We start from the raw sequence: 55,466 nt of genomic DNA, 5'->3' as shown, positions 1-55,466 counted from the left end.
CATCGCGCGTCACGTCCGGATGAGCGCCAGCAAGTGCCGTCGCGTTATCGACTTGGTTCGCGGCATGGACGCCGTCGAGGCGGTGACCATGCTGAAGTTCCAGCCGCAGGCCGCAGCTGAGCCAATCCGCAAAGTTATCGCCTCAGCTATGGCCAACGCCGAGCAGACCGAGGGCCTGCGCGCCGACGACCTGTACATTTCGCAGGCCTTCGTCGACGAGGGCGTCACCATGCGCCGCATCCGTCCCCGCGCTAAGGGATCCGCTAGCCGGATTCTGAAGCGCTCCGCCCACATCACCGTGGTTGTCGAGCCCAAGGAAGCCCGTCGGGCCGCTAAGAAGGCCAAGTCGGGTCGTTCGGCAGCTGCAGCCAAGTCCGAGACCGAGAAGGGAGCCTGACATGGGCCAGAAAATCAACCCCCATGGTTTCCGTCTTGGTGTGACGACCGATCACAAGACCCGCTGGTACGCCGAGAAGCAGTACGCCGAGCTCGTGGGTGAGGACGTCAAGATCCGTGAGTGGCTCCACAAGAACCTGGAGCGCGCCGGCCTGTCGTCCATCGAGATCGAGCGTCGCTCCGAGCGCGTAACCATCTTCCTTTACGCCGCACGCCCAGGCATTGTCATCGGGCGCAATGGCGCAGAGGCTGAGCGCGTGCGAGGTGAGCTGGAGAAGCTCACCGGCAAGCAGATTCAGTTGAATATCCTCGAGGTCAAGAACCCCGAGACCGATGCCCAGCTGGTTGCCCAAGGAATTGCCGAGCAGCTTGCTGCCCGTGTGGCTTTCCGTCGCGCTATGCGCAAGGCCCAGCAGTCCGCCATGAACGCCGGCGCGCTTGGTATCCGTATCAAGTGCTCTGGTCGTCTGGGTGGCGCCGAAATGAGCCGTTCTGAGGGTTACCGCGAAGGCCGTGTGCCGCTGCACACTCTGCGCGCTGACATTGACTACGGCTTCTTTGAGGCCCGCACCACCTTCGGCCGTATTGGCGTCAAGGTGTGGATTTATAAGGGTGACGTCACCGGCACTCGTGCCGAGCGTGCTGCCCAGAAGGCTGCTCGCCAGGCTGCCCAGGGCGGCCGTGGTGGACGCGGTGGTAATCGTCGTGGCCGGGGCGACCGTCCCGATCGTCGCGGTGGACGCCGTCGCGCTGAGGCCGCCAAGCAGTCGGCTGAGACCCCGGCCCCGCAGACCGAGAACGCAGGAGCCTGACATGTTGATTCCTCGTCGAGTGAAGTACCGTAAGCAGCACCATCCCAAGCGGACTGGCGCTGCGAAGGGTGGCACCCAGTTGGCCTTTGGTGACTACGGCATCCAGGCCATCGAGGGAGGGTATCTGACCAACCGTCAGATCGAGGCCGCCCGTATTGCTATGACCCGCTACATCAAGCGTGGCGGAAAGGTGTGGATTAACGTCTACCCGGACCGCCCCATGACCAAGCACCCCGCCGAATCCCGTATGGGTTCCGGTAAGGGTACGCCTGAGTGGTGGATCGCCAACATCAAGCCCGGACGGGTCCTCTTTGAGCTGTCGGGTGTGTCAGACGATGTGGCTCGCGAAGCCATGCGTCTGGCCATTCACAAGCTGCCGATGAAGGCCCGTTTCATCTCCCGTGAAGGCGGTGACAACTGATGCCGAAGCTTTCTGCTGCTGAGCTGCGCCAGCTTTCCGGTGAGGAGCTGCGCACGAAGGTTCGCGAACTTAAAGAAGAGCTGTTCGGTCTGCGTTTCCAGTCGGCCACCGGCCAGCTTGAAAACACCGCACGCCTGCGTGAAGTTCGCAAGGACATCGCCCGGGTGTACACCGTGCTCCAGGAGCGCAACCTCAATATCGTCGATGATCCCGATTCCACTAAGGAGGCCTGAGCATGAGCGAGAACACCGCTGAGCGGACGACCCGCCGCAAGGTCCGTGAGGGACTCGTCGTGTCGGACAAGATGAATAAGACGATCACCGTTTTGATCGAGGATCGTGTCAAGCACCCGCTATATGGCAAGGTCATGACGAAGTCGGTGCGTCTCAAGGCCCACGATGAGAACAACGAGGCTGGCATGGGTGACCGTGTGCGGATCATGGAGACCCGTCCGCTGTCGGCCACCAAGCGCTGGCGGCTCGTCGAGATCGTCGAGAAGGCCAAGTGACGTCGTGGTGAGTTGACCCTGACGTACTGCAAGGCGACCTATCCGAATGGGTGGGTCGCCTTGTTTGCGTTTAAGGCCATGGCGTATGCGTTTGGGAGTCGTAGTTGTGGTGAGGAATCGGAGTGGTGACGTGGCAGCACCAGAAGGGTGCCGACGCACACTGCGACTGGCAATCTAGCCTGACGAGAGCTAGAATGCTCAAGTTGTTTTGCGACTGTGCCCACCTTTAAGCACAGTGCGGGGCCCGACTCTGCGGAGTCGGAGATACCGTACGCCGCCCGAGGGTGGCGGGACCTCTCGCGGACGACAGCCGCGTACCCACTGAGGTGCGGGTTGCCCTCTGGCAAAATCCAGGGGGTTCGTGTTCAACAGTCCTACTAGGCCCGACAGGGAACCAGTGGGACAAAGGAGAAGACATGATCCAGCAGGAGACGCGACTCAAGGTCGCCGACAACACTGGTGCGAAGGAGCTTCTTTGCATCCGTGTTCTCGGTGGATCTAAGCGTCGCTACGCCTACCTCGGTGACACCATTGTGTGCACCGTCAAGGATGCCATCCCCGGCGGAAACGTGAAGAAGGGCGAGGTCGTAAAGGCCGTCGTCGTTCGGACCGTCAAGTCACATCGCCGTCCAGATGGGTCCTACATCAAGTTCGACGAGAACGCTGCCGTCCTCCTCAAGGGAGACGGGGAGCCTCGTGGTACCCGTATCTTCGGGCCCATTGCCCGCGAGCTGCGCGAGAAGAAGTTCATGCGCATCGTCTCGCTCGCCCCGGAGGTGATCTGAATGAAGTCGCTCAGGATTAAGAAGGGTGACCGCGTCAAGGTCATCGCTGGCAACGACAAGGGTGCCATTGGCGAGGTTCTCTCGGTGGACCCGAAGCGTGAGCGCGTCATTGTCGAGGGTGTGAACATTCGTAAGCACCATCGTCGCGACATGCCGAACGCCCAGGGCGGCACCACTAAGGGTGGAATCATCGCCACTGAGGCTCCAATTCACGTTTCGAACGTTCAGCTCGTGACCAAGATCGACGGCAAGGACGTCGTGACCCGTGTCGGCTACCGTCGCGTGGACGTCACCAAGCGTCGTCCCGACGGCTCCGAGTACGCTGCCCAGCGCAGCGTCCGCTACCTCAAGAAGGAGGAGGCCAAGTGAGCACCGACGCTATCGCGCACGAGATGCCTCGTCTGAAAAAGCAATACCGCGAGCACATCCGCGCCGCCATGCAAGAGGAGTTTGGCTACAAGAACCCGATGCTCATTCCCGGTCTTGAGAAGATCGTGGTGAATATGGGTGTTGGTGACGCCGCTCATGATTCGAAGGTTATGGACGGTGCCGTTCGCGACATCACCGCCATTACTGGACAGAAGCCGCAGGTGACCAAGGCCCGCAAGTCCATCGCTCAGTTCAAGCTGCGCGAGGGACAGCCGATCGGCTGCCACGTCACCCTTCGCGGTGATCGTATGTGGGAGTTTGCCGACCGTCTGCTGACCCTGGCTCTGCCTCGCATCCGTGACTTCCGCGGTCTCAACTCGAACCAGTTTGACGGCAAGGGTAACTACACCTTCGGCCTGTCCGAACAGGTCATGTTCCTCGAGATCGACCAGGACAAAATCGACCGCGTCCGTGGCATGGACATCACTTTCGTGACGACTGCGCAGACGAACGAGGAGGGCAAGGCCCTGCTCAAGCACCTGGGATTCCCGTTCAAGGCGAAGGATGATCCGAAGAAGGCGAAGACCAAGCGCGGTCCTGCCTACTACGCCAAGAAGAAGAAGAAGTGAGGATCTGATGGCCAAGACAGCTCTGAAGGTCAAGGCGGCCCGCAAGCCCAAGTTCGGTGTCCGTGCTTACACCCGTTGCCAGCGCTGCGGTCGTCCGCACTCGGTGTACCGCAAGTTCGGCCTGTGCCGAATCTGCTTGCGCGAGATGGCCCACGCCGGTCAGCTCCCGGGCGTCACCAAGTCTTCCTGGTGACAGTGCGCGTCCGCTCAAGGATGCTGATCCACGGGCCCGACAAGGCCCCGGCGGGTTGGTAACCCGCCTTATACACACCTGAACAACACAGAAGGTCCCGATCCGATCCCCAAAGCCGTGCTCGGGAAACCGTTGTGAGAAAGAGGCCAAACCAGCCATGACGATGACTGACCCAATCGCAGACATGCTGACCCGTCTGCGCAACGCTAACCAGGCGTACCATGACCAGACGTCGATGCCTCACTCGAAGATTAAGGCGGGAATCGCCGACATCCTCAAGTCCGAGGGCTACATCGCCGACTACAAAGTCAACGAACCCAAGGAGGGTGAGGTCGGCAAGACCCTGACCCTTACTCTCAAGTACGGCGAGAACCGTGAGCGCTCGATCGCTGGCGTTCGCCGTATCAGCAAGCCCGGACTTCGCGTCTACGCCAAGTCCACCGCCCTGCCGAAGGTACTCGGCGGTTTGGGCATCGCTATCATCTCCACCTCTCAGGGGCTGCTCACTGACAAGCAGGCTCATGAGAAGTCTGTGGGCGGGGAAGTCCTCGCCTACGTGTGGTGACCGTCGACGAGACAGATAGGAGTAATCAATGTCGCGCATTGGCAGGCTTCCCATCGCCGTCCCGTCCGGTGTCGAGGTGAAGCTTGATGGGCAGTACGTGGAGGTGAAGGGTCCTAAGGGAACCCTGAACTTCACCGTTCGTGAGCCCATCACTGTGAGCAAGAATGATGAGGGCGAGATCCTGGTCGAGCGTCCCGACGACGAGCGTGAGAATCGCTCGCTGCATGGGCTGACTCGGACCCTTATCAACAACATGGTCATTGGTGTGACCGAGGGCTACGAGAAGAAGCTGGAGATTCAGGGCGTGGGCTACCGCGTGATGTCCAAGGGCCCCAAGCAGCTCGAATTCAACCTCGGTTTTTCGCACCCGGTGATCGTCGATGCCCCGGAGGGAATCACCTTCGCTGTCGAGAACCCGACGAAGTTCTCGGTTCAAGGCATCGACAAGCAGGTCGTCGGTGAGACCGCGGCCAATATCCGTAAGATCCGCAAGCCGGAGCCCTACAAGGGCAAGGGTGTGCGCTACGAGGGCGAGAACGTCCGTCGCAAGGTTGGAAAGGCAGGTAAGTGACATGGCAAGCACCCTGACTGTTCGCAAGAGCCTGTCCGACCGCGCCAAGGCACGTGCTCGTCGCCAGGCCCGTGGTCGCAAGAAGATTTTCGGCACCGTCGAGCGTCCCCGCATGGTCGTGACCCGTTCGTCAAAGCATGTCTTCGTTCAGGTCATCGACGATGCTGCCGGCAATACGCTGGTGTCGGCCTCCAGCATGGAGCCCGAGCTGCGCGAGATGGCGGGAGACAAGACCGCGAAGGCAGCCCGCGTTGGCACCATCATTGGTGAGCGCGCCAAGGCTGCTGGCATCGAGAAGGTCGTCTTCGATAAGGCCGGGAACAAGTACCACGGGCGGATCGCCGCGCTGGCCGATGCGGCCCGCGAGGCCGGTCTCGACTTCTGACCCACGAAAGGCAAGTGAGCAACGATGAGTGAAACCCAGCGCCGCGGTGGCGGTGCAGGTGGTGAGCGTCGTGGCCGTGACAACCGTCGTGGCCAGAACGATCGCAACCGCAATCAGAATGAATATCTCGAGCGCGTGGTGGCTATTAACCGCGTCGCTAAGGTCGTCCAGGGCGGTCGTCGCTTCAGCTTCACGGCGCTCGTCGTCGTGGGAGACGGCGAAGGAAACGTGGGCGTCGGCTATGGCAAGGCCAAGGAGGTGCCCGCAGCTATTGCCAAGGCCGTTGAAGAGGCCAAGAAGCATTTCTTCAAGGTGCCGCTGGTCGGTCGTACCATTACGCACCCGGTGATTGGTGAGAAGGCTGCTGGCATCGTGATGCTGCGTCCGGCTTCGCCCGGTACCGGTGTTATTGCCGGTGGCTCGGCTCGCGCGGTCCTTGAGTGCGCTGGCGTGCATGACGTGCTCGCCAAATCCCTCGGCTCGTCTAACGCGATCAACGTGGTGCACGCTACCGTCGATGCGTTGCAGCAGCTCGAGGAGCCCGAAGAGGTCGCTCGTCGCCGTGGCAAGTCCATTGAGGACGTCGCCCCGGCAGCCATGTTGCGTGCGCGCAAGGAGGCCGACGAGGCCGCCGCTGCCGCCCGCATGGAGGAGAAGGCGGGAGCCAACTGATGAGCAAGCTAAAGATTACGCAGGTTAAGTCCGGCATCGCTACGAAGCCGAATCATCGTGAGACCCTGCGCAGCCTCGGACTGAAGCGCATCGGTGACACGGTTGTGAAGGAGGACCGGCCGGAGTTCCGCGGCATGGTCCAGACCGTTCGTCACCTCGTCACCATGGAAGAGGTGGACTGACATGGCAATTGAGCTCCATGATCTCAAGCCCGCTCCTGGCGCCCACAAGGCCAAGACCCGCGTTGGTCGTGGTGAGGGTTCCAAGGGTAAGACTGCTGGCCGCGGTACCAAGGGAACTGGCGCACGTAAGAATGTGCCCGAGTTCTTCGCCGGCGGTCAAATGCCGATTCATATGCAGGCCCCGAAACTGGGCGGGTTCCACAACCCGTTCCGTACCGAGTATCAGGTCGTGAACCTGGACAAGGTCGAGTCTCTGTTCCCCCAGGGAGGAAAGATTACGGTCGATGACCTGGTTGCCGTGGGCGCTGTCCGCGACAATGAGCTCGTCAAGGTGCTTGGCACTGGCGAACTTACCGTCAAGGTGGACCTCGTGGTCGATGCCTGGTCGAAGTCGGCTCAGGAGAAGATTGAGAAGGCTGGTGGCAGCGTAACTAAGCGCTGAGCGCCGTCATCATTACGATTGACTGACGACGGGAGGGATGGGAAACCCTAGTGTTTTCCATCCCTCCCGTCGTTTTATTTAATGAGCGAAGTACACACAGAGGATGACATGCTTCGCTTATTTGGTCTCAATAGACTGCCGTAAGGTCGCGGTATGTGTAAGATCACGCTCACCGTGCGGTACATGTGCCGTGGTGGCTTCATGCCTATGTGTGTGCGGCGGCTGTTCTGCCGCACGAGTCGTCAAGCCACATGAGCCGGCGGCCCACCTGCTATCCGAGCAGGCACAATGCACACTGTGAGAAAGGACGATCGTGCTCAAGTACGTGGTGCGTCGCCTCATCAATTACGTCGTGCTGTTGTTCATTGCAGTCTCTTTCGCATACTTGCTCGCTTCGTATGCCTTAGATCCGCGCAACGCCTTCGATCAGACGAATCCGAAGCTTAACTGGACTGCGATCAATCAGTCACTGACGAACTACAACATCAACCCCGATACCAGCATCTGGGTGCGGTACGAACGATGGCTTAAGATGGTCTTCCTTCACTGGAACTGGGGCTGGACTCCACACGGTGACGCGATCAACTCCCTCATCGGTACCCGCATCGGTGTGTCGGTGCGTCTGGTGATTTGCGGAACGATCATCGGCATGGTTGGCGGTGTCGCCATTGGTGCCTGGTCTGCAGTGCGGCAGTATTCGGCGGCCGACCGGATAGTGTCCTTTTTGTGCCTGCTGCTCATCTCAACCCCAACGATGGTGTTGGCGGTCTTGCTGCAGCTAGGTGCAATTCGCGTTAACCAGGCGACTGGTACCCAGTTTTCCAGTTCATCGGTGAGGTGGGCGCCCACGGCAACTATTTCGGAGCGGAATTCCTCAGCCGTATGCAGCACCTGCTCCTGCCAACGATCTCGCTGTCAGCTTTGAGCCTGGCCAGCTACTCGCGGTATCAGCGAAACTTGATGCTTGACACCCTCGGCGCCGATTACGTGCGCACCGCTCGGGCGAAGGGTCTGCGTAAGGGTCGCGCAATTCGTCATCATGCGCTGCGTAACGCCATCATCCCGATGGCGACCTACTTCGCCTTCGGCGTCGCCAACATCTTCGTCGGTGCCACTATTTCTGAGCAGGTCTACGCATGGAACGGTGTTGGCTCTTATTCGGTGATGTCGATTCAGCAGAACGACATCAATGGATCAGTCGCTGTGGTCGCCTTCTCTGGCTTGTGCACGCTGACCGGCGCTTTGTTGTCCGACATCCTCATCGCGGTCATTGATCCGCGTGTCCGGGCTCGATGAGGAGGAGCCGTCATGTCTGAACCTACAAACAATTCCAGTGTTGAGCTCAACACCCCGATGGTGGGACCCAGCGCCCCGATAGAGGGCCCTGACGCCCTCGTGGCATCTCAGCGCAATGAGAAACATCAGCCGGGTCGCAACGAGCGCGACGGTAAGCACATGTCGCGGGGGCGTTTGATCCTGCGTCGGTTCTGGCGCCCTGTTGGCTCAAAAGTTGGTGTCATTGGCTTGACGCTTATCGTCCTACTTGCCCTCGTCGGCCCATATATCGCCAACTGGGATTACTGGGTAGTTGACGACAACGCCTTCCTTTCGCCGCCAGACCAGTACCACTGGTTCGGCACTAGCCAGGGTGGATTCGACTTGTTCGCCATGACCATCGAAGGGTTGCGCAAGTCCCTCATCATCGGTTTCTGCGTCGCCCTCATCGTCGAAACCTTGGCGGCCCTTATCGGTTCCGCAGCGGCGTATTTCGGCAAGCTGGCAGAGAAAGTCATCCTGTGGTTCATTGATCTGCTATTGGTGATCCCGTCGTTCCTCATTATCGCCATCCTCAGCCAACACACCTCTGGCAAGAGCACCTCGACGCTGTTGCTCATTGTGTTGCTGTCAATCTTTAGCTGGATGCTCTCGGCGCGCGTGGTGCGAGCCATGACCCTGTCGGTGGTCAACCTCGACTACGTCACTGCCGCCCGGTTCATGTCGGTTCCGCCGTTCACGATCATCGTCAGGCACGTCATTCCGAACATCGCGAGCTACCTCATCATTGATCTCACCCTCGGGGTGGTTGCAGCAATCATGAGCGAGACGGTGCTGTCGTTCTTCGGATTCGGCGTTCAAAAGCCGGAGACTTCTCTAGGCACCCTGCTCGGCGACGGTATGACAGCAGTGACGACGTCTCCGTGGCTGTTCATGTTCCCGGCTGGTGTGCTGGTTATCCTGCTACTGAGCGTCAACTTCATAGGTGACGGCCTGCGCGACGCCGTCGATCCCTCCTCCAAGTCTGGTGGTAAGGCATGAGTAAGAAAACTGCCACTGCGGCTCACTTGTCTGACGCCCTCCCCGAGCGTCAGGAAGGAGTGCCGGTCCTGCAAATCAAGGATCTCAACGTCCGTTTCCCGTCTGAGGATGGCGTGGTTCATGCTGTGCGTGGCGTGAATCTCACCGTTAACGCTGGCGAGGTCGTCGGTCTGGTGGGCGAATCGGGATCCGGTAAATCAGTCACCTCGATGTCGGTGATGGGGCTGTTGGATGAGGGAGCGCACGTCGAAGGGTCGATCAAGCTTCACGGCACTGAGCTCCTGGGCCGCGACGACAACTGGATGTCCGATGTGCGCGGCAAAAAGGTCGCCATGATATTCCAGGACCCGCTGAGTGCATTGACGCCTGTGTACACCATCGGTGACCAGATCGTCGAGGCCTTACAGGTGCACTCGAAGATGTCTGACAAGGACGCGTGGGCGCGCGCTCTTGAACTGCTTGACATGGTCGGGATCCCCAATCCAGAGGTGCGTGCTAAAGCCTTCCCGCACGAGTTTTCTGGTGGCATGAGGCAGCGAGTCGTCATTGCCATGGCTATCGCGAATGACCCTGACCTCATCATCGCAGACGAGCCGACGACGGCCCTCGATGTGACTATTCAGGCCCAGATTCTGGACCTTTTGAGGGTGGCTCAGCGTGAGACCCACGCCGGCGTCGTCATGATTACACACGACCTTGGTGTGGTGGCTGGCTTGGCTGATCGGGTGGCAGTGATGTACGCCGGACGTGTCGTTGAGCGTGCCAGCGTCGACGACCTCTTTTACCATTCCCGTCACCCATACACGATCGGTCTATTAGGCTCCTTGCCGCGGCCTGACCTTGACAAGGACGAGCCGCTCACACCGGTGGAAGGTAATCCGCCATCCCTGCTGAATTTGCCTGCAGGATGTCCTTTTGCGCCGCGCTGCCCAATGGTTGTTGATGCGTGTCGCCAAAGCGAGCCGGAGCTCACGAGCACCGATTTGCCTGATCACGAGGCGGCATGTGTGCGTCACGGTGAATTGATCGACCGTAGCTATGCCGAGGTTTATCCCCAGCTAGGGGAACGCAAGAGCCGCTTCAAGACCGCCTTAGGAACATCTGACCGCGAAGCTCTAGAAGACGTTCTGCACGTCGAGAATCTCGTGAAAACATATCCGCTCATGAAGGGTGCGGTGTTCAAGAGGCGTGTTGGCACCGTTCATGCCGTTGACGGTATCTCTTTCCGGATCAAGAAGGGTGAGACTCTCGGGTTGGTCGGTGAGTCTGGATGCGGAAAGACGACGACCATCATGTCAATCCTGGAATTGACTAAGCCCGAGGCTGGCAACGTGGTCGTTTTGGGCCATGACGCCGCCACGATGAATGCGAGGCAGCGCAAGAAGACTCGTCAGGACCTTCAGGTCGTTTTCCAAGATCCGATGGCATCCTTGGACCCCCGACTGCCGATTGCCGACATTATCGCTGAGCCGTTGAAGTACAACGGTTACCCCAAGGACAAGATCCCGGAACGAGTCGACGAGCTCATGGCCCTGGTGGGTCTGGAACCGGCCCACGCGAACCGTTACCCGAGGAACTTCTCCGGCGGTCAAAAGCAGCGCGTCGGCATTGCCCGCGCATTGGCCCTCAACCCGAAGCTGCTGGTGCTTGATGAGCCCGTTTCGGCTCTTGACGTGTCGATTCAAGCCGGTGTGTTGAATCTGTTGGAGGACTTGCGCGAGCAGTTGGAGCTGTCGTATCTGTTCGTTGCGCACGACCTGTCAGTGGTGCGTCACATCGCTAACCGTGTGGCCGTCATGTATTTGGGACGCATCGTCGAACTTGGCGAAGTTTCACAGGTCTTTGACCACCCGATGCACCCCTACACGCAGGGCTTGCTGTCGGCGATCCCGGTGCCGGATCCAGCCAAAGAGCATGACCGTCATCGCATCCTGCTGGAGGGTGATCTGCCGTCTCCTGCCGCCCCGCCGTCCGGATGCCCCTTCCATACTCGGTGTCCGAAATTCAAGGGTCTCGACGAGGCTTCCCAAGCCCGGTGCACGGGGGAGCGCCCTGAGCTGGAGTACCCGCAGCCGGACATCGACCGCCGTACGGCCTGCCATTTCCCCGAGGAGGTTCGGGTGTTCTGAGGGCTTGAGGCCTAGCGCAGTGGGGTGGTGTCGTGACGACGCCACCCCACGTGCCTCTCTGGCCGGAAAACCGGGCTGGGACCATGACGGTGTCTCTGAACATCACGATTGGATCAAGAAAAAGTCAAGATTTCATAACGATACTGCACTGCGACGTCGATTGTGGTGGCCGCGGTGGCGCTGAGGTGCCAAGCTCATTGCAACCCCGATCCACATCACTACCTTTCCGGAGGTTTACCGTGCGCAAGACCTTGACGACCGCAGTTGCAGCGCTGGCGGTGGGCTCACTTGCCCTCACCGGGTGCGGACAGAAGAACCAGTCCGGCGGCGACCAGAACAAGGGCGACAAAGCGACGTCAGCAAGTGCGCCGCTGGCTGCCCTGAACATCAAGTCCCGGGACCAGATCAAGGATGGCGGCACTCTCCGTCTCGCCATCGGCACGTTGCCAACCGGCTGGAACCCATCGCAGGTTGACAACAACACTGTCGACCTGAGCTCGACTATTTGGCAGTTCATTGGCGTCAACAACTTTGACATGGCTGAAGATGCCACTCCGAAGCCAAACCCGAACTACATTGAGTCGACCAACGTGGAAACCAAGGACGGCAAGCAGGTTGTTACCCTGCACCTCAATCCCAAGGCCAAGTGGAACTCGGGCCGCACCATTGACTACACGGATTACCAGGCGACCTGGAAGGCCTCTAGTGGTGAGAATGATAAGTTCCTTCCTGCCACGACTGACGGGTTCAACCAGATAGCGTCGGTGGAGAAGGGCGACAAAGACACTGATGTCGTCATCACGTACAAGTCGACCTACCCAGACTGGACGGCTACCTGGAGCTATGTGCTGCCCAAGGAGGGTATCTCCGACCCCGAGACGTTTAATTCTGGTTGGAAGACGCCGAACCCTGACTGGTTCACTGGGCCCTTCGTCCCCACCAAGGTGGATCAGGCGTCCAAGACCCTCACCGTCAAACGCAACGACAAGTGGTGGGGAGATAAGGCCAAGCTTGACACCGTTACCTTCAAGGAGATGGAGGACGCCGCCAAGACCAAGGCTTTTGCCAATAAGGAGATTGACGTCGCTGACACCATTATCACTAAAGACGGTTACGAGACGGCCAAGAAGCGTGACGATGCCGATATGCGGGCTGCTGGTTCGTTGCAGTGGCGCCACTTTACGTTCAACGCCAAGTCGGCCAATCTCTCTGATAAGAACGTTCGCCAGGCGATCGTCAAGGGCATTAACCGTCAGGCCATCGCTAAGTCGGACCTTGCCGGTCTTCCGGTGCAAGCTGACTCGGTGATGCTCGGTAACCATTTCTTCATGCCGGGCCAGCCCGGTTACAAGGACAACTCTGAAGATTACAAGTACGACACGGCAGCCGCCGAGAAGCAGCTCGACGAGGCCGGTTGGAAGAAGCAGGGTGATTTCCGCGTCAAGGATGGAAAGACCCTCACCATCAATTACGCTCAGCTGACTGGCGTTCCGACCTCCGAGAATGAAGGCGCCTTGTTTAAGCAAGATATGGCGAAGATTGGTGTCAAGGTTAACCTCGTCAACACCCCGTCCAACGACATGCAGAAGGTGCTGACGAACCACTCCTTTGACGTCATTTCGTTTACCTGGCAGGGAACCGCGTACCCGATGGCCAACGTTCGTCAGATCTATGGTGCCGCCGCTGAGGGCTCCAAGCAGCCGTCGCAGTCGAACTTCGCTCAGATCATTGATCCTGAGATCGAGAAGCTCATCCCGCAGATCGACACCGAGATGGACGTTAACAAGCGGCGTGAGCAGACCAATGAGGCAGACAAGCACATCTGGGACAATGTGATGGTGTTGCCGCTGTACCGCCGCATCATGTTCACCGGTACCCCGAAGAACCTTGCGAATTACGGTTCCGCGACGTTCCAGAGCACCCGTGCTGAGGACATCGGCTACGTTAAGTGATCTGTGAAGGATTGAGGGAGGGCTCGGCACGGGTTGCCGGGCCCTTCTCATGCCGTTGGTAGGCAATCTTGGGGAATCGTATCGCTGGAGGTGGTTTGGCGACCCTAAAGATGGTTTCGTAAGGTGTGATATCCGGCTTCCGATGAAGAATCCGGATCGTGGCAGGAGCGTCCTGCCATTCACTGTACTGGAGGACATCTTGCGCAAGGCGATCATGACCTCGGTGACGGTGCTGGCCGTGTCGGCTTTAGCTCTCACCGGGTGTGGACAGAAAAACCAGTCTGGCGGCAGTAAGCAGTCGGGGTTGACGTCGGAGTCGGCCCCCTTGGCTCAGCTCAATGTGGTTGATCGCGGTCAGCTCAAGGACGGTGGCACCCTGCGATTGGCCATTGAGCAGCTGCCGACGGGGTGGAATCCCATGAACGTCAACGGCAACACCACCGACTTATCCACGACGATTTGGCAGTTCGTCGGTGCTAACAACTTCGACATCACGGAGGACGGCACCCCGAAACCAAACCCGAATTACATCTCCTCGACGGATGTAGAGACCAAAGGTGGCAAGCAGGTTGTCACCTTGCACCTTAATCCCAAGGCCAAGTGGAATTCGGGTCGCACCATTGACTACACCGACTATCAGGCCACCTGGAAGGCAAATAACGGGTCTGATCCCGGTTTCCTGCCGGCCAGCACCGATGGCTTCAACCAGATTTCCTCGGTGGAAAAAGGCGATAAGGACACTGACGTCGTGTTGACCTTTAAGACCACCTACCCGGACTGGCCGGCCACCCTGAGTACCGTGCTGCCAAAGGAGGGCGTCAAGAATGCTCAAACATTCAATGAGGGGTGGAATAAGCTGAACCCTGACTGGTTTACTGGTCCGTTCATTCCGACGAAGGCTGATGAGGCGTCTAAAACTCTCACTGTCAAACGCAATGACAAGTGGTGGGGTGAAAAGTCAAAGCTCGATATTGTTACCTTCAAAGCGATGAACAACGCCACCCAGACTAAGGCGTTTGCGAATAAGGAGATCGACGCCGCCTCGAACATCATTACCAAGGACGGATATCAGACTGCTGCGAAACGTCCAGACGCGCAGATGCGTCAGGCTGGTTCGTTGCAGTGGCGTCATTTCACTTTTAACACCAAGTCGACGATGCTCTCCGACAAGAAGGTGCGCCAGGCTATAGCCAAGGGCATTAACAGGCCAGCAATTGCGAAATCGGATCTTGCTGGCATGCCGGTTAATCCGGATACTCTCATGCTTGGCAACCATTTCTTTATGCCGGGCCAGGCTGGATACAAAGACAATTCCACAGATTATAAATATGATCCTGAGGCTGCGAAGAAAGGACTGGACGAGGCTGGTTGGAAGATGCAGGGCGACTATCGCGTCAAAGGCGGTAAAACCCTCACCATTAACTATGCTCAGCTGACTGGCGTTCCGACCTCCGAGAATGAGGGGGCGCTATTCAAGCAGGACATGGCCAAGATCGGCGTCAAGGTTGACCTAGTTAACACGCCAAGTGATTCTTTCACCCAGACCCTGAGTAGCCATTCGTTTGACGTTATCGCTTTCGCCTGGAATGGCACCCCATACCCGATGGCCAACGTCCGCCAGATCTATGGCGCTGCTGCGGTAGGATCCACCCAGCCGTCGCAATCCAACTTCTCGCAACTGATTGATCCGGAAATCGAGAAGCTGATTCCGAAGATCGACACTGAGTCTGATATTTCGAAGCGCCGTGAACTGGCTAACCAGGCTGACGCAATGATCTGGGACGACGTCATGACGTTGCCGTTGTACCGCCGCATTTCCTTTACCGCGGTTCCAAAGAATCTGGCGAATTTTGGTGCGGCCACGTTCCAAACTATGCATGCTGAGGACATCGGATTCCAGAAGTAACGGCTACTTCTTATATGTCAGATATACGCCAGATGTGGGGTCGGGGATGTGATCCCCGGCCCCGCTATTCGTGACAGTGAGCGAGGGCAGTCGCGTCAGGATTGATGACGGCGACGCACCAGGAGCGCGGCGACTAGCACAATGACGATGACGGCAATGACAGCGATGGTGGCGACGGGCCCGGACATAACACCATTGTTCGACGATGATGCGCCGGTGCTGTGAGCGGTGGTCAGGTTGAATGACGATCCCTCAGCACTGCCGGCAGCCAATTTTGGCGGCGTACAGGACTTGGTTTTCGGTTTGTTGTAGCACCAGCCCTCGATGGATCCGGCAGCTGGCTTGTACTGGTCAGCGCCCTTTTGGGAGTATTCCCACGGCGCCCCGGCGCCCGAGGCGTGGTAATACGCCCAATACTGGCCGGTGAAAGTCTTGGGACAGGTGGCAGGGTGGTCGTTCATGGTGCAGATGAGGCCAGTCTTGTTATTCTGAACGGTGACGCCAGCCTTGTCCAATGCCTCGGCACCGCTAGCGGGGGAGTCTACGCACTGGTTGGATAGCACCGTTTCGTCCTCAGTGATGACGAAGACCCAGACGTTGTCGGCTTTGAGGCAGTCGTCGATGGCCTTGGCCTGAGCAGTGCCGGTTGCCGGGGATGGGGACGCCTGAGCGAAGACCGGGACGAGGATAGTGGTGGCTGCAAACAAGACAGCGGCGAGCACTGCGACCATGGTCGGGAGTGCTCGCCGGTTGTCGATTTGGGGAATACTCACGTGACGATCATGCCGCAGAGGAGAGTATTCGTCCTGTTGACTGCCTCAGACCCCGGTATGGGGAAGGGCTGCCGGCCGGCCTGAAGGACGGTTGTACGGGCCGACCGCAACTGGTGCAACCGGGTTGAGAGCGGTGGCAGGAGCCGTCGCAATTGCCGATACAGGTGCGGTGGCCGACGGGGCCGGGGTGGCCGATCCGGTCGGGGTCACCGTGGGTTTCGGTGTCTGGGTCGGAGTTGCGCTCGGGCTTGGGGTAGTGATTGCCGAGGGATCATAAGTCCAGCTAGGGGCGGCCTGCCAGTCGTCGGTCAGAGCCTTGAAGTACCAGCCCTCGATGGAGCCAGCCTTGGGGTGGGCCTGCTCTGCGCCGGTCTGGGACGACTCCCACTTGGCGGGCTTGTCACCGTTCGGCGTGGCGTGCCAGTAGGACCAGTAGGCCTGGGTCGTGTCGACCTTCGTCGGGTAGCCGTCGATCATGGTGACCATGCCGCCGTCGGTCTTGGCGACGAATCCGGCGGACTCAAGGGCCTCAAGGCCGGTGCCGAACCTCGAGGCGCAGGCGCCCTTGGAGGTGCCGTCACGCTGTTCGACGTAAACCCACACGTTCTGGTCAGCGACGCACTTCGTGGTGCCGCTCATGTCACCAGGCTTGCCAGTGACTGTGGGTGTGGTAGTTGGTTGGCTTGGGGTGACTGTGGGTGTGGCAGTTGGGGTGGTGGTCGGCGTCGACGTCGGGGTAGCGGTAGGAGTCGCGGTCGGAGTGGCCGTGCAGGAGGGAACACCGTCCGGGATCTTGCCAGACCATGCCGAGGCGTAACCGTGACCCGACACCGCCATGATGGCCTGGTCAGTGGCCATGAGGTTGGGCTCGGTGGCGTCGCGCTGGGCCTGCCAGGCGCCGACTCCTGTCAGCGCCTGCTGGCCGATGAGCCACGTCCTGACAGCCGTCATGTCCTCGTTGCGCTCCTCGAGGGCGCTCGCGAGCATGCCGGTGGAGTTGGCGGCTGAATAGGTCTCCCAGTACTCACCATCGTCGTGATGTTTGGTGTCCATTGCCCACTTGGTGGCGGCCTTGGCTGAGGCGGAAATCTTATCAGCGTAGCCGGCGGGCACGGATGCAGGGTGACGCTCGAGCAGGGTCAGGTCGGACAGGGCGATGCCGGTGTAGTCGGGGTCTCCGACGAAGGATTTGGTGCCGTCCTGGTTCCACTTGGAGTAGCCGAATGCGCCAGCGTCCTCGCCCTCAGTGCCTTGGGTGGAGAGCAGCTGGTCAAGGATCTTCGCCGGTACCGGTCGGTTGGCACGAGTCAGCGCGATAGTGATGAGGTGCGGGCCCCAATACATGTTGACGCGATTCTTCATGCTTGGGCTGTCGTCATTGATGTATCCGGCGAGCTTGACCCACAAGTTGCCGGTCTTTTCGCCGAGGAAGTAGGTGGGGTCTTCGCCCAAAATCTCGGCAGTCATGATGACTTTGGCGAGTCCGGCCGGGTTCTTTTCGACGTACGCCGGTCCGGCTTCCTTGAGGGCTGCGGTCATCTCCTTGACGACGTCTGGGTGGGCGTCTGCGCCCACCAGAGCGATAATGCCGTCGGCGATACCGCCAGCCTGTCCGTAGCTCGTCGGACCGGTCCACTTCTGGGCGAGCCAGTCGGCGGCATCACGAACGCTCTCGCTGGTGGCAGCGGTGTCGTTGACCGACCCGGCCCACATCGCACCGTCGACCGCGTTGGCCGGCGGGTCGAAGCAGTACGGAGCGGAGCCGTCGTCAACGGTGGCGGTGGCGGCTGCTGGTGATGGTGCGGGCTGCGGGTCGGCGAACGCCGGCACTGCGAACGGCGATGCAATGAGCGCACCGGCGGCGAGGCCGGCGACCCATCGGTTGAGCCTGGTCATGTGGCGGGCCTTCTTCCTGAGGCTGCGTTGCGCTCCGAACGAGAAGGGCCCGAGTCGAACTCACCGCAGTCCTCGACGGTGTGTGATGTTCTTTCGACAACCCAGGTACTCCGACTCGGGGACGAGCCCCTCACGGTTGCGGGTCAGTTCCGGATTCGCACCGGATTCCCCTGCGGTTGCGGGTTCAGTCTAAGCTCGCGACCATCACATGTCCACATTTGGGTTAGGCGCAGCGAAGACGTTTGTTAGGATGCCAACGGTTTCATCGATGGAGAATCTGGTGCGAATCCAGGACTGTCCCGCAACCGTGTAGCCCGGCAGAGATGCCGGTGAAGTCGGATCGCCGTCGTTGAAATGCCTCGAATTCAATTCCGTCGTGGACAGCGGAATGGTCGATCCTGTCTTTGGATGACGACGAAGCGTCCACATAGTGAAAGGCAGGACCTGTGAGACGGTTCAGAGGATTGGCCGCAGTGTTGTCTGCGGCCCTGGCAGTACCGATGGCGATTGTGTCTATCGTCCCAGCGTCGGCTGCCTCCTATGACGATGAGGCGCAGAAGTGTATCAATGAGAAGCACGTTTTCGTCTACGCCGAGCGTGATGACGGCCATGTTGACACCGGATGTGCGTCCGAGTTTTCCAATGGTGTGGAGGCATTGAAGTCGGCCGGATTTGACATCGGTAGCACCGATTTTGGTGGCGACCTGGGGCTATTCATTGATTCAATCAATGGATATCCGGAAAACCCTGATAAATTTTACGCTTACTGGGGTTATTTCCATGGCCAGCCGGCTGGTAAGAATGCTGAGACTACGTGGGAGTACTCGCAGTTAGGTGCCAGTAATTACCACCCGAAGCCTGGGTCGATAGAGGCATGGCATTACATGCTTATTGACGGCCCGTGGGAGGTTCCTCCGAACTGGAAGCCGAAGGTGGATCCCGCCCCCAGTACTCCGGCGGCCTCCTTCGAGATTCCTGACAAGGCCCTGCAAAAGTGCATCACCGATACGATCGGGACCACCACTCCTACCAAAGATCAGCTTGCCGGCGTGACGAGCCTGAGCTGCCGCAATAAAGGGATCAAGGACCTTACCGGGATCGACCAGTTGACCGGTCTGGGCAAGGCGTTCCTGGCGGGCAACAAGATCAGTGATCTCACGCCGCTGTCCTCCTCGACTAAGATTTTTAGCCTCGACGTCAACAGCAACGAGATATCCGACATCTCGGCACTCACGTCGTTGACGAAGTTGTCCAACCTGGATGTCGGCAAAAACCACATTCGTGACCTGTCCCCACTCAAGGACATCAAGGGTCTGACTAGCATCACCTCGAACTTCCAAACCGTTGACGGCGGATCGGCTATCGCTGGTGTCGAGACTGCGGTCCCGACGGCCGTCGATCGTACTGGCACCACCTTCGTGGCTGATCGTGAGATTCCCGAGGGCGTCAAGATCAAGGGCAAGATCGTCACGTACCCCGCTGCCGGAGACTACGTTTGGCAGTTCCGCGACGCCTCGATGTACTTCAATGGGTCCATTACGGTCCATGTGAAGGCCGCGCCTGAGCCTCCGAAGGTTATCGATATTCCCGACGCCAACTTCAAGACCTGCCTGCAGGATGCTGTGGGTGAGGGAAATGCCCTTAGTGCCGAGAACCTTGCAGCTCTCACCGAGGTTGAGTGCATCGGCAGGGGCATCAAGGACATTACTGGTGCCGAGGCCCTCACCAACGTCAAGACCCTGTACCTGACGACTAACGAGATCGAGAACGTCAAGCCGCTGGCCGGTCTGACGAAGCTGGAGACCCTGTATCTGCCTAACAACCACGTCGAGGATCTGACTCCGCTGGCGGGTCTGGGAAATCTGAAGACGATGAGTCTCGATCAGAACCCGATCACCACGGTGAAGCCGCTCTCCTCGCTGACGAATCTGACTGACTTGACGATCAACCAGAACACGCGTGGCAAGTACAAGTACCCCGGCGTCACCAGCCTGGAGGGGCTGAGTTCGCTGCCCAAACTCGAGCGACTGGTGGCCAACAACAACGTCAACCTGTCCGATCTGTCCGGAATCTCTGGGGTGACCTCGTTGAAGAAGCTCTTCCTGAACAATGACAACGTTTCCGACCTGGTCCCGATCAAGGGTCTGACGAACCTTGTCGAGGTTGGTTTCGACAACAATGAAATCTCCGACATCTCCGCTCTGGCTGGGATGAAGCACCTCACGAAGATCGGTCTGAGTTCGAACCACGTCTCTGACCTGTCCCCGCTGTCAGACCTGGACGAGATCGCATTCATGGGTTTGCGGGCTCGATGGCAGACTGTGACGGCTCCGGCCGTTCCTGCTCAGCAGGAGGTTGCGGTTCCGGTGGCTAAGGCTGCCGACGGGTCCACGGTCGAATTCACCGTTCCTGACGGAGTGACGGTTTCTGGTGAGAAGGTGACCTATCCGGCTGCCAGTGATGGGTACAAGTGGACATGGTCGCACAGGGATGCGAACAGCCAGTCCGAGGACTTCGCTGGGACGTGGATCCAGCCAGTGACGGCCGCAGCTCCTACCCCGACTCCGACGCCGACTCCGACTGCCACGCCGACGCCGACCGTCACTCCGACGCCGACCGTCACTCCGACGCCGACCGTCACTCCGACGCCGACCGTCACTCCGACTTCGACGCCAACAGTGGTTCCAACCGGGATTCCGTCGGCCACCCTGATTCCGACCCCGACGCCGAATACGTCGTGGTCCGCCGGCCCAGGCAAGTCCGGACCTCACCAGGGGAACATCCCGGTGAATCCGTACTTCCATGCCACCCGCCATCCCGGACTTCCCGCCACGGGAGTCTGATTTCCGAGTGACGAAGAGGGGCCCCACCGGCATGGTGGGGCCCCTCGTCATCTCGCGCGGGTCGTGCCAGGTAATCAGATCAGATCGCGGCCACGACGTCGAGTTCGTGTACTACCGGAGAGCTACCACGTCCGTCCGGTGCCAGAACCCGAGTCCTTTTGGGAGGTGTTGGCCTGGTCGAGTGCCTTCTGACGCTGTTCTTGGGCCTCCTTGAGCTTCTCGTCGAGCTCATCCTTCTTGTCCTGCTCACCGGAGGAGTCCGCCTCCTCGCCCGCATCTCCTCCGCCACCATTTTGGCGCTTGCGATCGAGTCGAGATCTGGTGGAGCTCGCCGCAGCTTTCTGCGACGACGATGTGCACTGTGCCTCAGCGAGCACAGCCTTTCCCTGACGCCATCTCACCAGGGCCTCGTCTCGGTTGTCGGCCTTGGCATAACGATCAGCTGACGCTTCCAGTGACCACGCCCAATTCAGGCGAACCCGACACTGTTCCTCGTCAGGAGCCAGACCTGCGGCCTTCTCGAACTTGCTGGCAGCGCCGTCATAGTTGCCACGAGTGTACCGAGCGACCCCGGCGTCGTAGGGGGCGATCCACTTGTCAACGGTTGCCCACGTCTCGGCGGACGTGAACTTCCCCTCGGCACTGGCGGCATCGCCCCGGTCAAGATCAGCTTGCCCGCGATCAACGAGGATCATCGTTCGTGCGGGAAGGGCTGCCGCTGCGAGAGCGGCGAGGGTGACGACTCCAGCTCCAACGCGCACCGTCCACGGGGCCCTGACGCCGTGCATGCCACGACGTGCCGGTTTTTCCAGATCTGCCATCACGCGACCTCCGTGCGCATCCGACGCCATGCCCGCACGCTGAGCCAGGCATCCGCCATCTCGCAGGCCAGGGCCGCTGCGGCGAACCACCACGCCCAGTGGCGATTGCGTCCAGGCTGTGGATCTGCCGCCTGCTGCAGCGGGTTTTCCCACCATGTCACCTTGCTGGCGGCATCGCGCTGGGTGAATCGTCCGCCCATCTGCCCAGCCATGGTTCGTAAGGCTTGCGGATTGGCACGGGACACCGCAGCAATGCCATTTCTGGTCACTTTTTCAGTTGCGCCAGGGCGGATCGGCATGGTGCCTCCTGAGCTCGTCCCGTAGCCGAGGACCAGACCGCCGTCGATGAGCCCAGACAAGTCGGAGAAACTGTGCGGGGGCGAGGAGGTCGTCTGCTCGCCGTCGCCCATGTACACCAAATACCTCTTGGCGCCGGGACGACTCTCACGTGCCTTGACGAGCATCTCGCGTGCAAGCGGTTCGGCCAGACCGATATCGGTTCCGGTGGCGTTTACCGTCTCGCGCCAGCCCAAGGTCTCGGCAAGGGTGCGCAGCGCGGCCGGGTCGGTGCTAGGAGGCAGGGCGATTCGTGCCTGGTTGTCCGAGGTGATGACGGTCACGCGTGCCGACGGCATTGCAGCGGCCAGAGAGATGAGGTCAGTGGTCACCCCAGACATTCGCGACGTGCCGTTAAAGTCGGTCGCGCCCATCGAGGTGGTGCGGTCGACGATGACGACGATCTCAGCGCCGGCGGCCTCGTTGCTGCGCGAGGTGTCGGCGCTCCCGGGGCGCAGGGCCACTGCGACAAGCAGTAGGGCGGCGAGCACACGGCACCACATCGCCGCGGTGGATCGGGGAGAGGAATGGCGTTGTGCCGTTATCGCGATGGCAGCCAGGGCAAGTGTCGCCAGGATGGCCACCACCAGGAGGATCCAGTCGGGATTGACGGTCATGAGTCCTCCTTTCGACGCCGCGGGTCGGCCTCCATCGCTGTCGCCGCGACGAGGCACACGAGGGCCAGCACGCCGAAGGGCCAGACGACGTCGACCTGGGTCCATCGGGCGGTTGCCGCAGTCGCACGCGCTTCCTGGTCCCTCACCGCGGTGATGATGCGATCTGGGTCCTCCAGGTTCGTTCTGGTGACGAGGGTGACGTCACCTCCCGTGTGTGCCACAGCGTCATGAAGGACCGACACAGCGGTGTTGTCCGCTTCTGAGGGAGCAACTGCCTGGATGAGGACCTTCCTCTTGACAGCCTGGCGGATTGCCTCGTTGAGGCTGAAGACCGGCGTGCCGGAGAGCTGGTTGTCGGTGGCCAGCACAACGGTGCGCCCGCGTCGATCGTCAGAACCGTCGAAACGTTGGAGGCAGGAGGCCAGACCGTCGCCGATGAGGCTCGAACCGCTCGTGCCCGCCCTGGATCCCGGAATGGGGCCACGGTCTAGGTCACGGGAGAACTGGGTGAGCTGGGAGTCGATGTAGTTGGCATCGTCGGTCAGCGGGAAGATCGTCACGGCAGCCGAGTTGAATGCCACCAGCCCGATTCGGTTGCCGTCAAGGCTGTCCGCGAGTTTCCGGTAAGCCTCGATGACGTCATGGTCGACGTCAGACATCGAGCCGGAGACGTCGAGGCACAGCACGACGTCGTGGTTGCGTCGTTGCTGCCAGTCTTCGTCAGGCTTTGCGGGACGACCCACCAGGATCACCAGGCACGCGGTTGCGACGAGGACGCACACCACTTGGATGAGGCGGCGTCGAAGCCGAGAGCGGACGAGCTGCTGGTACCGGGGAAGCTTCCGCAGCCGGTCCAGGTGGTCCAGCGGGACCGCCGAGTGCTGGATGCGCCGGCGTCGATCGAGTGGCCACAGGAATGCTGCGACGACCACCATCAGCGCGACGATGGCTGCGACGAGGGCGAATGGCCATTGCTGCATCAGTGCCATGAGGACACCACCTCCCGTCCGGACTCGATGAGGTCGCGGGCGCGGGACTTGCTGGGCTTCGGGCCGAAGCAGGCGTCACGGGCCTGCCTTGAGAATGCCGCAGCTGGCTGCAGTCGGGGTTCCCGTCGGGCGGCCCGCGTCAGGTCGGAGGCTGTGAGGTAGTCGGCGTCCTCCGTGCTGACCAGACCGATGAAGCGACGCACGATTCTGCTCGCCTCCAGGCATGCCTGGCGAGCTGAGAGGCCCTCGCTCAATCTGGTGGAGACGTCATCGAGGGACCTGAGGCACTCGGCCGACAATTGTGCGACGTCATCGCGAGGCTCTTCGGAGACGTCGTGGCGTCGGGACATCACGACGAGGGCCGCCAGTGCAGCAATGCCAACGGCAGCGAGGACGGCGACGAGGATCCACCAGTGAGCGGGGATGGATACGGTGGGATTAATCTTGAGGAGAGTCATCATCGCCTCCCGCGTCGCGACAGGGCCATAGCGAGAGCCTCCGGCGCCTCGGCGACAGTCTGCACCCGGGCGTGCGCGATGCCGAGGTCGTCGAGCATGGCGTCGCTTCGCCGAGCGAGGTCGATCTGCGCGGAAGCTGCCGCTTCGCGGAGCCGCCGGTCGCCAAGGACCTCCTCCATCACGGAACGGCCACCATCGGCGGCCATGATCGCGCGGCCGGCGAGCCTGCGATCGGTGGCCAGCATGTCGGTGAGGGTGACAACGATGACGTCGTGGCGTACCGCGGCTCGGCTCAACGCATTGGCCTGGGCCGAGGTGATGTCGTCGTCGTCACGGATGAGTAGGAGAAGACCGGGCCGACGCATGGCATTTGTAGCTGTGGCAAGCACTGTTTCGACGACGTGGGGGTCTTGGGAACCGCTAGCCGTTTCAAATTCGATGATCTCGTGGAGCATCCGTTCCACCTGCGGTAGCCGGACGGTCGGACGCCACGACGACGTTCCGTCAGGTCCGGTGCACACCATCGCGACCCGGTCGCCATGGTCCACGGCGATCTGGGCCATGATTGCGGTCACCACGGCCGCCAAATGTGCCTTCGTTACGTCCATGTCGGACCAGCCGCGCATCGTCGGTGTACCGCACATCCCAACCATGAGCGTGGCCTGACGTTGGGCGACATGACGACGGATGAGCAGCTCCCCGCGACGGGCAGTGGCTTTCCAATCGACGTCCTTGACGTCATCACCGGGGGCATAGGCGCGCAGGTCGTTGAAGTCGAGGCTTCGACCGACGTGGACCGAGTCGTGGTCGCCGTCAAGGAGGGACTCCACCCGGCGGCGCAACGCCAGCGGCACCCGGGAGCGGACGGCCTGGATGAGTGCGCGCTCCCGGCTGCTCAGCACGCCGACAGAAGTGGTGGTGGCTACGGTCACGGGGTGGGCACCGCCTTGAAGACGGCGTCGATGACGTCGGTGGGACTCACCCGCTGAGCCTGTGCCTCAAAGCTGAGGACCAGTCGGTGACGCAGTACGGCGTGACGCAAGGCGACGACGTCCTCCGGGACGACGTGGGCTCGACCGTCCAGCAGGGCCAAGGCACGCGCAACGGCCATGAAGGCGATCGAGGCACGCGGGGATGCGCCGTACTCGATGGCACGAGCGGCGGAATCTGAGAGGGCCGATTCGGGGTGACGAGTTACCGCGACGAGGTCGACGATGTACCGTTTGATCGCCTCGTCAACGACGACACGACGGGTGAGGTTCTGCAGGGTGAGGATGTCGTTGGTGCTCACTGCGGGAGCCGCAGGGGCGTCGATCGATCCGTCTTCGATGCGGTTGAGGACTTCGAGTTCCTCGGAGACGTCGGGATAGTCAAGCACCTCCTTGAGCAGGAAGCGGTCCATCTGGGCGTGGGGAAGGACGTAGGTGCCCTCCTCCTCGATGGGGTTCTGGGTGGCCAGCACTATGAAGGGGTCGGGCAGCGGGTGGACGACGCCACCGATCGACGTCTGACGTTCTTGCATCGCTTCGAGCATGGCCGACTGGGTTTTCGCACTGGAGCGGTTGATCTCGTCGAGAAGCACGATGTTGGCGTGCACCGGGCCCAACTCGGTGCGGAAGGCTGCCGTCGACTGGTCGAATATCTGGGTGCCGATGATGTCGGAGGGCAGCAGGTCAGGCGTGCATTGCACGCGGGTAAAGGACCCGTCGACCGCCGAGGCGAGCGTGGAGGCTGCGAGGGTCTTCGCTAGTCCGGGGACCGACTCGAGGAGCACGTGTCCGCGGGCCAGCATCGCCACCAGCAGGCTGGTACGCAGGGCAGACTGTCCCACCACCCGATTACTGAAGGCGGTCGACAGGGCGCCGAGCCGATCTGCAGCCCAGCTCAGTTCCTGCTCGCTGAGCGGGGGGCGTGCCTGGGCGTCGGCGTCAGTGTGGTGTGTCATCGTCGTCTCCTGAAGGGTCAGAGGTGGTCGGGAAGGAATTGGTGAGGCCGGTGAGGCCTCGCTTGCGGAGGGCGGTGTCATCAACGGCCGAGATGACGGGTCTCGCCCGGGCCGATGCGCGGCGATCCGATGCCATGGTCTGACGCAAGGCGCGGATGACAAAGGGGATCACGATGAGCCAAACGATGGCGTTGGTGATCGCTCGGGTCATGTCGAAGGCCAGCGAGGTGGCGCGTGTCCAGGCCCACAGCCGTTGGGCTTCCTCAATGGGACCGAGGCCGGCGAGGAAGGACTGTCCGGGGTCGGCCTCTGCCCACGCCCATCCCGTGAGGTTGAGTAGAACACCGGTGATCGGGCCGAGGACTAGGCACCACAGTGCTCCTGCGAGCCAGGTCGTGACGGTGCGCAGCCGCACCATGGCAGCTCCTGCGAGTCCCCATAGCTGCCAGACGACGAGCTGTCCGGCGAGTGGCGTGGCGACGGTGCCGATAGCAGCCGACGAGACCAGACAGGTGAAGGTTCCGGCGAGGACACCGCCTGGTGCGCCAAGTACCGCACCGACGAGCATCGGAATCCAGAAGACAGGTTCGATACCGCTGGCACCTGGGGCCAGGGCGGCGCGGGCCGCGACCGCGAGCACGGATGCACCTAGCACCAGGCTGAATGGACGGGCGGACCTCGTTTCTCGCACGAGGATGACGGCAAGCGCCGCACTGATCCCGATCTGGGCTGCGACGAACCACGGCGCAGTGGACTCAGCCTGGGTTTGGAGGGCGGCAGTGTGGGAATTCCACACCGGCCAGGTGAGCCAGATGACGCCCAAGACGATGTTAACGATGGCGATAGTGCGGCTGAGGGGGCCGGAGGTCGCTCCGACCGTCCGCCACCGGGTCGGACGGTCTGCGGTGGCGGTGGTTGCCGGGCTGGTGGCCGTCATGACGTCCTCCCCTCCATGGCGTCGAGGGAGTCGATGACGTCACTCAGGGTCATGTGATGCTGGGAACCCGTGAGGGCACCCACGTGCGTGAGGGGAGCCAGGCCAAGCGCCAGAGGCGATCGGTCAGCAATGACGCGATGACCGTCGATGACGATGACGCGGTGGACGGCTCGTACCAGGAACTCGACGTCCCGGGTGGTGATGATGCGCAGACGGGCGGGATCGTCGAAGAGGCTCTCGGAGACCAGTGATCGCTCGACTGGATCGAGGTCGTGGTCGGCATGGGCGAGAAGCAGCGGATCGGGGGTCGTCAGATGGTCGTGGACACGCAGCCATGCCCGTTCCCCGCGGGACAGATCGCGGCGACGTCGTGACGCCAACTCGGTCGTTCCTGCCACCAGATGCAGGTCGTGGCTCGGGCGTAGGCACGCCGAGGAGAGGGATCGACCTGGCCAGGGGAGTGCGCGCAGTAGACGGGAAGCGACCGATTCTGGACGAACCGCATTGTCTGTGCTGTGACGAGTCTCAATGCCGGTGGTTCCGTCGATGTCCTCGGCCCGGACGATCGCTAGTGACTCACGATCATGGATGACGAGGTCAGGGCCCTCCAGGCCGAGGTCGCGGCAGCTGATGACCGTCATGACCGGTCCGGTGCGGTGCTCGTGATGGCGATGCGGCCGTGGTAAGTCCGAAAAGATGGCGGGGAGGGTGTCAGATGCCCTGACAGAGTCGTCATGGCCGGCCAGGGAAGCCAACGCTCGACCAATCGGTAGCGGTAGGCTCTGAGGCACCCACGAGCCGGCTGGGGAGTCGGACACGATGGATCCTGCCGCCATCTCTACGATGCGGTCGGCCCCGGCCCACGCGGCGTCAAGGTCGTGATCGGCCCACAGCACTGTTGCGCCGCGATCGGCGAGTTCGCGCAGCCGTGTGATGAGGTCATGGCGTTGGGAACGGGTGAGTCCAGAGGTCGGGTGGTCGACCACGACGATTCTTTGCGAGTTTCCCCCGTCGGGGGTGGTGAGGGACGCCGCGAGCTGAGCCCTGACGTCGAGCGGCCAGGTGTCGAGCGGACGACGAGTCCATGGGCCGACCTCAACCGCATCCGAATCTGGTAAATCCGCCCAGGTCAGTAGGTCGGTGTCGACGATCTGGATTGTCTCGGCCAGTCGATCCGGTCCCAGATCCATGACGTCAATACCATCGATGAGAGCGCGTCCCCGTACTCGGGCGCCGGCCGGCAACTGGCCGGCGAGCAGTCGCAGCAGCATCGTCGTCCCCGACCCGCGACGACCCACCAGACACGTCACGGTGCCGGCATTTAGCGAGACACTGACGCCGTTGACGACGGTTCCGCGGCCGGGCAGCCACACCGTTACATCATCGAGAACAATCACGCCGACACCTCCTGGCGACGTGGCGTGGCAACAGCAACAACCAGGGGCAAGGCGACGGCGCAGATGAGGCTTGCGATCGGGATCGGCGGCCAACCCGGGTGGGGAGCAACTGCGGACCCGTCAACACCGATCGTCCACAGCGTGAGGGTGATGGCGGCCAGAACGGCCACGATGAGGCTGGGACCTGAGATCGGCCCGACGGGCTCGCCGGTCGGCAACAAGGCGGTCAGAACAACCGCCACGATCAAGGCCAACAAGGCTGTCGTGGGCTGGTCGATCCCGGGCAACGGGTGCTTGGACACCAGCGCGACGACCGGGAATGTCATGCAGATGATAAGGATCAACGCGCGCACCGGAGCGGTCCAGGCAGCCAGCGGGCGATGCCGACGGGCAAGCCCGGATGCCCCGTCGTGAGTTGTTGAGACAATGTCTGCAGGTCGCATCGCAGCCACGACAGCGCGGCGATCCAGGGCGGGTGGCAGGGCTGCGAACGGTTCTAGGGCTGGAGACCACGAACCCAACAGACGACGTCCCGCAGCTGACGCGTCGGCGGGTCGCACCGCCGCCATGCCGACTCCCGCAATTGCCACCAAGGCGAGGGCGCGCATCATGGAGGTGATGGTCAGTAGGAGGCCCGAGCCTGTCATGGCACCACCGAGGTTGACTCCCGGCCCAGGAGACCACGTCGGCAGCCGCCACATCACCGATCCAAGGGTCGAGTCTGACGAGGGGCTGATGATCGCCATGATGATCCACCACACGACAACGATTCCCGACAACCAACGAGTCATGGACAGCACTCCCGGGTGGCTGCCCAATATCGCCAGGGTCACCACGAGACACACCCACATCGCTGCGAGTAGCAGCAGATTCGTTGTCGATACGGCGATGGTGGCCAAGACAAGCATCTCAGCTCCCCAGGCCCAGGCAGGGATCGGAGTGGTGGAGGTGGAGTGAACGCGCGTGGCTGTCATGACGCACTCACCTCATCGGTGGCTTCCTTCGGTCCTCGGCCAGAACCTTTACCGCGCTTGGGGCGAGATGTGGCGGTCAAGACGAGGGCGGAGATGACTCCGACGCCGAAGAGGGTACCGGTGGCAGCTTTTACGACTCCCTCAGGATGATCGCCGCGATCGGTAGTCGGGACGCCGAGATTCGTGCCAACCGGCGGGGGCGTGAACAACGGGCTGCGAGCAGCCTTAACCCCGTCGACGGTCGGGACGAGCGTCCACGACGCCGTCCGCTGCGGATCCGTGAGCGACTGCAGCCTCACGTCGTGCTCCGTGCCGGTCAGTCCGCGCGGTACCGTCCACCGAATGTGGCTGATTTGTGAGGGGTTTGCCGCTGCTTCGGGGGCCTCGCCGATCGCAGTGGCGTCATGCCAGGTGTCACCCTGCTTGACCTGAACTCGATAGGTCTCGCCGGGAACCGCACCGATGGCCTGCATGTCGAGGGTCTCGCCGGCGGGTTTGCGCTCGGAGTAGCCGTCGCCCAGCAGGTGCGGCACGAGGGATCCGAAGGGGACGAATTGGCCAGGCATCCGGGTGGTGTCGAGTCCCTGGATGTCAGAGACACTCACGAGGGCCCAGCCGCCCTCACCAATTTTGGCGGAAGAGGGGAGGGGGACGTAGACCTGGGCTGCGCCGTGAGCGTCAGTGTAGAAGTTGGTGGCTTTGCCGATCGGCTCAAGTCTGATCAGCTTGTTGTCGCTGGTGGCGGCGCGGAAAATGCGGACCGTCCCGCGGATATTCGGATTTCCTCGCACGACCACCCTGGGGGTGGTTCCCTCACGAAGCCAACGGTCGGTGGTGAGGCTGCACACCTTCGCACCGGAACACAGGCTGGTCGTCTGGGCGCTCTGCTCGGCGTACGCCGGTGCAGCCCCCGCCACAGCGCCGATAGAGAGTGCCAGAAAGGAGACTGCTGCGGCACCGATCTTGGAGGTGCGGCTCATTCTTCGTCCTGCCGGTCAGGTCGACGGGGATGACGGCGGCTGACGGCTGCAAAAGCCAGGCCAGCCAGGGCAACGACTCCGACGCCGACCGGCACCCACCACGGGGCACCTCCGTGATTACCCTTGTCAGGAGAGCGACGCGTGCGATCTTCGCGACCCCACACTGGCGAAGATGTCGATTGCGGGGCCAGGGAGGGTCCGGCGCTGGCTGCCGGAGACGAAGCACTGGGGCTCGGAGTCGGTGAGCTCGGGGTGGCCGAGGGAGACGACGGACGCGGCGATGGGGTCGGCGACGTGGTGGTCGGACGGACCGTCGCGATGGTGTTGGGGCGGCTGTCCGCGTTGTCGCGGTTCTTACCCGGCTTTGGCCCGGTGCTCTGCTTCGGAGCCGTCGGGTTGGGACGATTGGGATGGTCGCCGCCACGGCCACCACCAGACGTGTGGGATGGCGCGTTCCCGCCATTGCCCGGCTTATGGGTGGGCTTACCCGTCGGCTTATCGCTTCCGCCTGTTGGCTTGTGAGTCGGCTTGCCAGTGGGGCCATGGCTTGGTTTTCCTGTCGGGCCGGTGGATGGGCCGGGACCGGTGGATGGGCCGGGGTCTGGCTCGTCACCGTGGTCGCCGCCCTTGGCGAATTCGGGGGTGACGGGAGGAAGCTGCTCGGCATCAGCGGAGAAGACGATGACTCCGAACCCGTTGACCTGGAGATTCGGCGTCCAGTTGCTCTTGGGGTTCCACCGTCCGCCCGAGCCCTCTTCCCAGCTGCCAGTGTGGTACCACCAGGATGCGGGGATGTCTGCGAAGGGATCGGCCTCGATACCGTTGATCGTCGTGACGACGCCGCCGGTCACGGCGTATCCGAATCCCGCCAGCTTCACGGCGTCCTCACGGCCGTCACCAGCGGCCTTATGCGACCCAACGATGCAGCGCACCAAGGTCTTTGAGCTGAGGTTGCCAGGGATCTCTGGAGTGACGTCAGCGGGTTTGCCTGGCCAGTACAGGACGACCGCGAACCCTTCGTCCTTCTTGCACCACCCGTCGTGGAATTCTGCCCCTTCGGCGTTGGTAGGGGCGACCATCATCGACCCCGCGGCGCATGTGAGTGCCAGCAGGCTCGCAATGGTAACTGGGCGGCGACTCATCGGGCTCCTCTCGGCGGGTCACCGCGACGAACGAGAGGAGCCGTCACGCCACGCAACCCACGACATGGCATCAACGCTCAACTGATTAGGCGATCCGGCTCAGCCTCACGGCATCACGGTTGCGGGACAGCACCGGACTTTCACCGGTTTCTCCGTCACAGCTGTCGGCTCGGGGTACGCGACCTCGGGCGACACCTAGCTTACGGCATGAACATTTGTGGCGCGACCCGGCTCCCCTGGCGTCTATACCGACGACCCCAGGGTCGGGAGGGAAAGACGTTGCCAGATGATGACAGCCACGACAGTGATGACAGTTACGACAATATTGAGTAACGGTATCGGGCAGGCGATCAGACTTGGGTAATAATCACGGTAGCGACGAGCACCGCGGTGATGCAGATCGTCCTCCAATTGGGGCGTACCTGGATTTCCCCGTCATGGGGTCTCGTGCCTGAGTCCTTCTCGCCCGTCGTTGTCGCACTCGACGCAGGACGTTCGATCCGCTCCATTTCGATGAGACGTGCAGTCGAGTGGGAATCCAACGACCACCTCATAGGGATTTCTGAGCCGACGATGACCTGCGGGATGTGGTCAACTTTGCCTTTCATGGCGGTTGCCGTGCCTCGTGCGGGGGCAGCCCACGCCGAGATCGTGCGAGGTTTGCGCACTCCCTCGGCATCTGGGCGACGCTCGGCTTTCAGTGACAGGCCCCAACGCCCGGTGACTTCGGTGATCCGATGCCAGGGCACGTCCCAAATCCGAAATTGATTGACGACGGTTACCCCTTCGTCATTGATCTGAATTTCGGCAACTCCCCAAATAATCCACACCAACCACACGAAAAGCAGCAGGGCGGGAAGATTCGCCAACCCGTCGAGGCCGAATCTGATGAGGTCTAGAACCGTCAGCACGATGATCGCCGCCAGGATGATCCCGACGCCGATTCGCCCTCGGTGCGAGGAGATGATGATCGGCGGTCTCATGGCGCTCCAGATGGGGGTCAGACAGGTAACGATGAACGGTGACGTGGGTATTGCCCTTGTGAGTTGATAGGCTACCCCCGCTGTGTCCATGCTCCCAGATGTTTGCCTGCTGCGCGTCATGGGGGTTAGATCTGCGTAGTAGTAGTCCACGAGATGGGAGAGGGCCCGGATGCTTTCCGCCTTCGCCAATGCTTTCAGAACACCGGATCTTCGCCGCAAGATCCTGTTCACGCTCTTCATCCTGGCGATTTTCAGGCTCGGGTCCGTCATCCCCGTCCCGAACGTCAATGTGTCGAATATCAACACGTGCGTTAGCCAGGCCAGTTCCGGTTCGTCAGCTGGTCTGTACTCGATGATTAGCTTGTTCTCCGGCGGCGCCTTGCTGAAGCTTGCGATTTTCGCCCTCGGGATCATTCCTTACATCACGGCGTCGATCATCCTTCAGCTGCTGACCGTCGTGATTCCGAAGCTGGAAACCCTCAAAAAGGAGGGCGCGTCCGGCCAGAACAAGATCACCCAGTACACCCGTTACCTCACGCTGGTGCTTGGCTTGTTGCAGGCGACCGCTTTCGTGACGCTTGCCACGTCCGGGCGTCTGTTTACTTGCAGCTTGCCGGTTGTCTACTCCACCTCGATCTTCGAGGTCGTCGTCATGATCTTGACGATGACGGCGGGTACGACCATCGTCATGTGGATGGGTGAGCTTGTTACCGATCGCGGCATCGGCAACGGCATGTCGATCATGATTTTCACCCAGATTGCTGCACGCTTCCCCGATTCGCTGTGGGCTATCAAGGTCGCTCGAAATGGCGCTGGTCAGGCCCATGCCTGGTTCATCTTCAGCGTGGTGATCGCGATCGGCTTGGCGGTGATGGCTGCGGTTGTGTTTATCGAGCAGGGTCAGCGCCGTATCCCGGTGCAGTACGCCAAGCGGATGGTGGGACGCCGGGTGTTTGGTGGTTCGACGACCTACATTCCGCTCAAGGTAAACCAGTCCGGCGTTATCCCGGTCATTTTTGCGTCGTCGATCCTGTACCTGCCAGTGCTCTACGCCACTTTCCGCCCGCAGACTGCGGCGTCTCAGTGGATTGCTCGATACTTCGAGAGGGGCGACCACCCGGTTTATAACATCGTCTACTTCTTGCTCATTATCTTCTTCTGCTACTTCTATGTCGCGATCACGTTCGACCCAGTCGAGATGAGTGACAACATGAAGAAGTATGGTGGATTCATTCCCGGCATCCGGGCTGGGAAGCCCACCGAGGACTATCTGGCCTATGTGTTGTCGAGGTTGACGGCACCTGGGTCTTTGTACTTGGGCCTCATATCGATGATTCCGACGCTCGCGTTTGTCTATCTCCAGGCAAACCAGAACTTCCCATTCGGGGGTACGAGCATCCTCATCATCGTCGGTGTGGCGCTGGATACTGTTAAACAGGTCGAAAGCAAGTTGCAGCAACGACACTACGAAGGATTCCTGTCATCATGAGATTACTGATTATGGGCGCCCCGGGCGCAGGCAAAGGGACTCAGGCTACCGGCATCGCCGAGCACTACCATGTGCCCGCGATCTCCACTGGAGATATGTTCCGTACCAACATCAAGAACGGTACCGAGCTGGGCAAGAAGGTTAAGGCCATCATGGATGCCGGAGACCTCGTCCCCGACGAAGTGACCGACGAGATCGTCGTTGACCGCCTCAACCAGGACGATGCTTCCAACGGTTTCCTGCTTGACGGCTACCCTCGCAATATGCATCAGGTTGAGGCCCTTGACGCATACCTCAAGGAGCATGGGCTGCACCTTGACGCTGTCATCAGCCTCGATGTCGACCCTGAGCTGCTCACTCAGCGTTTGCTGAAGCGTGCAGAGATTGAGGGGCGTACTGACGACAACGAGGACACCATCCGTAACCGGATGAAGGTGTACGCTTCCCAGACCGAGCCGCTGCTCGACTACTACCGTTCGTCTGGCATTCTCGTCGGGGTGGACGGCGTCGGTGAGATCGCTGAGGTGCGTCAGCGTATTTTCGACGCGCTCGATTCGAAGAACTGACGTGTTGGGTCGCCATCGATTCCAGATCAAGACCCCCGACCAGATTCGCGCCATGCGGCGGGCGGGCCTTGTCGTCGCTGAGGGGTTGGAAGCCATGAGCGCGGTTGCCGTGCCTGGGGCTACCACCGCCGATATTGACAGGGCCGGTCGGAAAGTCCTTGAGCGGCACAACGCCAGATCAAACTTCCTCAACTATGGGGGTGACTGGGGACTGCCGCCCTATCCGGGCGTGGCCTGTGTGAGCCCTAACGAGACGATTGTCCACGGTATTCCCGGTGAGCGTGAGCTCAAGGACGGCGACGTCGTCTCTATTGATTACGGTGCCATTGTTGATGGATGGCACGGCGACGCTGCTCGGACGGTTCTGGTGGGGGATGTAAGCGAGGAGGCCCGAGTCCTCTCCGAGGTCACTCGTGAGGCGATGTGGGCTGGCATCGCCAAGGTTGCGCCTGGTAACAGAATTGGTGATATTTCTGCAGCGGTGCAGGCATCACTGGAGTCCCATGATCGTGATTACGGCATCATCCGTGAATACACCGGACACGGGATCGGCACCGAGATGCACATGGATCCAGATGTTCCCAACTGGGGACGTGCCGGACGCGGCCCGAAGATCGTTGAGGGCATGGTGCTATGCATTGAGCCAATGGCCACCCTCGGTACAGAGGACACCGCGACTCTGGACGACGAATGGACCGTTGTTACGGTGGATAGCTCGTGGGCCAGCCACTGGGAAAATACCGTCGCTGTAACCAATAAAGGTCTGTGGGTGTTGTCGGAGCCTGACGGTGGCCGAGCTGAGCTTGAGAAGCGTGGAGTGCCATGTGGCGCCCTTGACTGACGCTGACCTGCTGGTTGCCGGTGGCGGAATCGATTTGGGGCGACCGAGGTGAGAAGGTATTGTTAGCTGCTGGTTTCGTGTGTGCGGAGCCAACAGCCACGCCCGCAGGGGGTGTGGGTAGCGGACAGATGGGACGTAATGGCCAAGAAAGAGGGAGCACTCGAACTGGAGGGAACTGTCGTTGAAGCATTGCCCAACGCCATGTTCCGTGTCGAACTCAAGAATGGGCACCGCGTTCTTGCCACGATCAGCGGCAAGATGCGTCAGCACTACATCCGAATCCTGCCGTCGGACCGTGTCGTCGTCGAGCTGTCGCCCTACGATCTCACTCGCGGCCGGATCGTCTACCGCCATAAGTGAGCTGCGGCTCATACCAAGCGCTTAGCGGCGCACCACCCAGGTTCCCATGAGGGGATCGTTACGCGAAAGAGAATCTCATGAAGGTTCAGCCGAGCGTCAAGAAGATCTGCGATAAGTGCAAGGTCATCCGTCGCCACGGCCGCGTGATGGTCATCTGCGAAAACCCGCGCCACAAGCAGCGTCAGGGCTGAGCCCACGCCGCGACGGGATCGCAGATCGTCATCGCGACGGTCAGCAGGAATGCAGGGGTTCGGCCCCTGAGGTCCACCGTCAGGCCCACCATCCAGGTGGGAGCGGTGAACAAATGAATTCCACAACTGAAAACGCGCCAGTCGCACACACTGGCGCAGACCTCCCGGGCGCTGCTCGGGACACCGTGGAAGCACGTCCCGGAACCCCGCTCGAAACCATCGAGCACGGATTCGGGCCACCACCCCCGGACGAAGGCCGGGGCCTCGTCGGACAGTCAGACACTGTCCTTCGTTCTTAGGAATGATGAGGGCGCTCCACGTCGGACACCTTCGCGGCCCGAGTCGTCGGGTCGAAAGAACAAGAAAGGGATGCCATATGGCACGCCTCATCGGAGTTGACCTGCCGCGCGACAAGCGCCTCGAGGTCGCCCTGACGTACATCTACGGAATCGGTCGTACCCGTGCTACCGAGACCCTCAAGGCCACCGGAATCAGCGGTGACCTGCGCGTTCACGAGCTGACCGACGATCAGCTTGTGGCACTGCGTGACCACATTGAGGCCAACTACCACGTCGAAGGCGACCTTCGTCGTGAGGTGGCTGCTGACATCCGCCGCAAGATTGAGATTGGCACCTACCAGGGCCGTCGTCACCGCAGTGGACTCCCCGTTCGTGGTCAGCGCACCCGCACCAACGCCCGTACCCGTAAGGGTAAGAGGAAGGCCGTCGCCAAGAAGAAGGCGGCCAAGTGAGCCATCGCCTTCAAGGCACTCACCAACCGTCATTGACGCGCAGATCACACTGATTTCAGGAGAGATATCACATGGCTACTGCAGGCCACAAAGGTGCACCCAAGGCTAAGGTGCGCCGCAAGGAGAAGAAGAACGTCGTCGCCGGGCAGGCGCACATCAAGAGCACGTTCAATAACACCATCATCGCTATCACTGACCCTTCGGGTGCGGTGATCTCGTGGGCGTCTGCCGGCACCGTCGGTTTCAAGGGCTCCCGCAAGTCCACCCCGTTCGCCGCTCAGATGGCCGCCGAGGCTGCTGGTCGTCGCGCCATGGAGCATGGCATGAAGCGGGTTGACGTCTTCGTTAAGGGTCCCGGCTCGGGTCGCGAGACCGCTATCCGTTCCCTCGGGGCAATTGGCCTGGAGATCGGCCCGATCTCCGACGTCACTCCCGTTCCGCACAACGGATGCCGCCCGCCGAAGCGTCGCCGCGTCTGATCCACTCCGAGAGCAAAGGACTGATACACAATGGCCCGTTACACCGGCCCCCTTACCAAGAAGTCCCGTCGCCTCGGGACCGACCTTGTCGGCAACGACAAGTCTTTCGAGCGTCGTCCTTACCCTCCGGGCGTTCATGGACGCGGTCGTACCAAAGACTCCGAGTACTCGCTGCAGCTGCGCGAGAAGCAGAAGGCTCGTTACGCCTATGGCGTTCTGGAAAAGCAGTTCCGTCGTTACTACGAGGAAGCAGACCGCGCCCAGGGCAAGACGGGTGACGTCCTGCTGCAGATCCTCGAGTCGCGCCTCGACAACGTCGTGTACCGTGCCGGGCTTGCCGCTACCCGTCGTCAAGCTCGCCAGCTGGTCAGCCACGGCCACTTCCTGGTCAATGGCAAGAAGGTTAACATTCCTTCCTACCGCGTGAGCACCCACGACATCATTGACGTTCGTGAGAAGTCCAAGGACCTCCACCCGATCGTCGTTGCTCGCGAGACCTTCGAGACCCGTGACGTCCCGGCATGGCTCGAGGTTCGCCCCAACAAGGGACGCATTCTCGTTCACCAGCTGCCGACTCGCGACCAGATCATCGTCGACGTCAACGAGCAGGCCATCGTCGAGCTTTACTCGAAGTAATACAGGACGGCCCCCTTGCAACCCCTGGGTGGGTCAGGCCTGGCGTGCTCCCTCTGGTGGTGTGGCGGTTAGGCTTGGGTCTGATCCAAGGGTTGCGAGGGGGCGTTGCCCGATTTGCGGCGGCGACGCCTGCATAATTGAACTTGACACAATTGAATATCACGGCGGTCGTAGCCGCCATCTTGTTCCCCTGTGCGCCTTCAAATAGTGGTTGGCGCGAAAGGTAGAAAATATGCTCATTGCACAGCGCCCCACCCTGACCGAGGAGCCAATCTCCGAGTTCCGCTCGAAGTTCGTCATCGAGCCCCTGGAGCCGGGCTTCGGATACACCATTGGAAACTCGCTGCGTCGCACTCTGCTGTCGTCCATTCCGGGCGCATCTGTGACGAGCATCAAGATCGAGGGAGTCCAGCACGAATTCTCGACCATCGAGGGTTGCGTCGAGGACGTCACTGAGATCATCCTCAACCTCAAGGGTCTGGTGCTCTCTTCGGAGGAGGACGAGCCGGTCGCAATGTACGTGCGCAAGTCCGGTGCCGGTGAGATTACCGCCGCCGACATCAACCCGCCCGCCGGTGTGACCATCCACAACCCGGAGCTGCACATCGCCACTCTCAATGACGACGGCCGCTTCGAGATGGAACTCATCGTCGAGCGTGGCCGCGGTTACGTCTCCAGCGCCCTCAACGACGATCCGAACGCCGAAATTGGCCGCATCGCCGTCGACTCGATCTACTCCCCAGTCCTCAAGGTCACCTACAAGGTCGAGGCCACCCGAGTTGAGCAGCGCACCGACTTCGACAAGCTTGTTGTTGATGTCGAAACTAAGTCATCCATCCTTCCTCGCGACGCCGTCGCCTCAGCCGGTAAGACCCTCGTTGAACTGTTCGGGTTGACCCGCGAGCTCAACGCTGAAGCAGAAGGCATCGAGATCGGCGCCGGACCGGTCGACGAGGAGTATGCCGAGAGCCTGGGCACCCCAGTCGAGGAGCTCAACCTCACCGTCCGTTCCTACAACTGCCTCAAGCGTGAAGGCATCCACACCGTTGGAGAACTCGTCTCACGTTCTGAGCAAGACTTGCTGGCCATCCGTAACTTCGGATCCAAGTCCATTGACGAGGTCAAAGAAAAGCTCACCGAACTCGGTTTGGCTCTCAAGGACTCGGCTCCGGGGTTTGACCCGCTTGCCGCCGCTGAGGCCTATGACGAGGCCAACGACGACGACTACGCGGAGACTGAGCAGTACTGAGTTATTAAGGGCAAGGGGGGCGACCCCCTTGCATCCCCCGAGTGGGTCAATTCCGGCGTGCGGCTTGCTGTGGTTGGTGGTTGTGTGTGGGGTTGATTCGGTGGGGATGGTTGCGGGGGCGACCCCCTTGCATCCCCCGAGTGGGTCAATTCCGGCGTGCGGCTTGCTGTGGTTGGTGGTTGTGTGCGGGGTTGATTCGGTAGGGATGGTTGCGGGGGCGACCCCCTACCGCGACAATTGAAGATTTCCTCTCTTCGGAGGGGAGGCCAGGGGGGTGGACCCTGGCCGCACCCCCACCCGTCATATGGCGAGAAAGGGGAGGGGAGGACGCCCAGTCCTCCCTCAGCCGGACCGCGGCGGGTCCACCTGCCCGCCACACCGACACACAAGGAGAAAAGAATGCCGAAACCCACAAAGGGTCCTCGTCTTGGCGGCTCACCGGCCCACGAGCGCATCATCATGCGCAACCTGGCCAGTCAGCTTTTCGAGCACGGTCACGTCGTGACCACCCTCACCAAAGCCAAGCGCGTTCGCCCGTTGGCCGAGAAGCTCATTAACCGAGCCAAGACAGACACCGTCGCCAACCGTCGTTTGGTGAATCGCACGATCACCGATCGCGGCATCGTGCATATCCTCTTCACCGAGATCGGCCCCATGATGGAGGGTCGTGACGGCGGCTACACCCGCGTCACCCGCATCGGCAACCGCAGGGGAGATAACGCTCCCATGGCCGTCATCGAGGTTATTACTGAGAAGGTCTCCTCGAAGGCTCCGGCTAGCGCCGCTGACGCCAAGGCACAGATCAACACCGCTGCCGAGACCAAGGACGTAGAGCCCGAAGCCGGTGACGCTGCGGACAATGCGTCGGCCGAGAATGCCGCTGCGCAGGCCCCCGTGGCCGAAGAGCAGGCTGAGGCGGACGAGAAGGCCGAGGAAAAGCCCGAGGCCTGATCCTCCTTCACGATCAACGCCGGTCCCTCAACACAGGGGCCGGCGTTTGTCGTGTCTGCGCTGTTCCAACCCGCTAACACAGACGCGAGCATAACCGCATAGGCTGGATGGGTGACGACCCTTCGCATCGCTCAGCTCGCCAACTTCGTCGGCCCCGTCTCCGGAGGCATGAAGGTGGCCATCGACGCGCTTGGAAAGGGATATGTCGCTGCCGGTCACGAACGAATCCTGGTGATACCGGGCCCGAAAGACCGCATTACTGAATCAGAATCGGGAATCACCGTCGAGATCGCTGCCCCGCGTGTTTCCGCCGGCTACCGCATGATCGCTACTCCTTGGCGGGCTCTCGACGTCCTCGACCGTTTTCGACCCACCTCTATCGAGTCTTCCGACAAGTGGACTCTCACCCCAGCCGCAGGTTGGGCGTCACGGCGCGGCATCGGATCGGTGCTGTTTAGCCACGAGCGACTCGACGACATGCTGACGATGTGGGTTCGTCGACAGTTCGGCGTCGCAGCAGCCGTCGGTGCCCTCAATCGTCGTCTCTCGAAATCGTTCGACATCGTGGTCGTCACATCTGACTACTCCGCAGGTGAATTTGCCGATACCGGTGCACGCCTTGTGAAAGTCCCCCTAGGAGTCGACCTCGCGACCTTCCATCCCGATAGGCGTGACGCAGGACTGCCAACCCCGCGCCCTGACGGCCTGTTGCGGTTGTGCTACGTCGGGCGGATGAGTCACGAGAAAAGCCCTCAGCTTGCCGTCGCAACTGCCGTCGAATTACATCGCCGCGGGGTTCCGCTGCGCCTTGACATGTACGGTGTCGGACCGGACGCCGACGCCATGAAGCAGCAGGCTGGCGACGCCCCGGTTTTCTTCAACGGCTTCGTCGAGGGGCGTGACGAGGTTGCCCGACGTTTCGCTCGCGCTGATATGTCCATGTCGGTGTGTCCAGCAGAGACCTTTGGGCTAGCGTCGTTAGAAGCGCTCGCCTGCGGCACTCCGGTGGTTACTGCCAATCGAGGCGGTGCCCACGAGATCGTCGACGCGACATGCGGAGAAGCTGGCAGCCCTGACGCTGACGGTTTAGCCGACGCCGTCTTACGGCTTGCGCCACGGCTTGGACCCGAGTTGCGTGAAGCCGCCCGTCGGCGCGCTGAGCAGTTCACGTGGGACGCTAGCGTCGAGAAGATGTTGGAGGTTCACTCCGAGATCGCAGCTGCCCCCGACGCCAAGCCGTATTGGAAACAGATATTCAAGAATCGGCGCGACGCCCGATTCCGCGCCAATGACCCCCTCGCGCCGCACACTGACGTTGAGCAGACCGACGATCACCAGGAGCGCAGATGAACAAGATCCCACTCGTGTTGGCAGGCGCTGCGGCAGCCGTCGTCACTGTCGCGATTAAGGCTCCACAACCTGAGCCAGGCCTGCCTGAAGGTCCCGCAGGCGCACCCCTGCGAACCGCAGCGGATGTTGTCGCGGCATGCCGAGCCTCCGGGGCAGTCGGTTGGGACCTCGTCAACAAGGCCACCAGTCTGGTGCACCGGATGTACACCCACTACTCGTGTTGGCACCTGTGGCTCAGCCCTCAAGCGTCCTTGGAGGCCGGGCACGGTCACTCGGGCCAGTACAACATCGTGCTGGGACAGATACTTGAGCAGCTGGGATTCCAGGTTCGGCCCGTCCACGCAGCGCGAGTCCGTTTGGAACACCACCCGTGGTACCACACCGGACACAGCTGGCTACGGGTCACCTACGACGGCAAAGAGCTCGATGTCTGCGCGTCGCGGCCAGGCAACACGGCTGGCAACGTCGCTTTCGTCCCCGTCACCGAGGTACTCGACCGGACCAGACTAAATAGCATTGATACCACATTCGCTCTGGCCCCGATCGTCGTCGCTAGCGTGTGGAAATCGTGGCTGACGGGATCGGACATCCAGAGCTGGATGTACCGGCCATTCGGACGGTCGGCCTGACACCGCGCGGTCAGGCTTGCGTCAATTCGCCAGTCGCCGTCTTCGTCAAGGGCCGGTTCATCGTCTCAGGTGCCATCGTCTGACCCGTCACGGCGCCTATGACGCAGAGTGCCGCCGCGATGACCATGCACCACTTGATCCCGATCGTCCCGATGCCGATGGGCAGCAGGTAGGTACCGAGGAATGCGCCAATGCGGCTGACAGCCGACCCGAAGCCCACCCCACTGGATCGGATATCGGTGTCGAAGATCTCTGAGGGGTACACCGCAGTCAGGATGTCGCTGTAGGAGTTAACCAAAGCGAAGATTGCCAAGCCCACAACCAGCACCCACGACGGCGCATGGGTCCACAATCCGACAACCAAGAGGACAACAGCCTGAATCCAGAACGGCCCGATGAGCATACGTCGACGGCCAATGCGGTCGATCGCTACCAGACCAGCGACCGCGCCCACGACGCCGATCGTGTTAGAGAGAATTGTGCCGCCAGCTTGAGACTTGACGTTGAGGGATTCAAGCACCTTCGGGGCGTAGGTGAAGATCGCAAAATATGGGGTGACGATGCACGTCCAGAAAAGACAGACAAAGACCGTGCGTTGCCGGTGACCTTTGCTGAATAGTTTGCGGTAGCCTTCACCGTCCACGGACTCCTCGCCGAGCCTCTCTGCGGCGAAATAGTCCGGTCCCATATGCTCCTCGACGATTGCGCGAGCCTCTGCTTCGCGACCGTGACGCAGCAACCAGCGTGGCGATTCTGGTAGACCGATCCTCAACCCAAGCACAATGAGGGCTGGGACAACCGAGGTGGCCAGGATGACCTTCCACGACACCCCACACCATAGCAGCGCATATCCCAGGAGTACGGCGATCAAAAAGCCGATGCGCCAGCACAATTCGAGGAAAGCTAGCTTCGATCCGCGTTCTCGGGCCGGAACGAACTCTGAAAGCATGGGCGCCCCGATGGAATACTCTGCGCCGATGGCCATGCCCAACAGGAATCTGAGAATCGCCAGCGAGACTCCGCCCATGGCGAAAGCCTGCCCCACGCCAATCACGATAAAAGCGACGATGTCGACGAGAAACATCTTGCGGCGGCCGAATTTATCGGTGAGGTAGCCGAAGAGCGGGGCGCCGATGAAAATGCCGAGCAGGCTCGCCGCCCCGACGAGTCCTTCCATCGCGGGGGTCAGCCCAAGGTCGTGATTGATGTGCAAGATGACGACACTAATAATGCCAAGATCGAAACCGTCGAGCCCGCCACCAAAAGCGGTGGCTGCCGTAACATGACGCAGAAATTGTCTGGAGTTAGGCGGGATCGAGGCCGACGTCGATGGCGTGTCGGGCGCTGAACTGGTGGTCGGGATGTTGGCGGCCATTATGGCAGCCCCTTCCGGTGGCGGACAGTGCGTCAAGGAACGACAGACAGAAGCCCTGTCATCGATACGTCGCTCCATGGTTTTAAGACCGATAGTGCGATTTTCGGCCTATCGACCCACCGTACTGGTTATGAGGGTCGCTGGGATTGACGGTGATGAGAATCTGGCGTGGATGCACGACGAGGGGCCCACCATGGCGATGGGCCCCTCGCAAAGTCAGATAGCGTCTCAGATGAGACCTGGGGTCTGAGAACGGGCACGATCGAAGCGGGCCTGAGCGTCGGCCCAGTTGACGACGTTCCACCAAGCGCTGACGTAGTCGGCCTTCACGTTCTGGTACTGCAGGTAGTAGGCATGCTCCCACATGTCGAGCTGCACGATCGGGATTTGGCCGGACGGCAGGTTGCCCTGCTGATCGAACAGCTGCATCGTGTTGAGGCGCTGGCCCAGCACATCCCACACCAGCATGCCCCAGCCGGAGCCCTGAACGCCCTTCGCGGCCTCTTCGAACTGCTTCTTAAAGCCATCGAAGGAACCAAAGAACTCGTCAATTGCAGCGGCGAGCTCGTTGCCCTCCGGACGGCCACCACCGTTAGGTGACATGTTCTTCCAGAACACAGAGTGGTTGATGTGACCACCGAGGTTGAAGGCCAGATCCTTCTCGAGCTTGTTGATGGCTCCGAAGTCGCCCTTGTCGCGGGCTTCGGCCAGCTTCTCTAGGGCGGTGTTGGCGCCCTGAACGTAGGTGTTGTGGTGCTTGTCATGGTGCAGTTCCATGATCTTGCCCGAGATGTGGGGCTCCAATGCGCCGTAGTCGTAGTCGAGATCGGGAAGGGTGTAAACAGCCATTCTTCCTCCTATGGAACGAGATCCGTCACGACGTCTGCCATGACGTGGCCCCTGGCAGGGCCGCTTGTTCGGTACAACGCCGAACCTGTCTCCATCATTCCCGTGTTTGCGAGATTTTTCACTAGATGTGGAGGAATGTGGTCTGACGTATCGGATCCCACGGCCCTCCGCACACTCACCCATGGGCCAGGCATCACCACTCGCGCTGTGCAGCCCCCGCCACGCTTTTCAGCCTCCGCCGCGCTTTTCAGACCTCCGCCACGCATTGAGCGCCACCCAGCGTTACGATGAAGCCGTCCCCTGCGATCAACGATGTTGGAGGAGTGACAATGACTGAGCTACTCGCTGGCCGTACCGCGTTGGTGACCGGTGGATCCGCTGGTATCGGCCGTGGAATTGCGCAGGTGCTTGCATCCCACGGCGCCCGCGTCGCCGTCACGGGCGTGACTGAGGAAGAATGCGTTCAGGCTCGCGCGGAGGGGCTTGACGCCTACCAACTCGATGTGCGGGACAAAGATGCCTGCATCCGCGTCGTGAAGGATGTCGCCGCCAAGCTTGGCGGCCTGTCAGTGCTTGCCGCTAACGCTGGTGTGTATCCCCAGACCCGCCTCGCTGACCTTGACGATGACCAGATTGACTTCATCTTCGACGTCAATGTCAAGGGCATGATGCACGTCGTGCAGGCGGCGACGCCGGCACTTCGTCAATCTGGCCGTGGACGCATTGTGGTGACCTCGTCGATCACCGGCAATATCACCGGGTATCCCGGATGGTCCCATTATGGTGCCACGAAAGCAGCACAGATGGGATTCATTCGCTCTGCGGCGATGGAGCTGGCGGGCGACAAGATCACCATTAATGCTGTGATGCCGGGCAATATCGTGACCCCAGGTTTGAAGGCCTTGGGGGACGATTACCTTGCTGAGATGGCGAAAGCCGTACCGCTGGGGATGCTCGGCGAGGCGACCGATATTGGCGAGGCAGTGGCGTACCTCGCCTCAGATGGTGCGCGCTATGTGACCGGTCAGTCGATCGTGGTCGATGGTGGGCAGATCCTGCCCGAGGGGCCAGATGCATTGGCGGACATGTAACTGTCCCCTGTACTCGGACTGTCGACGGCATCTGGCATGAATTGGGCACGTCGGGATGCCCGCCGTAGTACCCGCAGAATCGGACCCCCCAACAGCGCCAGGCACACCACATTGGTGAGCGCGCGTCCCAGATTCCAGCCCATGGACGTCGCCACATTGAACAGCACGAAGTGCCACAGGTTCGTCAGTGGGGAGGCGTGCGGGTCGAAGGACAGCTGGGTGCTTGTGCCGAGGTTGAAAGGCCAGAAGGCGAAGTCCATCAACCAGCCGTAAACGAAGGCTGAGACGAATCCCCACCCGCACAGCCAGGCAATTTCGGCTTTGCCCCTCGCGCGCGGAAGGAGTCCCGCCCCCAGCCCGACGAACCCCGAGGCGATCATCTGGTAGGGCAGCCAGGGGCCGAAACCTGCGGTGAGGAGGGCAGATGCGAACATCGTCGTGGTGCCGAGGACGAAGCCAAAGGCCGCGCCGAACACTCTCGCTCCGGCAATCATGAGGATGAAGACGAATGAGATTCCCGCCATCGATGGGCTAAGGGTGCGTAGCGCTGCGCCACATGCGGTCAACACACCGATCATGGCGAGGGCCTTGACGTCGATCCCGTCAGAACTCAGTTGAGAGACCACCACCGCTAACACCACGGGCAAGATTGCGGCGAAGAGGAATGGGGTGCGCGTCTCGTAGTCGGCGGCGCTTCCCGGGTTCAGGAACAATGGCCAGCAGAAGGCGAGTAACCCCATGGCTGCGGTGACGACGAGTAGCACCCGAGATGTCGTCGAGGTGCGAACTGCGGTGTGCTGGCCGCTGCTCATCGGCGCGCTCCGATCGGGGTGCCCACGAGCCGCTCTACGTCGGCGATCGTCATCACGTCGGCTGGATGAAACACTTTCGCGATCTGCGGGCTGAACCCAGGCGAGGACGTGCACAGTGAGCGGGTGGACCCGTCGGCAACCACATGACCGGTCGCCATGACAATCGTGCGGTCCGTCGTCGCTGCAGCAAACTCGACGTCATGGGTGGCCAGGAGAACTGCCGCTGGCTCCCCGGTAACACCAGAGGCGATGTCCCGGACGATCCTGGTCAATTCGGTCTTCATGGCGTAATCGAGGCCGCGGGTGGGCTCGTCGAGGAGGAGGATGTCGGGACGGCTGGACAATTGGATCGCCAGCACGAGGGCAAGTCGCTGTCCTTCCGACATGTCCCGGGGATTACGATCTTCCGGTAATTCCACACCGAGACGCGACAAGATAGCGCCGGTGGTGCCGTCGGGCACGTTGGACTCTTTGTCGGCTTGGGCGCATTCCTCAGCGACGGTTGGTAAGTAGAGCAGGTCAGATGCCGACTGCGGGACCAGGCTGACCATCTGGCGCGCAGTTGCGGCGTCGACCTTGCGGGGGTCAGACCAGGAACCGTGGTGGTTGACCAGCACCTTTCCTGACGATTTCGTCGCTCCCTGTATCGCCCACATTAACGATGACTTGCCTGACCCATTTCGCCCCATGAGGCAGGTAATGGTGCCACGTTCCAACGTGGCCGTCATAGTGTCGACGGCCCGTACCTTGCCGTAGCTGACTCCAACCTTGTCCAAGCGCAGTACGTCGTCTCCACTGCCGTGCCAGGTCATGGCCTCACAGGGTTGTGGAGCATGTGGGAGATCTAGGTGCGGACCGACCCGACGACGGGCCTCGCGCACCGACAATGGCACAGTTGGCCATTTCATAGTGCGACTCAGAGCCGCCAGCGGCGGGACGACGTCAGCGTGAGCCAATACCTCCTCGGGGGGTCCCGCCACCACCGAGCCGTCACCCGGGAGCCACCAAACGGCGTCTGCGGCGTGCATGACACGTTCCAGACGATGCTCGGCAAGAACAACGGTCAGTCCCACGTCATGGACGAGCGTAGAAATGGAGGCAAGGACGTCCTGAGCCGCAGTGGGATCGAGGGCGCTGGTTGGTTCGTCAAGGACGAGAATGCGAGGCTGAGCAGCCAAAACAGCGGCGATAGCCACCCGCTGCTGCTGACCCCCCGACAGGCTTAGCAACGCCCTACGACGCAAATCGGCGATCCCCATGAGGTCTAGCGTTTCCTCGACCCTCTTGCGCATCACTGACGGTGAGATGCCCAGCTGCTCCATACCATAGGCGATCTCATCCTCGACAGTGTCAGTGACAAACCCGGCAACCGGGTTCTGCCCGACCACGCCGACGACGTCGGCCAGTTCTCGGGGGCGATGAGTACGGGTGTCGCGTCCGGCGACTGTGACGGTGCCGTCAAGACGACCGCCGGTGAAGTGAGGGACGATCCCATTGAGCGCCCCCAACAGGGTCGACTTACCGGTGCCTGTGCGCCCGACGACCAGAGTCAAGTCGCCCTCCTCGACGACGAGGTTGACGCTCCTGAGGGTCGGAGCCGAGGCGCCAGGGTGGGTTATCGACACGTTTGACAGGGTGATGACATCGCTCATGACTCGACTACCTCGTCCTTCCAGGATTGCCACGATGCGGCCTGCTCCGGATCAATGTGGCTGGACCGTTGGGGTGCGGGGGTGACTATTCCGGGCAACACGGTCACCACGACCAGGAGGAGCATCGTTGGTTGCAACGGCGGCCAAACCACAGGCGAGGTCGATACAGTGACGGCGTCGGGGTCGGCGCGGGAGAGCCAGATCATGGTGACGACCGCGATCGCCCCGCACAGGCACGACGCTGTTGCCTGCCACGTCCATACGTCAGGGCGGTACCGGCTCACCCCGAGGCGGCTCCCTGAGATCCTCAGCCCGATGACCGACCCGATGGCTCCGGCGATGATGAGCACGATGCCAATGTGCTGACCCATTCGATCAGTCAGAAACCATGAACAGAGGCTGCCGGGAGCGCAGCTTGACGGGTTGGCGCTGAACGATCCGGTCGGGTTAGCGAGGACGCCGTAACAACCGAGGGTCAGCACCATAACCGAGATCATGAGTAGAACCTGCGTCCCAGGGTTGACGTGACGATGAGTGCGTCCGTACCCGCGCGATTCCATCCCGCGAGCCAAAGACATTGATGTTTCGACGGAATCCTCAAGCACCGGAACGAGAACGGCTACCAGAGCGCGAATACCGGTTCGGGTATCGCCGCGTAGCCGTCGCGCGCGTCGAACTCGTTGCACCGAGGCGATGAGCTGGGGGAAAACCGACAGAGCGATGACGACGGCCACGGAAACATCATGTAAAGCGGCGGGGACTGATTTGAGGACGCGTCGGGGGTTGGCCAGTGAATTCGCAGCACCGAAGCAAATCAGCATTCCGGCTAGTCGGAGGGCATCGTAACCGGTGGCGGCCAGCCCCTCGGCGGTAACTGGGCCGCCAATGCGGATCCCGGCCGCCCAGTCAGGCAGAGACGCCTCGGGAAGGCGGAAAAGCACCGTTCCCGTCCCGTCGCCGCCGATGAGAATTTGGAAGAACACGCGAATACCGATGACGGCGAGGGCCAGGCCGGCGTAGACACCTGCGGACCGGGCCCACGGTTCGTCAGTACGGCGCAATGCGACGACGATGGCGACGGCTCCCGTCATGAGGACGACCAGGAGTGGATTAGTGGTGAGGCTGATGGCAATTCCGCAGCCTGCCGCCCATGCCCACCACGACCATGGGTGGACTGTCCTGGTATTCCCAGCGGCAGTCGGGGTCGGAATCTCGACGACAGGGTCAGACGTTCTCGTCACTAACCTTGACACAGCTCAACCCTGATCCCAGGCATCGTAAGGTATGGCTTCGCTTCCTATGGGCACCGTCTCAGCTTACGACCTGGTCAGGCGTGGACGTCGATGACCCTGAACCCTTTCGCGGAAGCGATCCGAGCCGCGTCAAATCCCTGCTGACACAGCCAGCGGGTGAGAGAATCCGCGCCAAGGTTTTTCCCGACGACGAGGTGCGCCACCCCGTCGTCACTGAGACGCGTCAGCCACATCGTCAACATCTCATGCAGGACCGCTTTCCCTACTCGGATCGGCGGATTTGACCATATTTCGTCGAAGCGGAGGTGAGGATCAACATCCTCGGGGCGGCAGGCGTGGACGCGAGTGCCGACCCCCAGGGCCTTGGCGTTGCGGGTCGTCAATCTGATGGCGAGGTCGTTGACGTCGACGGCGACAATCTGCGAGCCAGGGCAAGCTCGCCCCAGAGCGCAAGCTATGGGCCCATAGCCGCAACCAAGGTCGAGAAAAGTGCCGTCCGATGGCGGGGGAGTGACTTCTCGCATGAGAACCGCGGTGCCGGGATCGAGGCGCGTGCCAGAGAACACCCCGCCTGCTGTGGTCAGCGTCATGGAATCATCCCAGATGTTGACACTGATAGTGCGGGTTTGGACCGGTCCCTGCGGGGTGATGAAGTAGTGGCTGGGCCCACGATCGTCATGGCGCGATTGACTCATCGGTCCTCCCAACAGGTGTCACAAGTATCGTCGTGGGTTCGACGGGAACGCGCCTGGGCGGCACGTTTGGCGAGGTCTGCGTCGGCAGGGTAGCCGACCTCCTCGAGGGTGAGTCCGCAGGCTGGCATGACGAGCACCGAGGATGCCCGCGAGGTGCTGGCGGCGACGGTGTCGAGCCAGTCTTGGCTGCGTCGCCCCGACGCGACGGCGGTGAGAGCACCCACGAGGGACCGCACCATGGAGTGGCAAAATGCGTCGGCACGGACTGTGACCTCGACGGTGCCGCACGGGTCGTCGAGTCGTTCGGCGTGACAATCGAGAAGGGTGCGGATTGTCGTGGCGCCCTCGCGGTATTTGCAGAAAGCAGCGAAGTCGCGTAGCCCGAGGAGAGAGGCACCGGCGGTGTTGAGGCGGTCGACGTTGAGGTGCCCCCGCACGGGCGCCACGTGGAAGCGTGTCACCGGGTCAGGCCGGGACGACTCATCCCACAGGCGGTAGACGTAACGGCGCCATAACGCTGAGAACCGGGCGTCGAACTCATCGGGAACACGTCGGATCGATGCGACGACGAGGTCGGGGTCGAGGACTCGGGATAGCCGACGCAGCATCGACGACGTGTCGAGGTCGTCGGGGAGGTCGACGTGGGCTACCTGGCCACGGGCGTGGACGCCAGCGTCGGTACGCCCCGCGACCGTCAACGGGGTTGGCCCGTCGAGGCGCAGCACCCTGGGGATCCATCTTTCCAGCTCGCCTTGGACAGTGCGGCGATCCGGTTGCGCAGCCCAGCCGGAAAAATTCGCCCCGTCATACGCGATATCTAGGCGCCAGCGGGTCATGATTCCTCCACACGACGCCAGGTCAGGTCATGGACGACACGTCCGGCTGCCAGGCCTTTCTTTTCGTACCGGGTGATTGGGCGCTCCTGCCAGCGTGGGCTGAATCCGTCTGGACCAGCGTTGACGGCCTCAATGGCGGGCTCGGCGGATAGTACCTCGAGCATCCATGTGGCGTAGTCGTCCCAATCGGTGGCCAGACGCCACAAGCCGCCGGGGCGGAGGCGGGAAGCCACCAGACGAGCCATGTCGGGGTTGACGATGCGGCGCTTGTGGTGGCGCTTCTTGTGCCATGGGTCAGCGAAAAAGGTCCAGACTTCATCGACTTGTCCGGGGACAACGAGGTGGTCGAGCCCAGCTGCGGCGTCGGCAAGGATGACGCGGGCGTTTGTTGCTCCTGCGGCGTGGAGTTTATTGAGGGCACTAGCGATCGAGGGTAGGTAGACCTCGAAGCCAATAAAATCACGATCCGGGTGGGCTGAAGCTAGGGAGGCTAGAACGTCGCCGGATCCGGTACCGATCTCTATTGTGAGTGGGGCAGTGCGCCCGAAGATCTTCGGTAGGTCTAGGTGAGCTTCGGGTGCCACCGAGGTGCTGGTGGCGTCGCGCGGGACGTCGACCATATATGTGCTGGCCAAGGTGTCCATGGCACGCTGTTGGGAGGCATTCATGCGGGGAGATCGACGGACGAAGGAGACGACCCCGCGCCGGACCCGATCCCCTGAGCGGTGGGCGCCCGCCGAGTGGTCGTCGGAATACTCCGCAGTGTTAGGAAGCGCGGTGGGGAAGTCGCTACCGGTGGCGGAGACGAGGTCGTCGGTCATGGCCATAGATGCTAGGCGATGGTGACGACAACACGTTCCTAGGGTGTGGCGGGTCTGAGGCTACGAGGAGTCTCGAAGCCAGCAGCTGATGTTGGTTCTGCCTCGGATCGAATGAATACCGCTGTCATGTATACCGATGTGTCTGGTCGGAGGTGCCGTGTCATGGCAATCCTGCGTGGTTGGGGCCAACTGCCATTTCTGAGTGGTAGGCGATGATGAATCTTCCACGATCGCCACGCAATGGCATGGACAATGGATGGCCGAAGGGGCGAAGTTCCTGTCAACTAGGCTGGGGCTGGCGTGATGCCATTCATGATCTGACGCAGGAGATATTCGGGGAACGTTCTTCGGGGCCGATGGCGTTTATGCAGGTGCGATGCGATCCAGTCCAGCACGAATTGCGGGCTGCGGCGCAGCATGGTTGGCGTGACGTGGAGGACCTTCCACCCATCCCGGTCCAGATGCGCCGACCGCATCATCGTGTTCTCGTAGCCGTCGACGGTGGAATGAATGGAGCGTCCGTCGATTTCGACAGCAACCTTTTCAGCCTCGAAGGCCTCGTCGAGGATGTATGTGCGGCCTGCCACATGAACGGCATGGTTGGGCTTGGCCCCGGTGATGCCTACGGCCCTCAAGAGTCGGCTGCACTCTAGCTCGGGGATGGACCACGCCTTGAGTCTGATGTCCGCTACGGCGGCAGCGATGCGTTTCTTGCTGAATCGCCACGACAAGCTGGATCGGGCAGCACGGCATGAATCGGGAGACACGATTCCCTGGCGTAAGGCCTCGGTGACCCACTCCCACTCGCCTCGGATTGCTAGTAGGAGGATGGACACTTCCGGCGCCGCCACACTGATGCCGTGGTGATCACCCAGATAGTGGCGAGGGACTCTCCAGCGATGAACCCGTATCCCAGCGCGGGTGATACTTCGGGTTGAGCAAAACCCCTCGACCTCATCTATAGCGTGGATGGGATCTAGGAAGGACCCCGGTGGCTGGAGCCCTTGCAGGATTAGCGCGGCTTTTCCAACAACCACGGCATCCGGATGCCATATGTGCATTGCCTTGATGAGTACCCTCGGATCACGGGCCACCGAGGATGGTGCCACTATCCCTGGCAGGATTCGTGTGGCCTGTCCCGAGGCCACCGCGCGGTCTGCCTGACCGCGCAAAGCACTCGATCGCTGGATGCGAGCCACTGCACCGTTGTCCTGCCATTCCCGTTCGAGTTGGCTCAAGCTTTTCTTCCTCATGTCTTTGGTTGTCGTCTCGAGCTGAGGAAAACGCCGAGGATCAGCAAATCTGTGGACAGCTTGGAGGTGGGTCGCGGATCTTGTGGATAACACGGGAGGAACGGTCGAGCCCCCGCTCTGTGAAGACGGCAATCGGACAATCTTGCACAGTTGCCACATCATGGCCGGGTTCCCGGCGAGAGCAGGAGCAAGGGGGCTCGGAGGCGCGGTTCCATGGCGTATGGACTGAGAAGAGTACGCCAGCACTATGGCCGCCCACGACGACGCGGTTCCATGGCGATCGGGATTGAACCGGATATTCCGCGGCGATTTGGTGGTGGTGATGGTTGGATGTAGCCTATGTGCTGTTGCCCTCGAGCAAACGGGAGTTGGCCACCGCGGTCGCTCCGTCTGTCCGACACATCGATGTCGTGATGCGGTTCCGGTCTCCGGCGTGTCACGCCGTCGAGTGGAGGAATCGCCCGCAGAGCACCACCACGTTGCAAGATCCCTGTGCGTGATCTCACGCATGGGACCGAGTTCGAGAAGGTACCTGTGACCACCTACAGCCCCAAGGCCGGCGAGGTGCAGCGCAATTGGTACGTCATTGACGCCGAGGACATTGTCCTGGGTCGTCTGGCCACCACCGTTGCCAACCTCCTGCGCGGCAAGCACAAGCCGCAGTACGCCCCCCACATTGACACCGGTGATTTTGTTGTCGTGGTCAACGCGTCGAAAATTGCGTTGACTGGCAAAAAGGCCACCGATTCGCTGCGCTACGACCACTCCGGGCGTCCGGGCGGCCTGCGCGTCACCAGCATCGGCGAGATGCTTGAGAAGAACCCGCGTCGCGCCGTGGAGCGCGCGGTGTGGGGCATGATGCCCAAGAACAAGCTGTCGCGTCAGCAGCTCAAGAAGCTGAAGGTGTACGGCGGCCCTGAGCATCCACATGCTGCGCAGAACCCGCAGCCTTACGAGATCACCCAGATCGCCCAGTGATCGCCCACGAAGGATTGTGACAGTGACTGACACCGCAACCGAGAACCTCGAGAACACCGAGGTCACCCCGTTCACCGAGGGCGACCGTGAGATCGCCTACCGTACCGACTCCAACCCGACCGTGGCAGCCGGCGAGTCCAAGCGCCCCGCAATAATTGCCGCCGGTGCTGCTACCGGACGTCGCAAGGAGGCTATCGCCCGCGTTCGCATCATCCCCGGCTCCGGCCAGTGGAAGATCAATGGTCGTACCTTGGACGAGTATTTCCCGAACAAGGTTCATCAGCAGATCGTGACTGAGCCCTTCACCACGGCTGGCGTTGAGGGTGCCTACGACGTCATCGCCCGTATTGGCGGTGGCGGCGTCACCGGTCAGGCTGGTGCGCTGCGTCTGGGTATCGCCCGTGCCCTCAATAATGTTGACGCCGAGGCTTCGCGCCCGGCCCTCAAGAAGGCCGGCATGCTGACCCGCGATGCCCGTGCCAAGGAGCGTAAGAAGGCTGGACTTAAGAAGGCCCGTAAGGCTCCGCAGTACTCGAAGCGTTGATTCTTCGTCTCACAACTCTGGGGCGGCTCTCCTATGGGGGGGCAGCCCCAGAGTTTTATGGGGGTAATCTGCGCTTCCTCAGCGGGTGTTCGCTCATGCTGCATGAGTGGTGGGTAGAGTAGACTCTCGTGGCACGACTTTTTGGAACTGACGGAGTGCGCGGTGTTGCTAACCAGGACCTCACCGCCGAGTTGGCCCTCGACCTTTCGGTCGCGGCTGCCCACGTCCTGGGTGAGGCGGGTGCTTTCGGGCACCGGCAGCCTACCGCGTTAGTGGCGCGCGATCCTCGCGCATCCGGCGAGTTTCTCGAGGCCGCGGTGTGCGCTGGGTTGGCCAGTGCCGGTGTCGACGTGTTACGCGTTGGCGTGATCCCGACCCCCGCTGCGGCCTACCTTGTGAACGAGTACCGCACAGATTTGGGCGTCATGCTCTCGGCGTCTCACAATCCCATGCCTGACAACGGCATCAAGTTCTTTTCTCGTGGCGGCGTGAAACTTCCCGACGATCTTGAGGATGCGATCGAGCAACGTATGGGTGAGCCGTGGGCCCGGCCTATTGGCGACAAGGTTGGTCGTATCCGCTACACCCCGCAGGCTGTTGACACTTATGTCGACCATCTTGTGCGCTCTCTGCGTCAGCAGGACACACTCAAGGGGCTGAAGATCGTCCTGGATACTGCCAATGGTGCCTCTTTCCACACCGCGTCGGCCGCTTTTACCGCTCAGGGTGCCGAGGTTATCGCTATCCATGACCAACCCGACGGCCTCAATATCAATGATCGATGCGGTTCTACTCATCCGGAAAAGTTGCAGGCGAAGGTCGTCGAGGTCGGGGCCGATATGGGGTTGGCCTTTGACGGTGACGCTGACCGTTGTCTGGCTGTCGACCACGAGGGCACCATTGTCGACGGTGACCACATCATTGCGATCCTCGCACTAGCTCTCCAAGAAGACCACCGTCTGGCCTCGAACACCGTTGTCGCGACGATCATGAGCAATCTTGGTCTCATCATTGCGATGCGCGAGCACGATATCCACGTCGACCAGACCAAGGTCGGTGACCGCTACGTCCTTGAGTCAATGAACGCGAACGGGTTCTCACTGGGCGGTGAGCAGTCAGGCCACGTCATCATGAGTGAGTTCGCAACCACGGGTGACGGTGTTCTCACTGGTCTGCACCTAGCTGCACGTGTCGCTCGTACTGGCAAGACCCTCAAGGAACTCGCGTCGGTAATGACCCGACTGCCGCAGGCCCTTATTAACGTGCGCGGCGTCGATAAGCTGCGAGCTGGCATCGACCCAGATGTGAATAAGGCGGTGGCCGACGCTAACCAGAAGCTCGGTGACACCGGCCGCGTGGTGTTGCGCCCATCGGGAACTGAACCGGTCGTGCGGGTCATGGTCGAAGCCAGTACTCAGGAGGAAGCCGATCAGCTGTGCTCCGAGTTGGCCGAAACCGTCAAGGCTAGCCTGGCTCTGTGAGCGTCATGGG

60 protein-coding genes, 1 pseudogene and 3 riboswitches (1 of these 64 cut by a window edge) are annotated in these 55,466 nt (G+C 61.3%); of the genes and pseudogenes, 38 read left to right on the top strand and 23 right to left on the bottom strand.

Going from position 1 to position 55,466, the window contains the following annotated elements; all coding sequences use genetic code 11:
• The 21 genes and pseudogenes from rplV to FYJ43_RS08430 all read left to right on the top strand — a co-directional run.
• A protein-coding gene (rplV, locus tag FYJ43_RS08525; protein WP_154563921.1) for a 50S ribosomal protein L22 crosses the window boundary here: on the top strand, positions 1-397 show its 3' portion. The gene continues 65 nt to the left of window position 1, outside the view; the window shows 397 of its 462 coding nt (coding positions 66-462); its start codon lies beyond the left edge, outside the window; it ends in the stop codon at positions 395-397.
• A 1-nt stretch (position 398) separates the two neighbouring features.
• The gene (rpsC, locus tag FYJ43_RS08520) at positions 399-1,208 is read left to right on the top strand and encodes a 30S ribosomal protein S3 (RefSeq protein WP_154563920.1); all 810 of its coding nucleotides are present in this window, start codon (positions 399-401) and stop codon (positions 1,206-1,208) included.
• A 1-nt stretch (position 1,209) separates the two neighbouring features.
• A complete protein-coding gene (rplP, locus tag FYJ43_RS08515) occupies positions 1,210-1,629 on the top strand; it encodes a 50S ribosomal protein L16 (protein ID WP_154563919.1) in 420 nt (139 codons plus the stop codon).
• A complete protein-coding gene (gene rpmC / locus FYJ43_RS08510) occupies positions 1,629-1,862 on the top strand; it encodes a 50S ribosomal protein L29 (RefSeq protein WP_154563918.1) in 234 nt (77 codons plus the stop codon). Before rplP ends, rpmC begins: the two co-directional genes overlap by 1 nt.
• Before the next feature lie 2 nt (positions 1,863-1,864).
• The gene (gene rpsQ, locus FYJ43_RS08505) at positions 1,865-2,137 is read left to right on the top strand and encodes a 30S ribosomal protein S17 (protein ID WP_154563917.1); all 273 of its coding nucleotides are present in this window, start codon (positions 1,865-1,867) and stop codon (positions 2,135-2,137) included.
• 416 nt (positions 2,138-2,553) lie between these two features.
• Positions 2,554-2,922: a 50S ribosomal protein L14 gene (rplN, locus tag FYJ43_RS08500; RefSeq protein WP_002514859.1), complete on the top strand. Its 369-nt coding sequence runs from the start codon at positions 2,554-2,556 to the stop codon at positions 2,920-2,922.
• Positions 2,923-3,291 carry a 50S ribosomal protein L24 gene (gene rplX / locus FYJ43_RS08495; RefSeq protein WP_154563916.1) on the top strand — a complete coding sequence of 123 codons (369 nt, stop codon included), beginning with the start codon at positions 2,923-2,925 and terminating at the stop codon, positions 3,289-3,291.
• Positions 3,288-3,920, top strand: coding sequence for a 50S ribosomal protein L5 (gene rplE / locus FYJ43_RS08490; RefSeq protein ID WP_326833495.1), 633 nt, complete (start codon positions 3,288-3,290; stop codon positions 3,918-3,920). The genes rplX and rplE overlap by 4 nt, the downstream gene beginning before the upstream one ends.
• Before the next feature lie 7 nt (positions 3,921-3,927).
• Positions 3,928-4,113 carry a type Z 30S ribosomal protein S14 gene (locus FYJ43_RS08485; RefSeq protein ID WP_002515981.1) on the top strand — a complete coding sequence of 62 codons (186 nt, stop codon included), beginning with the start codon at positions 3,928-3,930 and terminating at the stop codon, positions 4,111-4,113.
• A gap of 157 nt (positions 4,114-4,270) precedes the next feature.
• Positions 4,271-4,678: a 30S ribosomal protein S8 gene (gene rpsH, locus FYJ43_RS08480; RefSeq protein WP_154563915.1), complete on the top strand. Its 408-nt coding sequence runs from the start codon at positions 4,271-4,273 to the stop codon at positions 4,676-4,678.
• A gap of 28 nt (positions 4,679-4,706) precedes the next feature.
• Positions 4,707-5,249, top strand: coding sequence for a 50S ribosomal protein L6 (rplF, locus tag FYJ43_RS08475; protein WP_154563914.1), 543 nt, complete (start codon positions 4,707-4,709; stop codon positions 5,247-5,249).
• Position 5,250: 1 nt separating this feature from the next.
• Positions 5,251-5,634: a 50S ribosomal protein L18 gene (gene rplR / locus FYJ43_RS08470; protein WP_154563913.1), complete on the top strand. Its 384-nt coding sequence runs from the start codon at positions 5,251-5,253 to the stop codon at positions 5,632-5,634.
• 24 nt (positions 5,635-5,658) lie between these two features.
• Entirely contained in the window at positions 5,659-6,306 is a 648-nt protein-coding gene (gene rpsE, locus FYJ43_RS08465) for a 30S ribosomal protein S5 (RefSeq protein ID WP_154563912.1), read from the top strand.
• Positions 6,306-6,488 carry a 50S ribosomal protein L30 gene (rpmD, locus tag FYJ43_RS08460; RefSeq protein WP_154563911.1) on the top strand — a complete coding sequence of 61 codons (183 nt, stop codon included), beginning with the start codon at positions 6,306-6,308 and terminating at the stop codon, positions 6,486-6,488. Before rpsE ends, rpmD begins: the two co-directional genes overlap by 1 nt.
• A 1-nt stretch (position 6,489) precedes the next feature.
• Positions 6,490-6,930 carry a 50S ribosomal protein L15 gene (rplO, locus tag FYJ43_RS08455; RefSeq protein ID WP_154563910.1) on the top strand — a complete coding sequence of 147 codons (441 nt, stop codon included), beginning with the start codon at positions 6,490-6,492 and terminating at the stop codon, positions 6,928-6,930.
• Between the two features lie 251 nt (positions 6,931-7,181).
• Positions 7,182-7,457 (top strand): annotated as a pseudogene (locus tag FYJ43_RS12295) (hypothetical protein); the annotation flags it as partial.
• A 355-nt stretch (positions 7,458-7,812) separates the two neighbouring features.
• Positions 7,813-8,226, top strand: a complete 414-nt coding sequence (locus tag FYJ43_RS12290; RefSeq protein ID WP_229771685.1) for an ABC transporter permease — start codon at positions 7,813-7,815, stop codon at positions 8,224-8,226.
• Between the two features lie 12 nt (positions 8,227-8,238).
• Positions 8,239-9,246: an ABC transporter permease gene (locus FYJ43_RS08445; RefSeq protein ID WP_154563909.1), complete on the top strand. Its 1,008-nt coding sequence runs from the start codon at positions 8,239-8,241 to the stop codon at positions 9,244-9,246.
• Positions 9,243-11,375: an ABC transporter ATP-binding protein gene (locus FYJ43_RS08440; protein ID WP_154563908.1), complete on the top strand. Its 2,133-nt coding sequence runs from the start codon at positions 9,243-9,245 to the stop codon at positions 11,373-11,375. Before FYJ43_RS08445 ends, FYJ43_RS08440 begins: the two co-directional genes overlap by 4 nt.
• A gap of 239 nt (positions 11,376-11,614) precedes the next feature.
• Complete coding sequence (locus tag FYJ43_RS08435; protein WP_326833494.1) at positions 11,615-13,327, top strand: ABC transporter family substrate-binding protein; 1,713 nt, start codon at positions 11,615-11,617, stop codon at positions 13,325-13,327.
• Positions 13,328-13,526: 199 nt separating this feature from the next.
• Positions 13,527-15,233, top strand: coding sequence for an ABC transporter family substrate-binding protein (locus FYJ43_RS08430; RefSeq protein ID WP_154564425.1), 1,707 nt, complete (start codon positions 13,527-13,529; stop codon positions 15,231-15,233).
• A 95-nt stretch (positions 15,234-15,328) separates the two neighbouring features.
• Here the strand turns inward: FYJ43_RS08430 and FYJ43_RS08425 are convergent, their stop codons facing one another.
• Together FYJ43_RS08425 and FYJ43_RS08420 are read right to left on the bottom strand one after the other, a co-directional pair.
• Entirely contained in the window at positions 15,329-16,006 is a 678-nt protein-coding gene (locus tag FYJ43_RS08425; RefSeq protein ID WP_326833493.1) for a hypothetical protein, read from the bottom strand.
• Positions 16,007-16,051: 45 nt separating this feature from the next.
• Positions 16,052-17,902 carry a hypothetical protein gene (locus tag FYJ43_RS08420; RefSeq protein WP_154563906.1) on the bottom strand — a complete coding sequence of 617 codons (1,851 nt, stop codon included), beginning with the start codon at positions 17,900-17,902 and terminating at the stop codon, positions 16,052-16,054.
• Positions 17,888-18,126: riboswitch (cobalamin riboswitch) on the bottom strand. It overlaps the preceding gene by 15 nt.
• A gap of 16 nt (positions 18,127-18,142) precedes the next feature.
• Positions 18,143-18,267, top strand: a riboswitch (cobalamin riboswitch).
• Positions 18,268-18,348: 81 nt separating this feature from the next.
• Here FYJ43_RS08420 and FYJ43_RS08415 point away from each other — a divergent pair.
• Complete coding sequence (locus FYJ43_RS08415) at positions 18,349-20,745, top strand: leucine-rich repeat domain-containing protein (protein WP_154563905.1); 2,397 nt, start codon at positions 18,349-18,351, stop codon at positions 20,743-20,745.
• A gap of 122 nt (positions 20,746-20,867) precedes the next feature.
• On the opposite strand, the gene FYJ43_RS08410 is transcribed toward FYJ43_RS08415, so the two are convergent.
• From FYJ43_RS08410 to FYJ43_RS08355, 12 genes are all read right to left on the bottom strand, one after another.
• Positions 20,868-21,596, bottom strand: a complete 729-nt coding sequence (locus FYJ43_RS08410; protein WP_154563904.1) for a hypothetical protein — start codon at positions 21,594-21,596, stop codon at positions 20,868-20,870.
• On the bottom strand, positions 21,566-22,519 hold the full coding sequence (locus tag FYJ43_RS08405; RefSeq protein WP_195839945.1) for a VWA domain-containing protein: 954 nt from the start codon (positions 22,517-22,519) through the stop codon (positions 21,566-21,568). Before FYJ43_RS08405 ends, FYJ43_RS08410 begins: the two co-directional genes overlap by 31 nt.
• On the bottom strand, positions 22,516-23,508 hold the full coding sequence (locus FYJ43_RS08400; RefSeq protein ID WP_154563900.1) for a vWA domain-containing protein: 993 nt from the start codon (positions 23,506-23,508) through the stop codon (positions 22,516-22,518). The genes FYJ43_RS08405 and FYJ43_RS08400 overlap by 4 nt, the downstream gene beginning before the upstream one ends.
• Positions 23,499-23,966 carry a hypothetical protein gene (locus tag FYJ43_RS08395; RefSeq protein WP_154563898.1) on the bottom strand — a complete coding sequence of 156 codons (468 nt, stop codon included), beginning with the start codon at positions 23,964-23,966 and terminating at the stop codon, positions 23,499-23,501. Before FYJ43_RS08395 ends, FYJ43_RS08400 begins: the two co-directional genes overlap by 10 nt.
• On the bottom strand, positions 23,966-24,898 hold the full coding sequence (locus FYJ43_RS08390) for a DUF58 domain-containing protein (protein WP_154563896.1): 933 nt from the start codon (positions 24,896-24,898) through the stop codon (positions 23,966-23,968). Before FYJ43_RS08390 ends, FYJ43_RS08395 begins: the two co-directional genes overlap by 1 nt.
• Positions 24,895-25,911, bottom strand: coding sequence for an AAA family ATPase (locus FYJ43_RS08385; protein WP_154563894.1), 1,017 nt, complete (start codon positions 25,909-25,911; stop codon positions 24,895-24,897). The genes FYJ43_RS08390 and FYJ43_RS08385 overlap by 4 nt, the downstream gene beginning before the upstream one ends.
• A complete protein-coding gene (locus FYJ43_RS08380; protein ID WP_154563892.1) occupies positions 25,895-26,848 on the bottom strand; it encodes a hypothetical protein in 954 nt (317 codons plus the stop codon). Before FYJ43_RS08380 ends, FYJ43_RS08385 begins: the two co-directional genes overlap by 17 nt.
• Positions 26,845-28,245, bottom strand: coding sequence for an ATP-binding cassette domain-containing protein (locus FYJ43_RS08375; protein WP_195839944.1), 1,401 nt, complete (start codon positions 28,243-28,245; stop codon positions 26,845-26,847). Before FYJ43_RS08375 ends, FYJ43_RS08380 begins: the two co-directional genes overlap by 4 nt.
• Positions 28,242-29,219 carry a hypothetical protein gene (locus FYJ43_RS08370; protein ID WP_154563888.1) on the bottom strand — a complete coding sequence of 326 codons (978 nt, stop codon included), beginning with the start codon at positions 29,217-29,219 and terminating at the stop codon, positions 28,242-28,244. Before FYJ43_RS08370 ends, FYJ43_RS08375 begins: the two co-directional genes overlap by 4 nt.
• Positions 29,216-30,199, bottom strand: a complete 984-nt coding sequence (locus FYJ43_RS08365; protein WP_154563886.1) for a hypothetical protein — start codon at positions 30,197-30,199, stop codon at positions 29,216-29,218. The genes FYJ43_RS08370 and FYJ43_RS08365 overlap by 4 nt, the downstream gene beginning before the upstream one ends.
• The gene (locus FYJ43_RS08360; RefSeq protein ID WP_154563884.1) at positions 30,196-31,341 is read right to left on the bottom strand and encodes a hypothetical protein; all 1,146 of its coding nucleotides are present in this window, start codon (positions 31,339-31,341) and stop codon (positions 30,196-30,198) included. Before FYJ43_RS08360 ends, FYJ43_RS08365 begins: the two co-directional genes overlap by 4 nt.
• Positions 31,337-31,543: riboswitch (cobalamin riboswitch) on the bottom strand. (Overlaps the previous gene by 5 nt.)
• A 148-nt stretch (positions 31,544-31,691) precedes the next feature.
• Positions 31,692-32,324, bottom strand: coding sequence for a hypothetical protein (locus FYJ43_RS08355; RefSeq protein WP_154563882.1), 633 nt, complete (start codon positions 32,322-32,324; stop codon positions 31,692-31,694).
• A 169-nt stretch (positions 32,325-32,493) separates the two neighbouring features.
• Between FYJ43_RS08355 and secY the strand changes: the two genes are divergently transcribed.
• From secY to FYJ43_RS12065, 12 genes are all read left to right on the top strand, one after another.
• On the top strand, positions 32,494-33,813 hold the full coding sequence (secY, locus tag FYJ43_RS08350; protein WP_154563880.1) for a preprotein translocase subunit SecY: 1,320 nt from the start codon (positions 32,494-32,496) through the stop codon (positions 33,811-33,813).
• Positions 33,810-34,379: an adenylate kinase gene (locus FYJ43_RS08345; RefSeq protein WP_154563878.1), complete on the top strand. Its 570-nt coding sequence runs from the start codon at positions 33,810-33,812 to the stop codon at positions 34,377-34,379. Before secY ends, FYJ43_RS08345 begins: the two co-directional genes overlap by 4 nt.
• A 1-nt stretch (position 34,380) precedes the next feature.
• On the top strand, positions 34,381-35,220 hold the full coding sequence (gene map / locus FYJ43_RS08340) for a type I methionyl aminopeptidase (protein ID WP_326833492.1): 840 nt from the start codon (positions 34,381-34,383) through the stop codon (positions 35,218-35,220).
• A 138-nt stretch (positions 35,221-35,358) separates the two neighbouring features.
• A complete protein-coding gene (gene infA, locus FYJ43_RS08335; protein ID WP_002514837.1) occupies positions 35,359-35,580 on the top strand; it encodes a translation initiation factor IF-1 in 222 nt (73 codons plus the stop codon).
• A gap of 77 nt (positions 35,581-35,657) precedes the next feature.
• Positions 35,658-35,771, top strand: a complete 114-nt coding sequence (gene rpmJ / locus FYJ43_RS08330; protein ID WP_020575560.1) for a 50S ribosomal protein L36 — start codon at positions 35,658-35,660, stop codon at positions 35,769-35,771.
• 376 nt (positions 35,772-36,147) lie between these two features.
• Entirely contained in the window at positions 36,148-36,522 is a 375-nt protein-coding gene (rpsM, locus tag FYJ43_RS08320) for a 30S ribosomal protein S13 (protein ID WP_154563874.1), read from the top strand.
• A gap of 71 nt (positions 36,523-36,593) precedes the next feature.
• Positions 36,594-37,001 carry a 30S ribosomal protein S11 gene (gene rpsK / locus FYJ43_RS08315; protein ID WP_154563872.1) on the top strand — a complete coding sequence of 136 codons (408 nt, stop codon included), beginning with the start codon at positions 36,594-36,596 and terminating at the stop codon, positions 36,999-37,001.
• Between the two features lie 30 nt (positions 37,002-37,031).
• Positions 37,032-37,637, top strand: coding sequence for a 30S ribosomal protein S4 (rpsD, locus tag FYJ43_RS08310; RefSeq protein WP_154563870.1), 606 nt, complete (start codon positions 37,032-37,034; stop codon positions 37,635-37,637).
• A 232-nt stretch (positions 37,638-37,869) separates the two neighbouring features.
• Positions 37,870-38,886: a DNA-directed RNA polymerase subunit alpha gene (locus FYJ43_RS08305; protein WP_154563868.1), complete on the top strand. Its 1,017-nt coding sequence runs from the start codon at positions 37,870-37,872 to the stop codon at positions 38,884-38,886.
• A gap of 399 nt (positions 38,887-39,285) precedes the next feature.
• Positions 39,286-39,837: a 50S ribosomal protein L17 gene (gene rplQ, locus FYJ43_RS08300; protein WP_154563866.1), complete on the top strand. Its 552-nt coding sequence runs from the start codon at positions 39,286-39,288 to the stop codon at positions 39,835-39,837.
• 111 nt (positions 39,838-39,948) lie between these two features.
• Positions 39,949-41,187 carry a glycosyltransferase gene (locus FYJ43_RS08295; RefSeq protein WP_326833491.1) on the top strand — a complete coding sequence of 413 codons (1,239 nt, stop codon included), beginning with the start codon at positions 39,949-39,951 and terminating at the stop codon, positions 41,185-41,187.
• Positions 41,184-41,816, top strand: coding sequence for a hypothetical protein (locus FYJ43_RS12065; RefSeq protein WP_195839943.1), 633 nt, complete (start codon positions 41,184-41,186; stop codon positions 41,814-41,816). Before FYJ43_RS08295 ends, FYJ43_RS12065 begins: the two co-directional genes overlap by 4 nt.
• A gap of 10 nt (positions 41,817-41,826) precedes the next feature.
• Here the strand turns inward: FYJ43_RS12065 and FYJ43_RS08285 are convergent, their stop codons facing one another.
• Positions 41,827-43,191, bottom strand: a complete 1,365-nt coding sequence (locus FYJ43_RS08285; RefSeq protein WP_195839942.1) for an MFS transporter — start codon at positions 43,189-43,191, stop codon at positions 41,827-41,829.
• 228 nt (positions 43,192-43,419) lie between these two features.
• Positions 43,420-44,040: a superoxide dismutase gene (locus FYJ43_RS08280; RefSeq protein WP_154563862.1), complete on the bottom strand. Its 621-nt coding sequence runs from the start codon at positions 44,038-44,040 to the stop codon at positions 43,420-43,422.
• Positions 44,041-44,369: 329 nt separating this feature from the next.
• On the opposite strand from FYJ43_RS08280, the gene fabG reads away from it, so the two are divergent.
• Entirely contained in the window at positions 44,370-45,131 is a 762-nt protein-coding gene (gene fabG / locus FYJ43_RS08275) for a 3-oxoacyl-ACP reductase FabG (protein ID WP_154563860.1), read from the top strand.
• On the opposite strand, the gene FYJ43_RS08270 is transcribed toward fabG, so the two are convergent.
• From FYJ43_RS08270 to FYJ43_RS08240, 7 genes are all read right to left on the bottom strand, one after another.
• Positions 45,065-45,943: an ECF transporter S component gene (locus tag FYJ43_RS08270; RefSeq protein ID WP_154563858.1), complete on the bottom strand. Its 879-nt coding sequence runs from the start codon at positions 45,941-45,943 to the stop codon at positions 45,065-45,067. The genes fabG and FYJ43_RS08270 overlap by 67 nt on opposite strands.
• The gene (locus FYJ43_RS08265) at positions 45,940-47,595 is read right to left on the bottom strand and encodes an ABC transporter ATP-binding protein (RefSeq protein WP_154563856.1); all 1,656 of its coding nucleotides are present in this window, start codon (positions 47,593-47,595) and stop codon (positions 45,940-45,942) included. Before FYJ43_RS08265 ends, FYJ43_RS08270 begins: the two co-directional genes overlap by 4 nt.
• Complete coding sequence (locus FYJ43_RS08260; RefSeq protein ID WP_326833490.1) at positions 47,592-48,848, bottom strand: energy-coupling factor transporter transmembrane component T; 1,257 nt, start codon at positions 48,846-48,848, stop codon at positions 47,592-47,594. The genes FYJ43_RS08265 and FYJ43_RS08260 overlap by 4 nt, the downstream gene beginning before the upstream one ends.
• A 74-nt stretch (positions 48,849-48,922) precedes the next feature.
• Positions 48,923-49,543, bottom strand: a complete 621-nt coding sequence (locus FYJ43_RS08255) for a class I SAM-dependent methyltransferase (RefSeq protein WP_154563854.1) — start codon at positions 49,541-49,543, stop codon at positions 48,923-48,925.
• Positions 49,540-50,379, bottom strand: coding sequence for a tRNA pseudouridine(38-40) synthase TruA (truA, locus tag FYJ43_RS08250; protein WP_154563852.1), 840 nt, complete (start codon positions 50,377-50,379; stop codon positions 49,540-49,542). The genes FYJ43_RS08255 and truA overlap by 4 nt, the downstream gene beginning before the upstream one ends.
• Positions 50,376-51,200: a tRNA (guanosine(46)-N7)-methyltransferase TrmB gene (gene trmB / locus FYJ43_RS08245; protein WP_154563850.1), complete on the bottom strand. Its 825-nt coding sequence runs from the start codon at positions 51,198-51,200 to the stop codon at positions 50,376-50,378. The genes truA and trmB overlap by 4 nt, the downstream gene beginning before the upstream one ends.
• A gap of 284 nt (positions 51,201-51,484) precedes the next feature.
• Complete coding sequence (locus FYJ43_RS08240) at positions 51,485-52,453, bottom strand: endonuclease domain-containing protein (protein WP_154563848.1); 969 nt, start codon at positions 52,451-52,453, stop codon at positions 51,485-51,487.
• Between the two features lie 534 nt (positions 52,454-52,987).
• Between FYJ43_RS08240 and rplM the strand changes: the two genes are divergently transcribed.
• From rplM to glmM, 3 genes are all read left to right on the top strand, one after another.
• Positions 52,988-53,431: a 50S ribosomal protein L13 gene (rplM, locus tag FYJ43_RS08235; RefSeq protein WP_326833489.1), complete on the top strand. Its 444-nt coding sequence runs from the start codon at positions 52,988-52,990 to the stop codon at positions 53,429-53,431.
• A 22-nt stretch (positions 53,432-53,453) separates the two neighbouring features.
• Positions 53,454-53,975, top strand: coding sequence for a 30S ribosomal protein S9 (rpsI, locus tag FYJ43_RS08230; protein ID WP_326833488.1), 522 nt, complete (start codon positions 53,454-53,456; stop codon positions 53,973-53,975).
• 128 nt (positions 53,976-54,103) lie between these two features.
• Complete coding sequence (gene glmM / locus FYJ43_RS08225; protein ID WP_326833487.1) at positions 54,104-55,456, top strand: phosphoglucosamine mutase; 1,353 nt, start codon at positions 54,104-54,106, stop codon at positions 55,454-55,456.
• The last annotated feature ends 10 nt before the right edge of the window (positions 55,457-55,466 follow it).

It is taken from the genome of Cutibacterium porci (assembly GCF_009696315.1).
GTDB lineage: Bacteria > Actinomycetota > Actinomycetes > Propionibacteriales > Propionibacteriaceae > Cutibacterium > Cutibacterium porci.
Note: the sequence above shows the minus strand (reverse complement) of the source record. Positions and strands in the feature narration are given on the sequence as shown.

Bases quoted from the DNA above. Each gene is read 5' to 3' on its own strand.
- rpsC (WP_154563920.1), top strand. From the start codon at position 399: ATGGGCCAGAAAATCAACCCCCATGGTTTCCGTCTTGGTGTGACGACC.
- rplP (WP_154563919.1), top strand. From the start codon at position 1,210: ATGTTGATTCCTCGTCGAGTGAAGTACCGTAAGCAGCACCATCCCAAG.
- rpmC (WP_154563918.1), top strand. From the start codon at position 1,629: ATGCCGAAGCTTTCTGCTGCTGAGCTGCGCCAGCTTTCCGGTGAGGAG.
- rpsQ (WP_154563917.1), top strand. From the start codon at position 1,865: ATGAGCGAGAACACCGCTGAGCGGACGACCCGCCGCAAGGTCCGTGAG.
- rplN (WP_002514859.1), top strand. From the start codon at position 2,554: ATGATCCAGCAGGAGACGCGACTCAAGGTCGCCGACAACACTGGTGCG.
- rplX (WP_154563916.1), top strand. From the start codon at position 2,923: ATGAAGTCGCTCAGGATTAAGAAGGGTGACCGCGTCAAGGTCATCGCT.
- FYJ43_RS08485 (WP_002515981.1), top strand. From the start codon at position 3,928: ATGGCCAAGACAGCTCTGAAGGTCAAGGCGGCCCGCAAGCCCAAGTTC.
- rpsH (WP_154563915.1), top strand. From the start codon at position 4,271: ATGACGATGACTGACCCAATCGCAGACATGCTGACCCGTCTGCGCAAC.
- rplF (WP_154563914.1), top strand. From the start codon at position 4,707: ATGTCGCGCATTGGCAGGCTTCCCATCGCCGTCCCGTCCGGTGTCGAG.
- rplR (WP_154563913.1), top strand. From the start codon at position 5,251: ATGGCAAGCACCCTGACTGTTCGCAAGAGCCTGTCCGACCGCGCCAAG.
- rpsE (WP_154563912.1), top strand. From the start codon at position 5,659: ATGAGTGAAACCCAGCGCCGCGGTGGCGGTGCAGGTGGTGAGCGTCGT.
- rpmD (WP_154563911.1), top strand. From the start codon at position 6,306: ATGAGCAAGCTAAAGATTACGCAGGTTAAGTCCGGCATCGCTACGAAG.
- rplO (WP_154563910.1), top strand. From the start codon at position 6,490: ATGGCAATTGAGCTCCATGATCTCAAGCCCGCTCCTGGCGCCCACAAG.
- FYJ43_RS12290 (WP_229771685.1), top strand. From the start codon at position 7,813: ATGCAGCACCTGCTCCTGCCAACGATCTCGCTGTCAGCTTTGAGCCTG.
- FYJ43_RS08445 (WP_154563909.1), top strand. From the start codon at position 8,239: ATGTCTGAACCTACAAACAATTCCAGTGTTGAGCTCAACACCCCGATG.
- FYJ43_RS08440 (WP_154563908.1), top strand. From the start codon at position 9,243: ATGAGTAAGAAAACTGCCACTGCGGCTCACTTGTCTGACGCCCTCCCC.
- FYJ43_RS08420 (WP_154563906.1), bottom strand. From the start codon at position 17,902: ATGACCAGGCTCAACCGATGGGTCGCCGGCCTCGCCGCCGGTGCGCTC.
- FYJ43_RS08410 (WP_154563904.1), bottom strand. From the start codon at position 21,596: ATGGCGTCGGATGCGCACGGAGGTCGCGTGATGGCAGATCTGGAAAAA.
- FYJ43_RS08405 (WP_195839945.1), bottom strand. From the start codon at position 22,519: ATGACCGTCAATCCCGACTGGATCCTCCTGGTGGTGGCCATCCTGGCG.
- FYJ43_RS08400 (WP_154563900.1), bottom strand. From the start codon at position 23,508: ATGGCACTGATGCAGCAATGGCCATTCGCCCTCGTCGCAGCCATCGTC.
- FYJ43_RS08395 (WP_154563898.1), bottom strand. From the start codon at position 23,966: ATGACTCTCCTCAAGATTAATCCCACCGTATCCATCCCCGCTCACTGG.
- FYJ43_RS08385 (WP_154563894.1), bottom strand. From the start codon at position 25,911: ATGACACACCACACTGACGCCGACGCCCAGGCACGCCCCCCGCTCAGC.
- FYJ43_RS08380 (WP_154563892.1), bottom strand. From the start codon at position 26,848: ATGACGGCCACCAGCCCGGCAACCACCGCCACCGCAGACCGTCCGACC.
- FYJ43_RS08370 (WP_154563888.1), bottom strand. From the start codon at position 29,219: ATGACAGCCACGCGCGTTCACTCCACCTCCACCACTCCGATCCCTGCC.
- FYJ43_RS08365 (WP_154563886.1), bottom strand. From the start codon at position 30,199: ATGAGCCGCACCTCCAAGATCGGTGCCGCAGCAGTCTCCTTTCTGGCA.
- FYJ43_RS08360 (WP_154563884.1), bottom strand. From the start codon at position 31,341: ATGAGTCGCCGCCCAGTTACCATTGCGAGCCTGCTGGCACTCACATGC.
- FYJ43_RS08355 (WP_154563882.1), bottom strand. From the start codon at position 32,324: ATGAGACCGCCGATCATCATCTCCTCGCACCGAGGGCGAATCGGCGTC.
- secY (WP_154563880.1), top strand. From the start codon at position 32,494: ATGCTTTCCGCCTTCGCCAATGCTTTCAGAACACCGGATCTTCGCCGC.
- FYJ43_RS08345 (WP_154563878.1), top strand. From the start codon at position 33,810: ATGAGATTACTGATTATGGGCGCCCCGGGCGCAGGCAAAGGGACTCAG.
- infA (WP_002514837.1), top strand. From the start codon at position 35,359: ATGGCCAAGAAAGAGGGAGCACTCGAACTGGAGGGAACTGTCGTTGAA.
- rpmJ (WP_020575560.1), top strand. From the start codon at position 35,658: ATGAAGGTTCAGCCGAGCGTCAAGAAGATCTGCGATAAGTGCAAGGTC.
- rpsM (WP_154563874.1), top strand. From the start codon at position 36,148: ATGGCACGCCTCATCGGAGTTGACCTGCCGCGCGACAAGCGCCTCGAG.
- rpsK (WP_154563872.1), top strand. From the start codon at position 36,594: ATGGCTACTGCAGGCCACAAAGGTGCACCCAAGGCTAAGGTGCGCCGC.
- rpsD (WP_154563870.1), top strand. From the start codon at position 37,032: ATGGCCCGTTACACCGGCCCCCTTACCAAGAAGTCCCGTCGCCTCGGG.
- FYJ43_RS08305 (WP_154563868.1), top strand. From the start codon at position 37,870: ATGCTCATTGCACAGCGCCCCACCCTGACCGAGGAGCCAATCTCCGAG.
- rplQ (WP_154563866.1), top strand. From the start codon at position 39,286: ATGCCGAAACCCACAAAGGGTCCTCGTCTTGGCGGCTCACCGGCCCAC.
- FYJ43_RS12065 (WP_195839943.1), top strand. From the start codon at position 41,184: ATGAACAAGATCCCACTCGTGTTGGCAGGCGCTGCGGCAGCCGTCGTC.
- FYJ43_RS08285 (WP_195839942.1), bottom strand. From the start codon at position 43,191: ATGGCCGCCAACATCCCGACCACCAGTTCAGCGCCCGACACGCCATCG.
- FYJ43_RS08280 (WP_154563862.1), bottom strand. From the start codon at position 44,040: ATGGCTGTTTACACCCTTCCCGATCTCGACTACGACTACGGCGCATTG.
- fabG (WP_154563860.1), top strand. From the start codon at position 44,370: ATGACTGAGCTACTCGCTGGCCGTACCGCGTTGGTGACCGGTGGATCC.
- FYJ43_RS08270 (WP_154563858.1), bottom strand. From the start codon at position 45,943: ATGAGCAGCGGCCAGCACACCGCAGTTCGCACCTCGACGACATCTCGG.
- FYJ43_RS08265 (WP_154563856.1), bottom strand. From the start codon at position 47,595: ATGAGCGATGTCATCACCCTGTCAAACGTGTCGATAACCCACCCTGGC.
- FYJ43_RS08255 (WP_154563854.1), bottom strand. From the start codon at position 49,543: ATGAGTCAATCGCGCCATGACGATCGTGGGCCCAGCCACTACTTCATC.
- truA (WP_154563852.1), bottom strand. From the start codon at position 50,379: ATGACCCGCTGGCGCCTAGATATCGCGTATGACGGGGCGAATTTTTCC.
- trmB (WP_154563850.1), bottom strand. From the start codon at position 51,200: ATGACCGACGACCTCGTCTCCGCCACCGGTAGCGACTTCCCCACCGCG.
- FYJ43_RS08240 (WP_154563848.1), bottom strand. From the start codon at position 52,453: ATGAGGAAGAAAAGCTTGAGCCAACTCGAACGGGAATGGCAGGACAAC.